The sequence below is a fragment of the uncultured Polaribacter sp. genome, from assembly GCF_947501385.1.
Classification (GTDB): Bacteria; Bacteroidota; Bacteroidia; order Flavobacteriales; family Flavobacteriaceae; genus Polaribacter.
On the sequence record NZ_CANMVP010000002.1, the window covers coordinates 115,344 to 172,558 of the forward strand.

Sequence of the window (57,215 nt, forward strand, 5' to 3'; positions counted from 1 at the left end):
ATGTTACAGAATTAACACATGTTATAAACCATAAGTTACCAGACCAAATAGAAAATTATACACATAGAAGTGGTAGAACAGGTAGAGCAGGAAATAAAGGAATTTCTATTGTTTTAGTGAATGGAAAAGAAAAAGGGAAATTACGTCCTATAGAAAAAATAATTCAGAAAAAGTTTGTAGAAGCTAAAGTTCCTTCTGGAAAAGATATTTGTCAAAATCAATTGATGAATTTAATTGACAAGGTTCAAGACATTGAAGTAAACGAAACTCAAATAAATGAGTTTTTACCAAATATTTACGAGAAGCTAGAAGGTTTAGATAGAGAACAATTAATTCAAAAATTTGTTTCTTTAGAGTTTAATACCATGTTAGCCTATTATGAAAATGCGAAAGACTTAAATGATTTATCTTCTAGAGACAATTCTAGAGCTAGAACAGTAGATGAAAATATGACTCGTTTTTTCATCAATATTGGTAGAAAAGATAATTTGAATCCTGGTAAGCTGATTGGTTTGATAAACGAACAAAATATTGGAGATAAAGTTGAAATTGGCTCTATCGACATTTTAGATACGTTCTCTTTCTTTGAAATTGATAAAAATTTCGAAGACAAAACATTAGAAGCATTTTCTTCAAATCAACCAGATTTTGATGGAAGATCTGTAAATGTAGAAATTACTAAAAAAGAACGTTCTGGTGGCGGAAGAAGAGGCGGTAAAAAACCTTTTGGTAAAAAAGATGGTGGTTTTGGAAGACGTAGAAGTTCTGAAGGAAGTTCTTCATCTTCAAGAAGAAGCAGTGATTCTGGAAATAGCAGAGGAAGATCTTCTGATAGACCAGATAGAAGCTCTGGCGGAGAAAGAAGATCTTCTGGCGGATTTGGAAGAAAACGTAGAGAAAGTTAGAAACCTAACCTATTAAAAATACAACCTCATAAGCTATACTAGTTTATGAGGTTTTTTTATATTGGAAAATTTATGTTTTATAAAAATAAACCAAATATTTGCTTTTAAGCACAATTCATTCCGAATTAGGTACGACGGGAAATCTTATTAGCGTAAGATTTCTCGTCACTCGTTCCTCGCTCTGTCGAAATGACAATATGCTTTTGAAACCTTATAGAAACTAAAGTAGCTGCAATAAATTACATCAAAATAAAAATGGCAATTAAAACAAACACAAGAACTTGCGCCCATTTTAAGTAAAATCCAATATTTTTATTTGTTTTTATCGTCTCAGAAATTGCGCCAGCAAGCACTGCCAGGGTAGAAAAAATAATTAATGAAACGAACATAAAAATAAAACCAAGTACATAAAACTGAAGTATTGTATTCAATGTATCGCTAAATAGAAATCCTGGAAAAAATGCTAAAAAGAAAATAGAAACTTTAGGGTTTAAAACATTCATTATAAAACCTTGTTTAAATAATTGTTTGGTTGTTTTCTTTTCCACATTTTCTTCCGATAAGGCAATGGTAGCATCTGATTTATAAACTTTATAAGCCAAATACAAAAGATAAATGGCTCCAAATATTTTGATTCCAATAAATAAATTTTCAGATTCTTTGATAATAGCAGAAACACCAAAAGCGAGCAACGTTGTATGAACTAAACAACCAGAAATTAGACCAAAAACAGTTGCAATTCCGTATTTTTTACCATTCACAATACTTTGGGTTAATACAAAAATATTATCTGGTCCTGGGGAAATTGCTAGTATGGAAGTTGCCAATACAAAAGATAAAAGTGTTTCTAACATTAAAGTAAAAATACACTTTTTTGTTGTTCCTTCTAAAATAACATCCTTTAGATATTTATTAATTTGTTGAACTAGATAATTAACTATTTACTAAAAATTTAGAGAAAATACAACTTCTTTCTGTTTCATAAATTAACAAAAAAGATAAACAAAAACAACAAACTTATCTGCTAAATTCCTTACTTTTGCTTTGTTTTAATAAACTGAAAAAAAATATTTTTTAGTTAATTAAACACTTCTTATAAGTATCCAATTTTTATTTTATGATGCATATTTGAAAACTAAATGTACATGATCATAAAAAGAATAGATAAACATATTTTACAAGTATAGATGGATTTTTTAATTGTTTTTATTACTTTTTGGGGAATGGAATTCATGGCTTGGTTTACACATAAGTTTGTAATGCACGGCTTTCTATGGAATTTACACCTAGACCACCACGTTCCCAATAGAAAGAGTTTTTTTGAAAAAAATGATGTTTTTTTCTTAATCTATGCAATTCCATCTTGGCTTTGCATTATGTTGGGCTCTATGTTTGCGATATGGACAGTAATGTATATTGGTTTCGGCATATTGGTTTATGGTATTGCCTATTTCTTAGTCCATGAAGTATTTATTCACCAAAGGTTTCAATGGTTTAGAAATAGTAAAAATGTGTATTTAAAAGCGATTCGAAGAGCACATAAGATACACCATAAACATATTGGAAAAGAACAAGGAGAATGTTTTGGAATGTTGATAGTTCCTTGGAAATATTTAAAACAAGAACTAGAAAGAGTAAAAGTTTAGTATTTGATATTAAATAAAGTACTTAATGAGCCAATATGATTTGTGCAAAATAACAAATTTAAACCTTACAAATTTTTAATATAAATTCGCTGTGAAAAAAGCTGTTATTGTTGGTTCCGGAATTGCTGGTATTGCTTCAGCAATTAGATTACGTAATAAAGGATATGCAGTTAAAGTTCTCGAAAAAAACTCCTATCCTGGAGGAAAACTTACCCAACTTAGTGGCAATGGGTTCCGTTTTGATGCAGGACCTTCGCTTTTTACCATGCCTAATTTAGTGACTGAACTTTTTAAAATTTCTGGTAAAAACCCTTTTGATTACTTCAACTTTGAAAAACTTGATATTTTATGTAACTATTTTTATGAAGATGGAACGAAGATATCAGCGAATTCAGATATCAATATTTTTGCAAATCAAATTGCCCAAAAAACAACCGATTCTGCTAAAAGTGTAAAAAATCATCTAAAAAAAAGCAAATTTATTTATGGTGCCACAGAAAAACAATTTCTAAACAAATCACTTCATAAAATAAGTTCGTTTCTCTCTTTTTCTACATTGATTTCTACCTTAAAACTTCCTTTTTTAACTATTTTTAGTTCGATGAATCAAGTGAATGAAAGAGCGTTTAAAGATCCAAAAACAATTCAATTGTTTAATAGATACGCTACTTATAATGGCTCTAATCCTTACAAAGCACCAGGTATTTTAAATATAATTCCTCATTTAGAGTTTGGTCTAGGTGCTTATTTACCAAAGGGTGGTATGCACGAAATTACAAATAGTTTGGTAAAATTGGCCAAAGAAATTGGAGTTGAGTTTTACTTCAATGAAGAAGTAACCACTATTCGTATAGAAAACAATTTAGCAAAAAGCGTAAGCACAAAATCAGCAAATTACCCAGCTGATATTGTTATCTGTAACGCAGACATACATACCGTGTATGAAAAATTGATACCCTCAGAAAAAAAACTAAAAAAGGTTGATAGACAAGAGAGATCGAGCTCTGCACTTATTTTTTATTGGGGAATTGGTAAAGAATTTCCAGCATTAGATGTTCATAACATTATGTTTACCGAAGATTATAAAACAGAATTCAATCATCTATTTGATAGTAAAACCATTTACGAAGATCCAACTGTTTACATCAATATTACCAGCAAAAAAATTAAAGCAGACGCACCCAAAGGAAAAGAAAATTGGTTTGTAATGATCAATGTACCTTCTGTTTACAATCAAGATTGGGACAAAATAATTTTGGAAGCTAGACAAAATATCTTATCAAAAATTTCAAGAAATCTAGGGGAAAATATAGAAAACCTTATAGAGTTTGAAGAACTATTAACACCCCAACTAATACAAGATAAAACAAATTCTTTTAAAGGTTCATTATACGGAACATCGAGTAATAACAGGTTCTCGGCATTTTTTAGGCATAAGAATTTCTCTTCTAAATACAAGAATCTCTATTTCTGCGGTGGAAGTGTACATCCAGGTGGTGGAATTCCTTTGGCACTATATTCAGCAAAAATTATTGACAAACTAATTAAATGATAAAAAACAACTCTGTAGAAAATCGGTGGATATTACTTTTACTTTTATTCTATTTCTTTGGGTTTCTCGGAATAGCAATACCCGAATACCGAGATTTCTTTTTACCACTTACTCCACTTAATTTATTACTTACTTTTGTTGTGTTTTATAAAGTTAATAAAGACTTTAGCCAACGGTTCGTAATTCTTTCTTTGCTTGTTTTTCTTATTGGGTTTTCTGTAGAAAGTATTGGAGTGGCCACAGGTGTTCTATTCGGAAGTTATTCTTATGGAAATTCGTTCGGATTTAAACTTTTTGAAACACCCGTAATGATTGGTGTAAATTGGTTGTTTTTAGCATTTAGTACTTACGGAATCGTGCAATTCTTTACAAAAAAAGCACTTTGGCTTATTTTTATTCCTCCTTTATTAATGACAACATTAGACTTTTTGGTAGAACCTGTTGCTATGAAATTAAGCTTTTGGTCTTGGGAAAACGATATCATTCCAATGCAAAATTATGCCATGTGGTTTATAACTAGCATTGCTATTCATGGATTAATTTATCTTTTGCGTCCAAAAATAAATGCTAAAATTAGTTTCATAATTATTGGAGTTCAAGTACTCTTTTTTGGATTCTTAAATATTTTCCTATAAAATATTTAAATGTCAGGAATTTTTAATTTTATGATCCAATTATTATTGCTAGATTCTTACTTTTATAGGAATAACAAATCGAAGTTTGTATTAATTTGTAAAATTCGTATCTAAAAAAGCCTTGTTAATTTTTTTAATCAAACTAGGGCCTTCATAAATAAAACCCGTATAAATCTGTACCAAATCTGCACCAGCTTTTATTTTCTCTAACGCGTCTTCTGCAGAATGAATACCTCCTACTCCAATTATTGGAAAAGACTTATTAGATTTTTCTGCTAAATATTGAATCACTTTTGTGCTTTGATTTTTTATAGGCTGTCCACTAACACCACCGTTTCCGATTTCTTCTAAACGCTCTTTAGAAACTTTTAAATGATCTCTATTGGTTGATGTATTTGATGCAATAACACCATCTATTTTTGTTTCTGCAACCAATGCTATAATTTCATCTAATTGTTGATTGTTTAAATCTGGAGCAATTTTTAACAAGATAGGTCTCGACTTCGATAGACCAGAATTAGAAAGTGCTGCATTTAATTTTTGACAAGCAGTGATTAGTTCAATCAAATATTCCTTATCATTCAATTTTGTATGACTCCCCACATTTGGGCAGCTAACATTTAGTACAAAATAATCTACAAAAGGATGTAATTCTTTAAAAACAGCTAGGTAATCTTGTGTATAGTTCTCTGGACTCGTATCGGTATTTTTACCAATATTACCTCCAATAATTACCCTTTGTTTGTTTTTCTTTAAATTTTTTATGGCTTCGGCTATTCCATCATTATTAAAACCCATTCTATTGATAATTCCCTGATCGTCTTTTAAACGAAACAATCTTTTCTTAGGATTTCCTATCTGACCTTTTGGAGTTACCGTACCAATTTCTATAAAACCAAAACCGAAGTTTGCCAATTCATTATACAAAACTGCGTTTTTGTCAAAACCAGCTGCTAAACCAACAGGGTTTTTAAAAGTTAAACCAAACAAGGTTCGTTCTAATTTCTTGTCATTTACTTGATATAAGCTTCTAAAAATAGAAGAAACAAAAGGAATTTTACATAAAGTTCTAATTAACGAAAATGTAAAATAATGAACCTTTTCTGGATCGAATTGGAAAAATATGGGTCTGATAATCTTTTTATACATAAGTTTTGTCATTCCTGCGTAGGCAGGAATCTATTTTATATGTTACTTTCAATTCAAAGATTCCTGCTTTCGCAGGAATGACAGCAAGTGCCAAAAAAGCCCAAAATAAATGAAGCTTTTATAATTATCTCAAAACAGCCTCTAAATTCTTTTCGAATGTTTGCTGTAATTTTTGCATTATTTTATCAATTTGTTTGTCTGTCAACGTTTTTGTTTCGTCTTGAATTAAAAAGCTAACGGCATACGATTTTTTACCTTCAGGTAATTTATCTCCTTCATAAACATCAAACAAATCTACTTCTTTTAATAAACTTTTTTCAGATTGAAAAGCCAAGTTGTAAATTTCTTTAAATTCAATTTTTGAATCTAATAACAAAGCTAAATCACGCTTTACAGCAGGAAATTTAGGCAAATCTTTTACTTTACTATTTTTATTACCTACTAATTTTAAAATTGTATCCCAATTAAAATCTGCAAATAAAACTTCTTGCTTAATACTAAATTCCTTTAAAAGTGATTTTTTTACAACTCCGAATTCTACCAACTTCATTTTCCCTAAACTTAATGAAACTCCTTCAGAAAAAACATCTTGTTTTGTTGGTGAAGTTTTTAGATTGTCGATTCCTAACCTACTTAAAACACTGGTTATAATCCCTTTTAAATAGAAAAAATCAGAAGTTTTATTTTCTAATGTCCAACTATCATTAGTTCTATTTCCTGTGACAAATAATGTAAGATGTTTGTCTTCTTGGTATTTTTCATTGTATTTATGATAGGTTTTACCAAACTCGTAAAACTTTAAAGAATTATTTCTTCTATTGATATTGTAAGAAACAGATTCTAAACCACTAAACAACAAAGATTGGCGCATCACTTTTAAATCGTTGCTTAACGGATTTAACATCACCACATTCGCTTCTTCATTGATGTTTTCAGACAAGGTACTGTAGGAGGGTTTTGTTAATGAATTTGCCATGGTTTCATTAAAACCTAAAGAAGACAACTGATTTGCAACAACATTTTCAATCTTCGTTTCTTTATTAGAGTCGAAAGAAATAGACGTGTTTAATTTGTGCGAAAATTCAATATTATTATACCCGTAAACTCTTAAAATCTCTTCTATAATGTCTGCTTCGCGTTGCACATCTGTTCTGTAAGAGGGTATTGTTAAACCTAAACCTCCTTCAGTTTCACTATTAATTTTAATTTCTAAAGAAGCCAATATATTTTTAATGGTTTCTTTCGGAATTTCCTGTCCTATTAATCGATAGGCATTTTCATAAGATAAGAAAACCTGATAATCTTCAATTTTTTCTGGATAAAAATCAGAAATGTCAGATCCCATTTTTCCACCAGCATATTCTTCAATTAACAAAGCAGCACGTTTTAACGCATACTCTGTGATATTGATATCAATTCCTCGTTCAAAACGAAAAGATGCATCTGTATTTAAAGCATGTCTTTTCGCTGTTTTTCGAATAGAAACGGGATTAAAATAGGCACTTTCTAAAAAAATTGATGTGGTATTTTCTGTAACTCCAGATTTAATTCCCCCAAAAACACCTGCAATACAAAGCGGATTCGAATCTGCATCACAAATCATAATATCTTCGGATGATAATTTTCTTTCAACTGTATCTAAAGTGGTAAACTTGGTACCTTCTTTTAAAGTCTTTACTAAAATTTTATTTCCTTTCACTTTCTGGGCATCGAAAGCATGTAAAGGTTGCCCTAGTTCGTGCAAAACATAATTTGTAATATCTACAATATTATTTTTTGGCGTTACACCAATAGACTTTAATCTATTTTGAATCCATTCAGGAGAATCTTTTACTTCAACATCTGTAATGGTAATTCCACAATATCTTGGCGCTTGCTCTTTATTTGCAACTTCTACATCGAAACGTAAAGTTCTTTCATCTACATGAAAATCGCTCACAGAGGGTGATATCAATTCTAAATTAATGTCTTGTTGCATTAAACCAGCTTTTAAATCTCTGGCAACACCAAAATGGCTCATGGCGTCAGACCTGTTTGGTGTCAAACCAATTTCAAAAACTTGATCTTTTTCTATCTTAAAAACGTCAGCAGCAGCAATGCCCACTTTTAATTTTTTATCAAGAATTAGTATTCCATCATGACTAGAGCCCAAACCTAATTCGTCTTCGGCGCAAATCATTCCATGACTTTCTTCTCCTCTAATTTTACCTTTTTTAATTTTAAAACCTTCTCCTTTATCATCATATAAAGTGGTGCCAATTGTTGCCACAGGTACTTTCTGCCCAGCAGCTACATTTGGTGCACCGCAAACAATTTGCACGGGCACTCCAGTTCCCAAATCTACCGTTGTAATTTTTAAGCGGTCTGCATTTGGATGTTGTACGCAAGTTAAAACTTCACCAACAACAATGCCTTCTAAACTTCCTTTTATAGATTCTTTGGTTTCGATTCCTTCGACCTCTAAACCTAAATCGGTTAATAACTCACCTGTTTTTACAACATCCCAATCTGTTTGTAAAAACTGCTTTAACCAATTGTATGAAATTTTCATATTTTTTTTTTGATATTTTCAAGGGCAAATTTACTGATTTTTATCGTTTTTCAGATCATTTTCTTACTTAAAAGGAGTATTATTCACAATAATTTAAGAAAACCATTTATCTAATTATGAAGAAAATAATTCTTCAATTTTTGCATCTTTTGGAGACCATAACACTCCAATGAAAAAAACAGCATTATTTTCAAAAGAGCACGATTTAAATATTCTATTACAACATGTTCCGTTGATTATTTATGCTCCTAAATTTATACACCCTAAATTAATTCAAAAGAATGGAAAACTGATTGATCTTTTTCCGACGCTGATTCATCTTGCAAAAGTGAATCCTACAAATTACACTTTAGGAACTGATTTATTAGACACCAACTATATAAATATAGCATCTTTTGTGTACTTAAAAATTAACGGAGAACCTGCAGCTGGTTTATTACAAGACAGTTTATACTATTCTAAAAACAATAGCACCAATGGTAGTGGAGTGTATCATTTAAATGAAAAGAGCTTGGTAGATATAAAAGCAAAACTCCCTTTAAAAACAAAGGAAATGGATCGCTTATTGGAAGCCTATTATCATACTACAAAATACTTGTACTTCAATAATAAAAAGTTAGTTGAATGATATTTTATCTATCTTTTTGTAAAGTGTAAAATATAGATTCCCAAAAATGGTTCCTACGGTTAAGCCTACAAAAATATCAATCGGAAAATGAACCCCTAAATACAACCTACTGTAAGCAAAGATTGCTGGAAAGAATAGTATTAAATAAATATACTTGTACTTTCCTTTTAACAATAATGTGGTGTATACTGTAAAAAAAGTAGAAGTTGTTGCATGCCCAGACATAAAACTATAGCTCTGAGGTCTTATTAAAGTTCTTAAGAGGTTTTTAATTTCAGGATCATTATTGGGCCTTAATCTTTGGGTAGTGTTCTTAATTAGATTTGTAAATTGATCAGAAAATGCAACCAATACAATTAAAGACAATATCATAAAACCACCGCGTTTCCAACCAAATGATTTTATAATTAGAAAAACAATTAAAATGAACAAAGGAGCCCAATTGAATTGGTGTGTTACCGCCAACCAAAACGGGTCCCAGTGTTCATTTCCTAAATTATTTAATAAAATAAGTAACTCTTTATCTTTCTGAATGATATCTAACAAACTATTTACCTACTTTTAAAATTTCTACCTCAAAAACTAAATCAGCTTTTGCTGGAAAAGGACCATTTTTTTCTTCACCAAAACCAATATAATAAGGAATAAACAATCTTGCTTTTTCACCTTCTCTAAGTCTTAAAACACCTTCTTTAAAACCCGTTATCATTGGTCTCGCTTTATCGTCTAGCTGACAAACTAAAGGCTGTCCGCCATCTTCTGTAGATTGAATTTTTTTACCATCAGCAACATAAATCGTATAATTTACTGATAATGGTTTATTCGCTACAACCTTTTTGCCTTTCGTTTCTTTCAATTTTAAAATACGTAAGCCAGAATCTGTTTTTAAAGCGTTTCCTTCATTCATTTCTGCTAAGAAAGCTTTTTTATCTTCTAAATATTTAGCATATCTTCTTTCTTCTGCTTGCTTTTCTTGTTTAATTTCGTCTTCTTTAGATTTGTTAAAATTTGCAACTTCTCTATCAAAAATGGCAGCTGCATTAAAATCTTCTGCTTTAGAACCTATTCTAATAATTTTAATTGTTTCTATGGTATCGTTCTGAACAATTCTATTTACAATTGCCATTCTTGTAGAATCTATTGCTTTTTTTAATTGTAGAGAATCAGAATATCTTTTCTTTAACTTTTTGAACACTTTAGAATTTACAATTGTTTTACCAAAAACACTGTGTTTACCATCTAAATGTGGTATTGCTCTGTGTGTGATAAAAAACTGACTATTGTTTGTTGTTGGTCCTCCATTTGCCATAGAAAGCACACCTTGATCATCATGTTTATAAATGATATTTCCTAAGCTATCTTTTGGAAATTCATCACCAAACAAAAAACCAGGCTTTTTTCTTCCTTCGGGTGTAAAACCACCACCTTGAATTACAAAATTAGGCACTACTCTATGAAAAATAATGCCTTCATAAAAATTTTCACCTTTCAAAGAATCTGGAAGTCTATTGTTTGTACCTTCAACCAAAGCAACAAAATTTGCTACGGTTTTGGGTACATCATCTGCATATAGTTCTAATAAAATGCTTCCTTTATTAGTTGTTATTTCTGCATACAAACCTTCTTCTAGATCTTTATATGCTGTTGGTGTACAAGATAAAAGTAAAGCAATTATTAAGAATAGATAGAAAAATTTTTGCATGTTATTTTTCAAGAATATCTAAAATTTCAACTTCAAACATTAAAGCTGAAAATGGTTTGATATCTGCACCTCTTTGTTGTGCACCATATGCAATGTCTTGAGGAATAAAAAACTTGAATTTAGAACCTTCTTTCATTAACTGTAAACCTTCTGTAAAACCAGGAATAAATTGATTTGCTAAAGACTCATAAGGCGTGTTTTTCTCTACGGTACTATCAAAAACCTTACCTTCGATATTTGTACCATGGTAATGAATTTTAATCTTATCTGTCGCTTTTACGAAATCTCCTTTTCCTTCTTTTAAAACGATGTACTGTAAACCACTTTCTGTAGTTTTTACGCCTTCTTTCGTTTTATTTTCAGCTAAAAAATCTTCACCGGCTTTTTTGTTATCGCCAAATTTTAATTCTGCCTCTTTTGCAGCTTTTTCTTGCTGTTCTTTCATTTTAGCCATTTGTTTCTTTTGAAAAAATGAGCTCAAAACTTTCTGAATTTCTTTCGATTCAATTAATAAATTAGTAGAATCTAAACCATTTCTAATTCCTTGCGCTAAAAGATCTTTGTTTACTTCTTCGAAGTTAGATTTTAACTGAGCAGACATACTTAAACCTACTGCATAACTTACAGAGTCTAATTCTGTTTCTAACGATTTTACTTCTTTTACTTGATTTCCGCAAGAAAACATACTTACTGTAATTACTACTGCTACTAAACTTTTAATACTCTTCATTTTGTTTAATTTAATTTATATTTAATAATGTTACTGTACTCTTTATGGTTTGATTGATTCCTATTTTATTTCCATCTCCAGAAATACCAAAAGCATTGTAGGATGGAATGACAAATGTAATCGTTTCTCCTATTTTCATCAACTTTATTCCTTTCTGAATTCCAGAAATAAAATCTTCTCTGTCTATTTTATATTTTTTTATACCCAATTCCTCTTTACTATAGATGATTGAATCGTTTAAATCTCTTATGTCATATTGCAAAGTTACTTCGTCTCCAATTTTTGGTGAACTTATATTTTCTTCAACTTTAGTAGTATAATAATACCAAAAACCATTATTAGAAGCAATATATTTTTTTGTGGAATCTCTTTTTAGATGTTGAAGAATGTTTATTTCTTCTAACTGTATTAATTTCTTAGAGGCTTCAATAGTTGTTTGAAAAATAGTTGTTGAAGGTTTTGGATTGATAGGTCTTCTCGGTTGAGAAGTTGAGCAACTTACCAAAACTAAAATTCCTAAGATAAAAAACAGCTTATGCTTCATAAGACGAATTTAATTCATTTTTATATTTTGGCAAAAGCGCTTTAAATGTTTCTATAATTTCTTCTATAGAACCTTCAAACCTACCTCCTGCAGCATTGTCATGTCCGCCCCCATTAAAATGATTTCTTGCAAATTGGTTTACAGAGAATTTTCCTTTAGATCGAAAAGAAATTTTAATAATATTTTGCTCTACATCTTCAATAAAAATAGCTGCAAAAACAATTTCTTTTAAAGAAAGTGCGTAGTTTACAACACCTTCTGTATCTCCTTTTTGGAAATCGAACTTTTTCTTTTCAGCTTCTGTTAGTGTGATAAATGCTGTTTTATATTCTGGAAATATTTGTAAATTACTTAAAGCTTGCCCTAACAATAACAACCTTCCATAAGAATTTGCATCATATACATTGTTATGAATTTTGTCGTTTTGAGCACCTCTATCAATTAAATCGGCAATAATTCTATGTGTTTTACTGGTGGTAGATCTAAACCGGAAAGAACCTGTGTCTGTCATAATGCCCGTATACAGACAAGTTGCTATGTCTTCATCAATCAAATCTAAATCGTTATTCATTTCAATAAATTGATACACCATTTGACAAGTAGAACAAATTTCAACATCAGAATACATGTATTTTACATTATCTGGCTGTTGATGATGATCTATCATTGCAAATTCGTTCGAATAATTCTCTAAGGTTTTCTGCATGTCATGACCTACTCTATGCAATGCATTAAAATCTAATAAAAAAATGATATCAGAATTCTTAATTGCTTTTTGAGATTGAGTATTTTGCCAATCGAAACGATAGGTACTCTCAGAACCGGGCAACCAATGTAAAAAATCGGGATATTCATTAGGTACCACAACAGTTGTGCTGTGCCCTTTTTTAGAAAAATAGTGTTTTAAACCCAAGGTTGACCCCATAGCATCTCCATCAGGATTTCTATGTCCTACAATTACGATGTTTCTTGATTTGCTAAGAAACGTATTTAATTCGTCGAATCCTTTTAAAATCATAGTTCGCGAAGATACAATTTTATAGTATTTGGTAAAATTAATTTTATTCTCTTTTATAACCAACTGATTTTTACTGTCATTGAACATAAAACCACGAATTACAAGAGATTGTTCACTTGTTTTTAATAATAAAAGATGTATTTTTGCCAAAATTTTAAAAAAATAAAATGGCAACAAATAGAACATTTACAATGATTAAACCAGATGGTGTTGAAAACGGACATACTGGTGCTATATTAGATAAAATTAATGCTGCAGGTTTTAGAATTGTAGCTTTAAAGAAAACACAAATGACAACAGCGGATGCTGAAACTTTTTATGCTGTGCATAATGAGCGTCCGTTTTTTGGTGAGTTGGTAGCATTTATGACTCGCGGACCTGTGGTAGCTGCCATTTTAGAAAAAGACAATGCTGTAGAAGATTTTAGAACTTTAATTGGTGCTACAAATCCTGCAGATGCTGCTGAAGGAACTATTAGAAAATTATATGCAACTTCTATGGGAGAAAATGCTGTACATGGTTCTGATTCTGATGAAAATGCTACTATTGAAGGAAACTTTCACTTTTCTGGAAGAGAGCAATTTTAAAGATTCTTAGGCTACACTATATTTAGTAAAAACTCGCAACGAAAGTTGCGAGTTTTTTATTTGAGAAAATATTTATTGAATCATTTTAGTTTGTTTCTGAATTTATTTTCATATAATTTCGCTAAAGATTAATATAGTTTATTTAAAAAAATGTGTCTGTGCTAGGTTATCACTAATACAAAAAAAGATTATGCTATAATTTAAGTATCTTGCATAAAGAAAATAAAATGGAAAATTTGGTGATATCTAAATAAAGTACTAAAAAAGTATTTTGGCTATTTAACTTAGATAACAGCTCCAAAAAAAGTCTAATTATCAAATTGACCAAATCTATGGAGCCCAAATCGAAAAAAGCATTGGTGCTTGGGAAGACGATAAAACTTCAGACAATATCATCAGCGAAATTAAAGCTTCAAGAGTTATGAAGCGTGATAATACGCGTTTAGGATGAAGTATTTATTGGATACGAATATTTATATTCACCTTTTTCGTGGAAAATTCAATCTGATAGAGAAATTTCAAGAAATCAATTTAGACGATTGTGTAATTTCAGAAATTACTTTTCCAAACTGTGGACATAAAAAAGTAGAAAATATGCCAACAAACGCTAGCCAGTTTTAGTGCTAAATCGAAATATTAGTTTATAGAATCCGCTACTTTTCAAGATATACAAGACCCTTAGCGAAATATCAAATCAACTATACCAACATCAATTTAGTCACTACTTCCTCTCCTATTTCTTCATTCATTAATTTAATAATTTTATCTTTTCCATAGCTCAATTCTTCTCGTAGCACTGAAGAATTTAATTGAATCACTAAAGTTTTGTTTTGTAGTTTTACAGAAGTGGTGTGTGTTGCCACGCCTGGGCCCATCATCTGATTCCAAATTTCTTCAATTTTTATTTTCTGCATTCCTTTTGTTAAATTATTTTCTTTGATAAAAAGTTGCATTAAATCTTTTACTGAAAAGGAATCGTTTTCTCTTTTGGACATTATTTTGTTTCGCTTTTAGCTTTGGCAATTTGCCTTTTGCTAGTTATTGGTTAGTTGTCATTGCGAAGTTTTTGATAAAAAACTGTGGCAATCTCATTATTAATTAACAGATTACTTCGTCATTCTTCGTAATGACATTACAATTTAAAAATCTGATAGGGTTTATTACTTTTTTTAACGATATTTTCTGTTCTTTCTGAATGTGTATCTGTAATAAATATTTGACCAAATTCATCATTATTCACCAAGTTTATAATTTGTGATACACGATTTTCGTCTAATTTATCAAAAATATCATCCAATAACAAGATAGGAATCACATGAGATTGTTTTTTTATAAATTCAAACTGCGCAAATTTTAAAGCAATTAAATACGATTTTTGTTGTCCTTGAGAACCAAATTTTTTGATAGGGTATTCGCCAATATCAAAACTTAAATCGTCTTTATGAATTCCTGATGTGGTGTATTGTAAAATCTTATCTTTTTCTAATGATTTTTGTAATAAATCTTTCATAGAAAAATCATGCAATTGACTTTTATATAACAGATTCACATGTTCTTTGTCATCAGAAATTACTTGATATTTTTCATTAAAGATAGGAATAAATGCGGCAAGAAATGTTTTTCTAACTTCATATATTCTTGCGCCGTATTCAGAGAGCTGGTCATCATAAACGCTTAAATTTAAAGCATCAAAAGTTCTGTTGGCTGCAAAATACTTTAACAACGCATTTCTTTGACTCAATACCTTATTATATGCCAATAAATCTTTTAAATAGGTTTTGTTTTGCTGAGAAATTACGCCATCAATAAATTTTCTTCGAGTATCACTTCCTTCTGTAACCAAATCTCTATCTGCTGGAGAAATAATAACCAATGGCAATTGCCCAATATGTTCAGAAAACTTCTCGTAACTTTTTCCGTTTCTTTTTAAAACCTTTTTTTGTCCTTTTTTTAAACTACAAACAATTTTTTCATTTCTATCATTCAAATAGTAGTCTCCTTCCACCATAAAAAAAGCTTCACCATGTCTAATATTCTGAATTGCGACCGAATTGAAATAACTTTTTGCGAAAGACAAGTAATAAATAGCATCTAAAACATTGGTTTTACCTACGCCATTATCACCCACAAAACAATTTATCTTCTGCTGAAAATCAAAAGTTTGCGACTCAATATTCTTAAAATTAACCAAAGAAAGTTTCTGTAAATACATAAATAAAATATGTTCTTAAAAATGAATTGCAAATTATTGAAAATTTTGCGAATTATCTCCTTTTAAAATCCAATTAAAAAAACTATTTTTGTCGCCACTAATTTTTAATGAAACAATGGCAACATACAAGAAGAAATATAAACCAGAAGGCAAGAAAGAACAACAAGAATTTGATGAATCTGAATTCGAAACTGCTGGTGTATTAAATACTTTAGACGAAACTGCTTCGAAGTCTGAACAATGGATCGAGAAAAACAGCAAACCATTATTCTTAGCTTTAGTAGGAATAGTTGTACTATTTTTAGCATACTTGGGTTACAATAAATACGTTGTAGAACCAAACGAAATAGAAGCTTCTAACGAATTGGCCTTTCCAAGAAAATATTTTGACGAAGCTGCAACAGCGGGTTCAGGAATAGATTCTTTATTAACTTTAGGTTTAGAAGGTGCTGATGGTAAATATGGTTTCTTAGACATTGCAGATGCTTACAGTAGCACAAATGCTGGTAATTTAGCAAACTATTATGCTGGGGTTTCTTATTTACAAATGAAAAAATACGACAAAGCAATAGAGCATTTAGAAAAATTTAATTCTGATGATGAAATGTTAGGTCCTGTTGCTTTAGGTGCTGTTGGTGATGCTTTTGCAGATATCGACCAACCAGAGCAAGCTTTAGAATACTATGAAAAAGCAGCAAACAAAAAGAATAACGACTTTACAACACCTTTATTTTTGTACAAAGCAGGACAAACGGCAATGCAATTAAATAAGTTTGACAAAGCAGCTTCTTTATTTACAAAAATAAAAGACAACTACCCAACGTCAGATCAAGGTAGAGATGTCGAGAAGTTTATAAATGCAGCTAAATTCGCAACAAATAAGTAGGCAATAAAGCAGTAGCAGTTTGCAGTTAAATGCTGACTGAATACTGAAGACTGCCAACTGAATACTTTAGAAAAATGGCAACAACTAATTTATCTTATTACGATAAAACAACAATCCCAAATGCGAAGTCTTTTCGATTTGGGATTGTGGTTTCTGAATGGAATCCAGAAATTACAAAGAATCTTCAAAAAGGGGCAATTGACACTTTTATTGATTGCGGTGCAAAAAAAGAAAATATCATTTCTTGGGATGTTCCAGGAAGTTTCGAACTTGTTTTTGGTTGCAAAAAGATGATTCAAACTGAAAATCTAGATGCAATTATTGCCATCGGCAATGTAATTCAAGGAGAAACAAAACATTTCGATTTTGTTTGTGAAGGTGTAACGCAAGGCATCGTAGATTTAAATATCAAATTCGATATTCCAGTAATCTTTTGTGTTTTAACAGACAATACCAGACAACAATCTTTAGATAGATCTGGAGGTAAATTGGGCAATAAAGGAATTGAATGCGCTATTGCAGCTGTAAAAATGGCAGCACTTAAAAATTTAGGAAGAACTAAAGAAAACATTGGGTTTTAAGAAAATCAATTATAAAGTCTATTTTGTTCGTCCAAAGCTTCGGAAGAGAGCTTTAAATTAGGTTTCTTCCGAAGCTTCAGAACGCTCAACCAGCCATTTTGAAAATAAATAAAAATTATCTCCTAAATTTAAGAACACTTTTAACATCAATTTTAGGCAATTTCCTTTAAATTCTTTAAATTTGAAAAGCTTTTACAATTGGTATGAATATTGATTTATTCTAAAAAAATAGCCACCAATTATTTCTAAAATTATGGGATTTTTAAAACGTACAAATAAAAAATTTGATTACCAACCTCGCTACTATAAAGGCGAAGGAAGCCCCTATAAAATTGAGCATACACTAGATAAATATAGAAAAACTGCAGGAAAAAACAAAGGACTTAAAGGAAAGTTTGGTGATGCTTTTGACGAGTTAAAAAATCCTGACAAAAGCGTTAACAAAACCCTTTTAATCATTATAGCTGTCTTGGTATTGATGTTTCTTTATATCATCGATTTCGATTTATCTATATTCACAAAAAATTAATGTCTGATATTATACAACTTTTACCAGATCATGTGGCAAACCAAATTGCTGCAGGAGAAGTGGTACAACGTCCTGCCTCTGTTGTAAAAGAATTGCTAGAAAATGCAATTGATGCAGGTGCAACTCATATAAAATTATTAGTAAAAGATGCAGGTAAAACGCTTATTCAAGTAATTGATGATGGCAAAGGTATGAGTACTACAGATGCTAGAATGTGTTTTGAGCGCCATGCAACCTCTAAAATTAAAAAAGCAGAAGATTTATTCAATTTACATACAAAAGGTTTTCGTGGTGAAGCTTTGGCGTCTATCGCGGCAATTGCACATGTAGAGCTAAAAACAAAACCCATAGCAGAAGAGTTAGGAACCTGTATTAAAATTGAAGGTAGTAAAGTAATTTCTCAAGAGTTTATTTCTACAGGAGAAGGTACAAGTTTGGCCATAAAAAACTTATTCTACAACATTCCTGCGAGAAGAAATTTCTTAAAATCAGATACTGTAGAAACTCGCCATATTATTGATGAATTTCAGCGTGTTGCATTGGCACATCCAGATATTTCTTTTCTGCTACATCATAATAACAACGAAGTTTATCATCTAAAAAAAGGAAACTTCAGACAAAGAATTGTTGCTATTTTTGGTTCTAAAATGAATGAAAAATTAGTACCTATTCAAGAAAATACAGACATTGTTTCTATTGAAGGTTTTGTAGCTAAACCAGAATTTTCTAAAAGAAAAAGAGGCGAACAATTCTTTTTTGTAAACAATAGATTTATAAAAAGTTCTTATCTAAATCATGCAGTAGTGAGTGCTTTTGATGGTTTGTTAGAACAGGGCGCGCATCCCTCCTATTTTTTATATTTAACCGTTCCCGCGAATACAATAGATATCAACATTCATCCAACGAAAACAGAAATTAAGTTTGATAATGAAAAAGCCTTGTATGCCATGTTGCGTGCAACTGTAAAACATAGTTTAGGCCAATACAATGTGGCACCTGTCTTAGATTTTAACCGAGATGCCAATTTAGATACACCGTATCATTTTAAATCGAATGCTACAACAGCAACTGTTCCTAAAATTTCTGTAGATCCAGATTTTAATCCTTTTAAAGAAGAACAACAGAAAGAAAACAGTTTTTCATTTAAAAGAGAAAAACAAACGCAAAGTTGGGAATCTTTGTATACTGCTACAGATGCTATCGATTTAAAACCAAGTGAAACTTTATTTGAACATCAACAAGAAGAAAAAACACAGAAAACATTTCAAATTCAGCGTAAATATGTGATGAGTTTGATAAAATCTGGTGTGGTTTTAATCAATCAATCTTTGGCGCATCAAAGAGTTTTGTACGAACAATTTTTAGAAAGTATTACCGTTAAAGAAGCCAATAGTCAGCAATTATTATTTCCGGTAAAAATCTCTTTTTCTTCCGCAGAAATAGAAATGATTTACACAATTAAAACAGAATTAGAAAATGCTGGTTTTTCTTTTGATAAATTTACAAAAGACAGCGTTACCATAAAAGGAATTCCTGTTTCTGTAACGGAGAGTAAAATCACCATTATTTTAGAAGAATTGTTAAATGATATTAATTTAGAAGTACCAGATGCAAGTTTTAGCCATTTTGATATTATGGCAAAATCTTTTGCAAAAACACTTTCTATAAAAACAGGGACTTTGCTATCTGAAAAAGAACAAGAAAGTTTGGTGAATAATTTATTCTCTTGCAAAGAACCTACTATTTCACCATTTGGAAAGGCAACTTTTAAAACACTAACACTAAACCAAATAGACAATCTGTTTAATAGTTAATATATGAACAAACTTACAGACGGTATAAAACATCTGATTATTATCAATGTAATTTTATTTGTAGCACCACAATTGTTACAAATAGATATTACGAATATTATGGCATTGCATTTTCCTAAAAATGAAAATTTTGGCATTTGGCAATATATCACGCACATGTTTATGCATGGTAGTTTTGGTCACATTCTATTTAATATGTATGGTTTGTGGGCTTTTGGAACACCTTTAGAACAAATGTGGGGAAAGAAAAAATTTCTATTTTTCTATTTTTCAGCCGGTATTGGAGCAGGTCTTATTTATACTTTGGTAAACTATTATCAATTTAATGGAGTGTACGAACTTTTTGTAAGCGCAGGTTTAAATCCTTCTGAAATATTAACCGTTTTAGAAAAAGGCAGTACCAATGATGCAAGAGTTGTAAATGCAATATCACAAGAGCAGTTTAATAAAATAACAATGCTTTATAATACACCAGCAGTAGGTGCTTCTGGAGCCGTTTATGGTATTTTAGTTGCCTTTGGCTTGTTTTTTAAAGATGCAAAGTTAGCTTTGATATTTTTCCCAGTTCCTATCGCTGCAAAATACTTTATTCCTATTATGATTTTAGGTGATTTATTTTTTGGAATGACAAAATACTCCATTGGGAATATTGCCCATTTTGCGCATATTGGAGGTGCCTTGATTGGTTTTATAATTGCTTATTATTGGAAAAGAAATCAATTTAAAACAAATTAATGAGTTTTATAGACAACATAAAATCTAAATATATCACGGGTACTATTATAGAAAAATTTATCTATATAAATATTGGTGTTTTTGCGCTTACCATCTTCATTAAAGTTTTAGGAGGTTTGTACAACGGAGAACAGAATTTCTTAATGGAATGGTTTTCTTTAGATGACAATTTACATGAATTGCTAACAAAACCTTGGTCTATAATTTCCTACGGTTTTTTACATGCAGGTTTTGTTCACTTAATTTTTAATATGATGGCCTTGTATTTTATTGGAAATCTTTTTATTCAATATTTTACACAGAAGCAAGCTTTAAACTTCTATATTTTAGGAACTTTATTTGGTGGGGTTTTTTATCTACTAAGTCAAAATTATTTTCCGCTTTTTGACGGAATGAACACTACTTTGGTGGGAGCTTCTGCAGGAATATCTGCAATTATTATGGGTATAACTACGTATATGCCGAATTATCAAATTAAAATACCTTTGCTTGGCTTTGTAAAATTATGGCACATTACTGCTGTTTGGTTGGCATTCGACTTTATAGGTCTTATCGGACCAAATGCCGGTGGTAGTTTTTCTCATTTAGGTGGAAGCTTGTTTGGCTTTCTATATGTAAACCAAGCGAGTAATAAAAAAATAAACTTTTTAGACCTTTTTTCTTCATTTTTTAAAAGAAAAGAAAAACCTTTAAAGACAGTCCATAAATCAGCAAAAAGAAAACAAAACACAGTAAAGAATACTGCCCCTAATCAGGAACAAATAGATGCTATTTTAGATAAAATTAGCAAATCTGGCTATGACACGCTTACAAAGTCAGAAAAAGAGTTTCTATTTAAACAAGGGAAAAGATAAATGAAGAAACTTTCATTTTTAGACAAAATTCTGTATTTGGTAAATTCATTAATGGCTACCTTGCTATTATTGACATATCTGCTTCCGTATATTTCTCCAAAAACGATTGCTAGTTTTGCTATTTTAAGTCTTTTCGCGCCTTTTTTATTACTTATTAATATGGCTTTTACAATTTACTGGCTTATAAAATTAAAAAAACAATTTATACTTTCTTTTAGCATCTTAGTTATTGGTTGGTTATTTGTTACTCCTTTTTATAAAATATCTGGTAATAATTCTTCTTTTAATTCAGATTTAAAAGTAATGAGCTACAACGTTAAGGCATTTGATTTATTCACTCAAAAGCAGGATACTACAAAAATGCAAAACGGCTTCGATTTTATTACTGCCAAACAACCAGATATTTTAATGTTACAAGAATATTACCAGTCTAATAAAATAGACCTCTCCTTTCCTTATAGATTTATAAAGCTAAAATCTAATAATGGTAAATTTGGATTGGCAATCTATTCTAAATACAAGATTATAAATTCTGGCTCTTTAGATTTAAACAGTTCTGGTAATAACATTATTTACGCAGATATTTTAAAAGAAAAAGATACCATAAGAGTTTACAACGTACATTTCGAATCTTTAAGAATTAAGCCGAATGAAGAGAATTTCGGACAAGAAAATTCAGAAATATTAGTAAAAAGAATTTCTACGGCATTTAGAAAACAAGCCGCACAAACTGAACTATTTTTAGATCACGAAAAACAATGGAAAGGTAAAAAAATTGTTTGTGGAGATTTTAATAACACAGCTTATTCTTGGATGTACCATGAAATTTCTAAAAATAAAAAAGACGCTTTTATAGAAGCTGGTAAAGGTTTTGGTAAAACATTTAATTACTGGTTTCCGTTGCGAATAGATTTTATTTTAACGGATGAAAACGCTATTATAAATCAGTTTGTAACCTATTCAGAAAAACATTCAGACCACTTCCCTATTCAGGCGAAAATTAACTGGTAAGTTTCTTATATTCGTACAAAAATTATCAAACTCTTTATGACACATTTTGATGTTGCTATTATTGGTAGTGGTCCTTCTGGAGCTTCTACAGCTTTTTATTTAGGTCAAAAAGGCATTTCTACTGTAATCATAGAAAAAGAATCCTTACCACGTTATAAAACTTGTGGTGGAGGTTTTGTGAACAGAGGTAGAAAAAATATGCCTTTTGAAATTGCAGCTGTAATAGAACGTGAGTTTTTTAAAGTAGATAGTTATTTTAATGATGGTAAAATTCATTATCATTCTTCTAAAGAAGAGCCAATAATTACGATGATTATGCGCGATGCTTTTGATAATTTAATTGTTGAAAAAGCGAAAGAATTTGGAGTAACGCTTTTAGAAAATCATAAGTTATTAAATTTAGAATTTAAAGAAAAACATACAATTTTAAAGACTTCTCAAGGAACTATTACTGCGGATTTTGTAATTGCTGCAGATGGTGTTTTAAGCACTACAGCTAAGATGGCTGGTTGGCTAGAAGAAACGAGAAAATTAATTCCTGCTTTAGAATATGAAGTTGAAGTCTCTAAGGCAGATTTTGAACGTTTGTCTAAAAGTGTGCGATTTGACATTGATGCAGTTCCTTATGGATATGCTTGGAGTTTCCCCAAGAAAAATCATTTATCTTTAGGTGTTTTAACGACTAAAAAAGGAAAGATCAATTTAAAGGACTATTATAAAAAATACCTTAAAACTTTAGGAATTACAAACATCATAAAAGAAGATGCGCATGGTTTTCAAATTCCTATTGCTCCAAGAACAGATGGATTCGTAAAAAACAATGTGTTTTTAATTGGTGATGCTGCTGGTTTTGCAGAACCAATAACTGCAGAAGGAATTTCTAACGCAATTTTAAGTGGTAAATATGTTGCCGAAGCGATTATAGAAAGTAATCTCGATCCAATTTTAGCAGAAAGAAAATATCTAGAAAAACTAAATATAAAATTATTACCAGAATTAAAATCGGGCGTACTTTTATCAAAGTATTTTTACAATAACAATGCTGTTAGAAATGTAATATTAAAAAAATACGGGCAAGTTTTTAGTGATTTAATGGTCGCTATTTTACATGGAGACCGACCTTTTCCTACAAATGTTTCAAAAAAACTAAAAGCAAAAATAAAAGAAGCCATATTTTAAGATGTTTTCTCAAATCCATATTCACGCTCTACTTTACAAATACGAAGTTGGTATTTTTGATACCATTTTTCTCTTCCTAAATTTCTAACTTTTGTATGTTCTATATTATTTTTCCAAGCAGTAATAGCCTCTAAACTTTCCCAATAAGAAATTGTGATGCCAATTTCATTTCTTGCTGTTTCTATTCCTAAATATCCTTTTTGAAGTTTTGCTAGTGCTTCCATTCTTTCAGCTGTCTCAGCATAATTCTCTAAATTATTAGTTAAAATAGTAGAAAATATAACCGCATAATAAGGTGGTTTTAAAAAATCAACAATCATAATATTATCTCGTATTTTGTTTCTGGTAATTGGATATCTTCGCTCATAAAATGTTTTACTTTTTTAAAATTCAATCGTTCTAATATTTTTGCTGACGCTTTGTTTTCATCAACTACATAAGCGATTAGTTTTGTTTTTCCTATCTGCTTACAATAAGAAATTAATCCTTTACAAATCTCTAAACCATAACCATTTCCCCAATATTTCTTTAAAAAACGATAGCCAATTTCATCTTCCATTCCGTCTTTAACCAAAGCAACAGTTCCTAAAAAGGTAGCATCCGATTTTCTTTTTACTGCATAAATCCAAAAATTATTATCCTTTATATTGTATTTAGAAACAATAGCATTTAAATCTATACGACTCTCTTCTAAATTTTTAATAGTTCCTGTGGCAAATTTTAAAACCTCAGGATCACTTTCCAACTTATAAAAGTCATCCAAATCTTTTAAAATTAGTTTCGTAATTAGTAGTCTTTCGGTTCTAAATATCATAAATAATAACTTACTTTTGCAGACGCTATACTGTCTCAGACAGCATTTGTAAATATAATATATCAACTTTAAAAAATGATGAACTCATTTAAAGTTTCTATTTTTAATTATACAGATAAAAAAAATGAAGAAAGAAAATAAGGTTGCTTTTTATACCCTAGGATGCAAATTAAATTTCTCTGAAACTTCTACGATTGCTAGAAACTTTGTGAGCGAAGGCTTTGAGCGCGTAGAATTTGATGAAATGGCAGATATTTATGTGATAAATACCTGCTCTGTAACAGAGAATGCAGATAAGCGCTTTAAATCTATCGTTAAAAATGCACTCAAAAAAAATGAAGATGCATTTTTAATAGCAGTGGGTTGTTATGCGCAATTAAAACCAGAAGAATTGGCCAATGTAGATGGTGTTGATTTAGTATTAGGCGCAACAGAAAAATTTAATGTTACCAGTTATATCAACGATTTAACTAAAAACGATACTGGTAAAATTCACTCTTGCGAAATTTCTGATGCCGATTTTTATGTAGGTTCTTACTCTATAGGAGACAGAACTCGTGCTTTTTTAAAAGTACAAGACGGCTGTGATTACAAATGTACCTATTGCACAATTCCGTTAGCAAGAGGAATCTCAAGAAGCGATACTTTACAAAACGTTTTAGATAATGCCAAAGAAATTTCTTCTAAAGGCATTAAAGAAATTGTTTTAACTGGTGTAAATATTGGCGATTATGGTAAAGGCGAATTTGGAAATAAAAAACACGAACATACTTTTTTAGAACTGGTAAAAGAGTTGGATAAGGTAGACGGAATTCATCGATTACGTATTTCTTCTATAGAACCTAATTTATTAAAAGATGAAACCATCGATTTTGTCTCTAAATCTTCTTCTTTTGTCCCACATTTTCATATTCCACTGCAATCTGGTAGCGACGAATTACTCAAAAAAATGAAACGCAGGTATTTATCAAATACCTACACAAATAGAGTTTCAAAAATTAAAGAGTTAATGCCAAACGCTTGTATTGGTGTAGATGTTATTGTTGGTTTTCCTGGTGAAACAGAAGCACTTTTCTTAGAAACTTATAATTATCTAACTCATTTAGATATTTCCTATTTACATGTTTTCACCTATTCAGAAAGACCAAATACAGAAGCGGTAGCTATGAGTGGCATTGTTCCTAAAAATATAAGAGCAAAACGCAGTAAAATGTTACGAGGTTTGTCTGCTAAAAAAAGACGTGCTTTTTATGAATCTCAATTGGGTAATACGCTAACAGTTTTATTTGAAAGTGAAAATAAAGAAGGGTTTATTCATGGCTTTACAGAAAATTATGTAAAAGTAAAAACACCTTGGAACCCTAATTTAGTAAATACTTTACATACCATTTGCTTAACTGAAATTGACGAAGATGGTCTGGTTCGATTTCAATTTGCAGCATCTAAAGTAGCCATTTAAAAAATAGATTATGAAATTATATTTCCTTTTATTCTTTTTAGTAGTTCTTACTTGTAGCCAAAGTAAGAATGAACCATCCGTAAAAAACTCAAAAAAAAATGAACTTATCATTGAGGATTTAGATGCTTTAAAGGAAAATAATTTTAAAGAATTAATTTTGGTATTAAAAAATCCTAAAGAAATTAGTGATATTAAAGAAATCCTCATAGAAAATAATTTAACAATAAGTAATTTAATTGCAAATAAAAAAACATACAAAGCTGCAATTATTAGTGTTCCATCAGATAATTTTGATTTTTGGAACAATAAATTAAAAAAAACAAATTTGTTTTCTACGATTACATTAAATACGGAAGCTGTTTTAAACAGCGTTAAAAACCTGGCAGAAAACACATTAATTAACGTAATTAAAACTTCGTGTTTTGGAGATTGTCCTGTTTTTGAAGTCACATTTTTTAAAAACGGAGAAGTACAGTTTTTTGGCAAGGAATTTGTACTTGTTGAAGGAGCGACTACTTTTACCTTAGAAAAAAGTGAATTAAAGAAGTTGAATGACATGTTTGAAAAAACGATGTTCAAAGATTTTGAAGATGCTAAAGAAACAGACGCTGTTAAAGATTTCTCAGACACATTTATTACTTACAATGATGAGCAAATAAAAATAATACTTTGGAGAAACATTCCTGATGAAATAGCGTATGCTTATGATTATATTGAAGAATTATTATTGAAAGAAAAACTAATAGAATAAAAATGAAAAAAACCCCCATTTATTTCGTTCCAGGCTTAGCCGCTAGTCCCAGAATTTTTGAAAATTTAGAATTAGATCCAGAAAAATACACTTTCCATTATTTAGAATGGATAAGGCCTCTTGCTGTAGAAGAAGATATTGATAATTATGCGTGTAGACTAAGTGATGATATTACTGAAGAAAACCCGGTATTAATTGGAGTTTCATTTGGTGGCATCATGGCGCAAGAATTAGCGAAATTTGTAAATCCTAAAAAGGTCATCATCATCTCTAGCGTTAAGAACCAAAACGAGCTTCCAAAAAGATTCAGATTTGCAAAGTTTACTAAAATCTATAGAATTTTCCCAACCATAGTTGTAGAGAATTTTGAAGAATATGCTTGTTTCTTTTTAGGGAAATCTTTAAAGAAAAAGGCTGAATTGTATCAGAAATACCTTTCTGTAAGAAGTAAAAAATATTTAAAATGGTCTATTTTTAATATCATACAATGGGAACAAATGAAACCTGTTGAAAATATTGTTCATATTCATGGTTCAAAAGATACTGTTTTCCCTATAAAAAATATTAAAAACACCATAGAAGTTGATGGTGGTACTCATATTATGATACTAACCAAAGCCAAAAAGATTTCAAAAATTATTGATGAAGTTTTAACTTGTTAATACAAAGTTGTCTTCATACTTTTATACTATAAAATTACAAAATTATGAAAACAAATAAACGTATTTTATTATTATTGGGGATTACCATTATTACTGCATCTTTTATAAATGCAGTAGGTACATCTAAGATAGAACCTGAAACGCAAACACATAAAACATATAAAATAAAAGCTTTAAAGCTACCTGACGGTCTTAATTTAGCAGGAGAAAGAGTTCCTGTAGAAATTAATGATGTGAAAGAAAGAATGGAAAGAGAATTGCTGGTAAATACCTATTGGCAATCTAATGGTATCTTGCTTATAAAAAGGGCTCATAAATATTTTCCAGTTTTAGAGCCTTTATTGAAGAAATACAATTTACCTGACGATTTTAAATTTTTAGCTTTGGCCGAAAGTGGTTTTACTGACGATACTTCTTCCGCTGGTGCGGCAGGTATGTGGCATTTTATGAAAAAAACGGGTAAAGAATATGGTTTAGAAATTAACGATAATGTAGATGAACGCTACCATATTGAAAAAGCTACTGAGGTTGCTGCAGCCTATTTAAAAAAAGCAAAAGAAAGCTTAGGTTCTTGGACTTTAGCTGCCGCAGCTTATAATGCAGGTAATTATGGAGTTTCTAAAAGGTTAGAAACGCAACAAGTTAATAATTATTACGATGCATTGTTACCAAATGAAACGGAACGTTATGTTTTTAGAATTTTAGCTTTAAAAGAAATCATATCTCATCCTAAAAAATATGGTTTTGTTTTTGATAAGGAAGATTTGTATACCATCAAAGAAACAAGAACTGTAAAAGTAGATACGGTTGTTTCTAATTTAGCTTTATTTGCAAAAAAATTCGGTATGAATTATAAAGAATTGAAAATTCACAATCCTTGGTTACGAGAAAATAAGCTGAATAATAAAAGTAGAAAATTGTATGAGATTAAAATTCCTGTACAATAATTATAACACGTTTTTAACTCTTCCTACAAGTCCAGATTCTAATTGTACTTTTATTCCGTAAGGATGGTTTAAAGATTTGGTAAGGATTTTACTCACCTTTCCTTCGCTTAACTCACCACTTCTTTGATGTTGTTTTTGAACAATTTCTACAAATAAACCTATTTGTATATTTTTTCTTTGTCTTCCGTCAATAACCATAATCCCTTTTAAAAGCGAAAATAAAAAAAGCCTATCAATTATTGATAGGCTTTTGGATAAAAATTAACTAGTAATAGATATATGTTATAATACTCTTACGTTTACTGCGTTTAATCCTTTTTTACCATCTTGTAAGTCAAACTCAACTTCATCGTTTTCACGAATTTCGTCAATTAATCCTGACACATGTACAAAATGTTCTTTGTTGTTTCCTTCTTCAGTAATAAATCCGAATCCTTTAGATTCATTGAAAAATTTTACGGTACCTTTATTCATTATAATAAAATTAAATATGTTGCTTGTTTAATTACTAGCAACGTTTATTGATTTGCAAAGATAATGCCAATAATTGAAAAAAGAAATAAAACTTTGATTTACTTTACATAAAATTGATGTTAGTACTGAAATGAAGAACCTCAACCCAAGCTTCTAAGGCATCCAGTAGGAATTTCTTTTTTATTTCCACACAGATGTTGCTTCGCTTCCGAAGCTTCGGAATAAAAATTGAGTTTCACTAATTTAAATACTGAAATTAAAAAAACCCTATCAATTATTGATAGGGTTTTAGATAAAAAATTAACTAGTAATAAAATAATATATAATTATATAACTCTTACGTTTACTGCGTTTAATCCTTTTCTTCCATCTTGTAAGTCAAATTCAACTTCATCGTTTTCACGAATCTCGTCAACTAATCCTGACACATGTACAAAATGTTCTTTGTTGTTTCCTTCTTCAGTGATAAATCCGAATCCTTTAGATTCATTGAAAAATTTTACGGTACCTTTATTCATTGTAATAGTATTAAATATGTTATTTGTTTAATTACAAACAACGTTTATTGAATTGCAAAGATAATGCCAATAAATTTATTTTGCAAAAAGATTCATTATTTTTTTATTTCGCCACATTATGTATTGTAGATAAGTGCTTTAACATCGTTAAATTCTTTTATAATGGCTTCTAAAACTTCCTTTGCAGGTTTTATTTTATGAATTAACCCTGCAATTTGACCTATTTCTAACTCACCTTCCACCAAATCTCCTTCAAACATTCCTTTTTTTGCGCGTGCTCTTCCTAATAATTTCTTTAATTCTTCTACCGTTGGTTTTTTTAGATACAATTCTTGTATTTCATTATAAAATTTATTTTTTACCAAACGTACAGGCGCCAATTCCTTTAATGTTACATGTGTATCACCATCTTTAACATCTAAAATGGTTTGTTTAAAATTTTCGTGTGCAGAAGATTCTTTGGTTGCTGCAAACCTACTTCCTATTTGTACACCATCTGCTCCTAATGCCATTGCTGCTAACATTCCACGTCCAGAACCAATTCCTCCCGCAGCAATTACAGGTATTTTAACTTGTTCTTTCACCATAGGAATTAAAGTAAATGTGGTCGTTTCTTCTCTTCCATTATGTCCACCAGCTTCAAAACCTTCACAAACAACTGCCGCTACACCTGCCAATTCTGCTTTTAAAGCAAATTTCACAGAACTAACTACATGCACCACTGTAATATTTTTCTCTTTTAAAAAGGAAGTCCAAGTTTTTGGATTACCGGCAGAAGTAAAAACAATCTTTACACCTTCTTCAATAATAATATCTATTATTTTTTCAATATCTGGGTATAACATTGGCACGTTTACTCCAAAAGGTTTGTCAGTTGCTTTTTTACATTTTTGGATGTGTTCTCTTAAAATTTTAGGATACATAGAGCCTGCACCAATTAAGCCCAACCCGCCAGCGTTTGAAACGGCAGAAGCCAATTTCCAACCAGAAACCCAAATCATTCCACCTTGAATAATAGGATATTTGATACCAAACAATTCTGTAATCTTATTTGTCATTAGTTCTTAATAATCTTTATAGTTTTATATTGATTTCCTTTTGAAATTCTTAAAAAATAAATGCCGTTTTCTAAAAAAGAAATATTTAGATCATCTGAAAATATTTGTTTTTGTTGAAAAACTTGTTTTCCTAAAAGATCAAATATCTGTAGTGTATAATTTTTGAAGTTACTTTGAATTCCTTCAATTTTAAAAGTTGTTGAAATTGGATTCGGGGTAATTTTTACAATTTCTAAAAGATTTTCTTCTATAGAAAGTGATGCTACATAATTGTTGAACGCAAGCTCAAAATTTGGAATTCCATAGCCAAATTGAGCCTCAGGATTGGAAAACCGATCAGCAGATTCGTAAACTGCTTTCTTTAAAAACTCATTAAAATTATGTGAGTCTTTAAAACTTTGATTTCTAGCCGATTTTAAAATAAATCCTTTATGCTGATTCAAACAAGCAATTAAACCTGCCATTATTGGTGATGAAAATGAGGTTCCGTTCGAAGAAATAATAGCCCCATTAGAATGACTAATAACTGCTGCATTCACCCCTTGTGCTAAAATTTCCGGTTTCACTCTTCCATCCGCAGTGGGACCAAAAGAACTAAAACTTGCTATATTTCCTTTGCTATCTACCGCGCCAACTGTAATTACAGAGGGTGCATCTGCAGGTGCTGTAATATATTTCCATAAATCATTACCTGAATTCCCGGCAGAATTTACAACCAAGATTCCTTTATTTGCTGCAATTTCTGCTCCTCGAGTGATAAAAGCTGTTTTTCCATCCATATCTGAGTAAGCATAGTTATAATTAGGATTGTCAAAAGTAGAATATCCTAAAGAAGTATTAATAATATCTACGCCTAAACTATCTGCTCTTTCAGCTGCTTCTACCCATAATGTTTCTTCTAAAGGAACTTCTACAGCAGCATTTTCTGTTCTAAATAAATAGAAAGATGCATTTGGTGCAGTTCCTACAAATTCATTTTCTAAATAGCCACCAATGGTTGATAGCACATTTGTACCATGATTGTTCCCTGAATAAAAATTTGTGTTTCTTTCTACAAAATCATAACCTCCAAGAATTTTTTGATGCCCTCTTAATCTTTGAAAAGCGGGTAAAACATCTACATTCGGGAAACCTGCGTCTATTACAGCAATCATTTGACCTTCGCCTGTTAAACCTTGTGCATGTAAATAATCTCCCTTGAGTATTTTTATTTGATTGCTTGTGCTGCCATAATTAAATGTACTTTGTGAAGTTTTGAATTTATTATAATGGTTTGCCTTTTTAATCGATTTATTAGCTAGATTATTAAAAGATTTATTTGCAAATTTAATCTTGTTTATAAAAGAAAGGCTAGAAAAAACTGCCTCTATATTTGTTTTTGTTCCTTGAATATGAATCGCATTCAACCATTTAGATTTCCCTAAAACAACTATATTTCCTTCATTTTTTAATTGATTGTAATAATTTTCATCAATGGGAACATCAGAAAGTTCTAAATCTATATTTTGATTATTCCTTCTATCAATCGCTCTTTGAGAAAGCATTGTTAAAGGATTTGCCAAAAAAGTAGCCGCATTTGGTTTGTCTTTTAAAAACAACCAAGCATCTTCCTGTTGTGAAAACAATGAAAAAGTAAATAATAAAGAAAAAAGTAATGTTATTTTTTTCATAAGTTTATTGTAAACGATAAAAATACCATTTTAATAAACCTAAAAAAAGTTTTTAAGAAATAACACCAGAACCTAATAACTCTTCTTTTTGATACCAAGCAACAAACTGGCCTTCTTGTATAGCAGATTGTTTGTTTTCAAATTCAACATATAATCCATTTTCAACTTTATATAGGGTCGCTTTTTCTAAACCTTGTCTGTACCGAATTCTAGCTTCCACATGCATCGATTCTCCAGAATTCAAAGTTAAATCTTCACGAATCCAATGTATTTCTTCGTTTGATACAAACAACACATTTCGATACAAGCCTTGATGATTTTTACCCTCACCTGTGTAAATTGTATTGGTTTTCACATCTGTTTCAATGACGTATAAAGCTTCTTTTGTACCACCAACATTTAGTCCCTTTCGTTGTCCTTTGGTAAAATAGTGTGCACCTTGATGTTTCCCAACGAATTTTCCGTCTTCTTCTGAATACTTAAATTTAGTTGCAAAATATTTTAATGATGCTTCCTTGTTTTCAAATTTTGGTGCGGACTTTATATATTCAGGAAAATCTGAAGGAATTTGAATGATATTCCCTTCTTTTGGTTGCAATTTTTGTTGTAAAAATTCTGGTAGACGGACTTTACCAATAAAACAAAGTCCTTGAGAATCTTTTTTATCTGCTGTAATTAAGTCGGCTTTTTTAGCAATTTCTCTAACTTCTGGTTTTGTCAATTCGCCAATAGGAAATAATGCTTTTGCTAATTGCTCTTGAGACAATTGGCATAAAAAATAAGACTGGTCTTTATTGATATCTTTCCCTGCTAATAATTTATAAACTGGTTTTCCATCAATTATTGCTGCATCTTTTCTACAATAATGACCCGTCGCAACATAGTCTGCGCCTAATTTTAGAGCAATGTCCATAAAAACATCAAACTTTATTTCACGATTACAAAGTATGTCTGGGTTTGGTGTTCTTCCTTTTTCATATTCAGCAAACATATAATCTACAATTTTGTCTTTGTATTGTTCGCTTAAATCTACCACTTGAAAAGGAATTCCTAATTTTTCTGCAACAATCATTGCATCATTACTATCTTCTAACCACGGACATTCATTAGAAATGGTTACTGAATCATCGTGCCAATTTTTCATAAAAAGCCCAATCACTTCAAAACCTTGTTCTTTTAATAAATATGCAGTAACACTAGAATCTACACCACCAGAAAGACCAACTACTACTCGTTTCATACACTATTTTTGTGGGTGCAAAGATACAAATTAGAAATGGTTTTAAAAGACGCGAATTGCACAGATTATTTATGGGTATTTCGAAGACATTCACAGAGAAATATTAGAGATTCACAGAAGATTATTAAAAAAGTTGACACAGATTCTTACGGATGCTGTGATTTAATATTATAGAGATACCTTACAGAAAAAAACTGGCTCAATTTTCCCCTTTGGGGAAATGTCTGAAAGACAATGGGCTTATTTATTCTCTTTCTTTCTAGTAAATGTTTTCTCCTTCTTTTTCTCTTGTTCTGAAGCAATTTCACCATCTAAATAAAACTCCCACTTCCCTACTCTTTTTCCGTCTTTGTAAATTCCTGTTTCTTTTAAATTTCCGTCCAATTCGAAGTATTTTGCCAATCCGTTTGGCTTGCCATCTTTGTAAGTAATTTTTTCTATTAAAACACCTTTACTAGAATATTTGCTAGAAACACCTTCTAAGAATCCGTTTTTATATTCAGCAAATTCAGTGATTTGTCCATCGGGATAATACACCAGCTGTGTACCATGAAGTGTACCGTTTTTATAATTTTCTTCTGACATTAAAATGCCATTTGGATAAAAATACTTCCAGTTGCCAACTCTTTTTCTTTTATCTAAAACACCTTCCGTTTTAATCTTTCCTTTTAATGTAAAAAACTGAACAAATACAGAATCTGATGCTTCAAAAAAAGTTTTGATAATTACGGGTTTTTCTGAAGTGGTAACATCATAAAACTTAAAGACACCAACTTCTTTTCCATTTTTAAACTGCCCTGTATAGCGAATTCTTTTATTTGGATGGTATTTTTTCCAAATTCCTGTGCGTTTTTTATTTTGATCAAATTGATTGATTTTCTGCGCATTACAATCTTCACTTGTACAATAACAAGCAAAAAAAGCAAAAAGAAAAACCAGTTTTTTTATATTTAACATCTAAAGAAAATCTTACAACAAATATACATTAATAGTGCTAGAAACGAATCGTCTTTTTTTAATAGCACAACTCGATCACATGGAAAACCCTAAAAGGGAGAACAGACAAAGCGTTGCAAATATTGTGTTAGAAAACCCAATTTTATTCAAAGAGTTGGTTGCTATTACTTTTGAAGTTGATACTAAAGTTTCTATAAAAGCTGCTTGGGTTTTAGAGTGGTTTTGCACTCACCATCATTTAGAATGGATGCTTCCACATTTAGATGAATTTTCTGAAAAGATTTCAACTTTAAAATTTGACAGTGCCATTAGACCCTGTGCAAAAATTTGTGAACATTTGGCAACTTCCTATCATGTTAAAACTACTAATGAAATTAAAGAGAACTTAACACCCCAACAAATTGATAACATTATAGCAACTGGTTTTGATTGGTTAATTACTCCACAAAAAATTGCAGTGAGAGCTTACACGATGCATACTTTATATCTTTTTGGTCTAGAGAGAGATTGGATTCATCCAGAGTTAAAACATTTGATAGAAACCAAAATAATTCATGAGAGTAAAGGCACGAAAGCACGCGGAAAACAGATTATAAATTTGATTGAAAAACATCTAAAATGACATTAATAAGTGTCTTTTAATCCTTATTTTTGTTGCTTACAACACAACAAAATAATGAACTTAACAAAATTAAATGCCATCTCTCCTATTGATGGGCGCTATAGAGGTAAAATTGAAAAATTAGCAAATTACTTTTCTGAAGAAGCTTTAATAAAATACCGCGTTCGTGTAGAAATTGAATATTTTATTGCTTTGTGCGAAATTCCTTTACCACAATTAGCAGGTTTTGATACTGATTTGTTTGATAAATTGCGTAAAATTTATGTAGATTTTACTGAAGACGATGCTCAGAAAATAAAAGACATTGAGAAAATAACCAATCATGACGTTAAAGCTGTTGAATATTTTATCAAAGAAAAATTTGACAAGCTAAACATAGATAAATACAAAGAATTTATTCATTTTGGATTAACCTCACAAGACATCAACAATACTGCAATTCCGCTTTCTATCAAAGAAGCAATGAATGATGTATATCTGCCTCATTATTTTGAAGTTTTAGAAAGATTACAAGAATTGGTTATCGAATGGAAAGACATTTCTATGTTGGCAAGAACGCATGGTCAGCCGGCTTCACCAACAAGATTAGGAAAAGAAATAGCTGTTTTTGTGGTTCGTTTAAAAGAACAATTCAACTTATTAAATGACATACCAAGTGCTGCCAAATTTGGCGGTGCAACAGGTAATTTTAATGCGCACAAAGTTGCTTATAAAGATATCGATTGGAAAGATTTTGGAAGTAATTTTATACAAGAAAAATTAGGTCTACAACACTCTTTTCCAACCACACAAATAGAACATTATGATCATTTAGCAGCGTTGTTTGATAATTTAAAACGTATCAATACCATTATTATAGATTTAGACAGAGACTTCTGGACTTATGTTTCTATGGATTATTTTAAGCAAAAAATTAAAGCTGGTGAAGTGGGCTCTTCCGCAATGCCACACAAAGTAAACCCGATTGATTTTGAAAATTCTGAAGGAAATTTAGGAATTGCAAATGCAATTTTTGAACACCTTTCAGCAAAATTACCGGTTTCTAGATTGCAACGTGATTTAACGGATAGTACCGTTTTACGTAATGTTGGTGTTCCTTTTGGTCATACAATTATTGCGTTTACATCCACTTTAAAAGGTTTGAACAAACTATTACTGAATAAAGCAAAGTTTGAACAAGATTTAGAAAATAATTGGGCTGTTGTTGCAGAAGCAATTCAGACAATTTTAAGACGTGAAGCGTATCCAAATCCTTATGAAGCGTTAAAGGGCTTAACAAGAACGAACAACAAAATCAATCAAAAATCGATTGCTAACTTTATTGATACTTTAGAAGTTTCTTCAGCAATTAAAGAAGAATTAAAAGCAATAACACCCGCAAATTATACTGGGATATAGTTGAGTTTGGAAGTTTGGAAGTTAAATATTAAAAATAAAAGGGAATGTCAATTAAAAAAAATAAAATTTTATCGAGGTTTTTCTTCATACTTCTTGCTTCATTCTTCATACTTTACGCTTGTAAATCAGAAATTGCAGACAATTCAGACAAATTTAAAAAAGGTGTTTTTGAAATTCCTGCTGGAAAAGGATATAGCAAAACAATTGTCACCAGAATAGATAGCTTACAGATTGAAGAATATGAAAAAATTACCAGTATTTCTAAAAATGGTATAACCACAGAAAAGAGAGTAAAACATATTGATACGTTATATATAAAATGGAAAAATAATTTCTTTTATTCTCTAAAAATGAAATCTCCAGAAAAAGTATTAGACAGAGATGCTATTTTTGTTCAAATCACAAAAATTACTGATGATTCTTATGAATTTTCAGCAAAAATAGGGTTTAGTAAGTTCGCAACAGATGGTACTATTTACAAAATAAAATAAAATGGAAATATTTCTACATGCAGATACTTGGGTTGCATTAATAACCTTAACTTTTTTAGAGATTATTTTAGGAATCGATAATATTATATTTATATCTATTTCCGCAAATAAATTACCCGAAAATCAAGTTAAAAAAGCCACGCTTTTAGGATTGGCTTTGGCCATGATTACAAGAATAATACTGCTATTTGGCGTCTCTTATTTAATTGCCTTAAAAGAACCATTTTTAGAAATAGATGTAGATTGGTTTAAAACGGGTTTAACAGGACAAAGTGTAATTCTATTTTTAGGAGGTTTATTTTTAATCTATAAAAGCACGAAAGAAATCCGTCAGAAAGTTGAAAGCACGAATGAAGACGAAGTATTAAAATCACCTAAAGTAATTTCTTTTTCAAGCGTAATTATTCAAATTATATTAATAGACATTGTTTTTTCTTTTGATAGTATTTTGACTGCTGTTGGTATGACCAACGGAATTGAAGGTGCTTTGACAATCATGGTAATTGCCGTAATTATTTCTATTTTAATTATGATGATTTTCTCTAAACCTATTAGTGGTTTTGTCAATAAGAACCCAACCATACAAATGTTAGCCTTGTCTTTTTTAATTTTAATAGGTTTTATGTTAATTACAGAAGGTGCACATTTATCGCATTCAGAAATATTTAACAAATCTGTTGGCGCAATTCCTAAAGGATATTTGTACTTTGCGATCGCATTTTCATTAGGCGTAGAAATGCTGAATTTAAAAATTAGAAAAAAACCAAAATTATAGCAACTTTAAAAAAACATATTGCATTTATATTTGTTTTCGTATTTCTGTCTCCAGCAGTTTTACAATCGTTGCACGCATTTGAAAATCACAACCATGCTGTCTGTAGTTCTAAAATAGAAAAGCATATTCATGAAAAAACATTAGATTGTAAATTAGATGTTATTAAAAAAACGGATAGTTTTTTTAATAACAAAAATGAAAAACAAATAATTATTAAGAATTTATATTCTATAATTATTTCACCTTATAATTTCTTATTAAATCATAAGCCTTTATCTTACCAACTTCGTGGTCCACCAGTTTTAGCATAATTTTTTATAAAATTACTACTAATTCTAAAGTATTAAAATGACAAAAAAAATCTTTTTTTGTGTATTAGTTTGTTTCTTAAGTTTAGCAAATTATGCACAGAAATGTGTCTATACGTTTAAAGGTACCGTTACAGATTATCATGATGGAACTCCAATTTTTGGTGCTGCTATATTGATAAAAAATTTAAATAAATATACCACTTCAGATTTTGAAGGAAAATTTAAAATTACAAATTTATGTAAGGGAGAATTGACTCTTATAATTTCTCATATCTCATGTGAAACAAAAGAGGTTTCAATAGATTTAAAAGATAATTTATCAAAAGATTTTTTTTTAGAACATCATATAGAATCATTAAACGAAATTAATGTAACTGCTGGTTTAAATGTAAAATCTAAAACGTTGCAAACTTCTGTTTTAAAGGTTGATAAAATTGATACATATAGTAATTTAAATTTGGGGGATGCTCTAAAAGAAATAGCTGGTGTTTCTTCAATAAATACAGGAAGCACCATTGTAAAACCAATAATAAATGGTTTGCATAGTAGCAGAGTTATTGTAATGGCAAATGGAGTTCGTTTACAAGATCAAGAATGGGGAATTGAACACGCACCAAATATTGATATTAATACAGCAGAAAAAATTACAGTTGTAAAAGGTGCCAATTCTTTAGAGTTTGGTGGTGATGCTATTGGTGGCGTAATTATTACAGAACCAAGTAAAGTAATTTTAAAAGACTCACTTTATGGTAAAACTATTGTAAGCGGACAAACTAATGGGCGTGGTTTTAGTTTTCATTCATCTATATCTAAATCAACTAAAAAAGGTTGGTATGTAAATGCGAAATCGACACTCAAAAGATTTGGCGATTTTGAAACTCCAGATTATGTTTTAACAAATACTGGTTTAAATTCTAAAGCGTTTTCAATACAAACTGGTTTAAAAAAATTTGAAAGCGGCTTTAACTTGTATTATACTTATATTCATAATGAAATAGGAATTTTAAGAGCTTCTCATTTAGGGAATATAGAAGATTTGGTAAATGCAATCAACACTCCAAAACCTTTAGTTATTAATGATTTTTCCTATGAAATAAATGCTCCAAGACAAGATATTACGCATCAATTGGTGAAAGCAGATTATTATAAGCGATTCAAAAAACTAGGTAAATTGACAATTCAATATGATTTTCAAGACAATCAACGTTTTGAGTTTGATGTTAGAATTGGTGATGACAGAAATAAACCTGCCATTGACTTGAATTTAACATCTCATTCTATAAAAACAAGTTTTGAATTTGATGCAAAGTCAGATCAAACCTACAAGGTTGGTGTTTTGGGAGCTTATCAAAATAATTTTGCAAATCCAAATACTGGTGTGCGAAGATTAATTCCAGATTTTAATAAATATGATGTTGGTATTTTTACCATTGGAAATTTTGTTTTAAATGATAAAACAACTGTAGATGTTGGTTTAAGATATGATTACAACTCATTTAATGCAAAGAAATTTTACTTAAAAAGTAGGTGGAATGAACGAAATTACGATGCAGAATTTAATGATTTAATTATTGGAGATTTTAATACGCAATGGTTGGTAAATCCAAAATTTGATTATCATAATGTATCTACTTCTGCAGGAATTTCTTATCAATTGAATGAAGAAAATGCTGTTTTGTTTAATTACGCACTATCTAATAGAGCGCCAAATCCCTCAGAATTATTTAGTGATGGTTTACACCATTCTGCGGCAAGAATAGAATTGGGAGATTTAAGAATTCAGCAGGAAACATCAAACAGATTTGCAACAAGTTATAATTTTAAAAATGATAATACTGCTGTGTTGGTTGAGCTATTTTTTAATCATATTAATAATTTTATTTATATAGAACCCAACGGAACAGAGCAAACTATTCGTGGTGCTTTTCCTGTCTGGGCATATAAAAAAACAACTGCCAATTTGTTTGGTATCGATGTAAGTTTTGAGCAGCAAATCAATAATCAATTTTTATTCAACAACAAATCTTCTTTTATAAGAGGAAAAGATCTTGATAATAATCGAGATTTGATTGATATTCCAGCTGCAAGAACCGTTAATGAAATTAGTTTTAAAAAAGAAAAATGGCATCATTTTAATGCGAATTTAGCAAGCGAATTTGTTTTTAAGCAAAACCTATTTCCTAATAATAATTTTGAAACTTATATTCCAACAACAGACACAAATGTTTTGGTAGATGTAAGTTCTACGCCAGAAAGTTATCATTTACTAAACTTTAATGCTGATGCCACTTTTAAACTTTCAAAAAAAACAAAGCTAACAATTGGCATAAACGTTACAAATATTATGAACACAAATTACAGAGAATATCTCAATAGGCTAAGATATTTTGCTGATGATTTAGGAAGAAATTATGTATTACAATTAAAATTTAATTATTAAAATAAATAACAAAATTATGAAAACAATTAAAAATTTAGCAATTATTGCAGTATTCGTATCTACTTTTATAGCTTGTTCAAATGATGATCCTGATCCTGTTGTTGAACAAGAATTAATTACAACCATAACAGCAACATTAACACCAAATGGTGGTGGTACAGTTGTTATTTTAAAAAGTGTAGATTTAGACGGTGATGGACCAAATCCGCCTGTTATAAACCCAACAAATGCAGTTTTAGCAGCAAATACCACTTATAATGGCGTTCTAAAAGTAGAAAATGAAACTGAAGATCCTGCAGAAGATGTTACCTTAGAGGTTTTAGATTTAGATGAAGAGCATCAATTCTTTTTTACGGCAACTAATAATATCGCTACAGTAACTTATGATGATATGGATGGAGACGGAAATCCTATTGGAGTTGAGTTCACTTTAGTAACTACAGCTGCTAGTTCAGGAAATTTAACAATTACGTTAAGACATGAACCTATGAAGAGTGCTACTGGCGTAAGTGAAGGAGATATTACAAATGCAGGAGGAGAAACAGATGTACAAGCAACGTTTGCAATAACGGTTCAATAAAAAACCATTTATTTTTAAAAAAAACACATAAATTAATTTTTATGTGTTTTTTTTTATATTTAACGGTCGAAATATTTACATTTGTCCATCACAAATTTTGCTGTTTTAAAGATTCTGTTAAATCGTTAAAAATGCTATTAACAGATACTTTCAATGTCTAAGTTACCTAAAAAACATCAATTTATAGACCTGTCAGATTATGGCAGACCCCTTGCAAGAATCATTGCAAACTCCCTTAAAAAAACTTCTTTTACGCCTGTAGATGTAACCATTGCTTTTGTAATTTCTGGCTGCATTGGCATATATTTTATGATTGCTGGTTATTACTGGACAGCCGCTTTTTTTCTAATTTTTAAATCTATTTTAGATGCTGCAGATGGCGAACTTGCCAGAATAAAAGAAACACCTTCTTATACAGGTAGATTTTTAGATTCGATATCAGATATTATACTAAATTTTATTATTTTTATAACACTATGGAAAATTACCGACATTCATATTTTGTATACACTATTGGCATTTTTTGGCATACAATTACAAGGAACTTTATATAATTATTACTACGTTATTCTTAGAAATAGATTTGCAGGCGATACAACTAGTAGAGTTTTTGAAGACAAAACGCCTACTGCTTTGCCTGGTGAAAAACAAAAGAATGTAAATCTATTGTTCTTTATCTACAAATTATTATACGGTCTTTTTGATGAAATAATTTATGCTTTAGATAGAAACGCGGCCGAAGGAAAGCCCTTTCCTAATTGGTTAATGTCTATGGTATCAACTTTTGGTTTAGGATTTCAATTACTAATTATAAGCATGTTATTGGTTTTAGGTTTAAAAACATTCATTATTCCTTTCTTTATAGGCTATTCTGCATTCATATTTGTTTTTGTATTGATTCGGAAAGTTTTCTATTAACGAACATGTTTCGTTTTCTTCATCTGACTGATCATTATAAATGCAGCTAAAAAGAAGATTGCTAGAGATAAAACACTAGATTGTATCGATATTATTGAATTTAAAACTCCAAACGTAACCATTCCAATAACCAAAGCAATTTTTTCTGTTACATCAAAAAAGCTAAAATAAGATGCTGTATCCTCTGTTTTTGGTAATAATTTTGAATAGGTAGATCTTGCTAAAGATTGTATTGCGCCCATTACCAAACCTATCAATCCTCCCAGAACATAGAAATACAATTCTATATTGGTTGTTTCTTTAGTTAAGTTAAAACCTATAAAACAAACGAGTCCCCATATTGCAATTGTAATTTTAAGCGTTTTTATATTTCCAATTTTATTAGACAACCTAGAAAATAAAAAGGCACCCAAAATTCCAACAAATTGAACAATTAAAATTGTGCCGATAAGGTTGAGAGTTTCTAATCCCAAAATAGTTCCAAAAATACCTGCCATCAATATAATTGTTTGGACACCAATACTCAATAAAAAAAAAGAAATTAAAAAAATCTTCAACTCTCTGTAGGCAAATAACTCTTTCGCTACTTTTTTTATTTCTTTAATACCTTTTGTAAAATAGTTGTCTTTAGGTAAAATAACTTTCTCAGAATCTGGCAATTTTGCATACGTAATTTGTGCAAATCCTAACCACCATAATCCTACCAATACAAATGATAATTGAGAACCAAATTGTTTGTCATACATACCGAAAACCTCAGTTTCTATTAAAACTAAACATAGAATCAACAATAGAATAGAGCCGAAATAACCTAACATAAATCCTTTTGCACTTGCATTATCTTGTTGTTTTGGATGCGCCACTTCAGGTAAATATGCATTATAAAAAACAATACTTCCCCAAAACCCAATGCTTGCTAGTATCGAGAAAACAATGCCTACCCAAAGTGTTTCTTTTCCTGTAAAGAAAAATAGACACATCACAGACAACGAACCTAACAAACAAAACCCTTTTAAAAATTTCTTTTTATTTCCTGAATAATCTGCAATACCAGAAAGCATAGGCGATAAAAAGGCTACTACCAAAAATGAAAAAGCCAGTGCAAAGTTGTATAACGTTGTAGGGTTCCATAGTGTTCCAAAAAAGGTAATTTTTCCTTCGGCATTTGCAAAACCTTCGGAAGCGGTTAAGCCAGCATAATAAATAGGAAAAACTGCTGTACTAATTACCAAAGAATACACAGAATTAGCCCAGTCATAAAAAGCCCAAGCGTTTATTAATTTCTTATCACCAATTTTTAACATAGAATTGTTTTAAATAAAAATGCCGTTCAAGATTTCTTGAACGGCATACAATATAGTAAAAGTTTTGTCTATTTCTTTAACATCACGTTTGCATCGCCATTAAATTTAGCAGCATACTTTCTTGCCGTTGGTAAATAAGTTCTTAAGTCTCTAATCCTAGACGCATTTGAAGGGTGAGTGCTTAAAATTTCTGGGGTAGAACTTCCACCACTTTTTTCACTCATTCTTACCCAAACCTCAGCAGCTTCTGTACCATTATAACCAGCCATAATCATAAAAACCAGACCTAATCTATCTGCTTCTTGCTCATGAGTTCTACTAAACTTTAACATTCCTAAACCAGAACCAATACCAAATGCAGTATTCCAAATTTGTTGAGATTCTTGACTTCTACCAGAAGTTCCTAAGGCAACAGCCAAACCTCCAATTTGTTGTAACTGACCTGTAGACATTCTTTCTTGACCATGTTTTGCAAATGCATGTGCTACTTCATGTCCCATTACAGCGGCTACTCCATCTTCATTCGCACAGATCGGCATAATACCCGTATAAAAAACAACTTTTCCTCCTGGCATACACCAAGCATTAACTGTCTTATCTTCAATTAGGTTAAATTCCCATTTATAAGCATTGGCTTCTTCAACCATATTATTGGCTCTCATAAATCTGTCTACAGCGGCAGAAATATTTGCACCGACACTTTTAACTTGATTTGTCATTGCTCTATTTGTAGAAAGCTTATTTTCCTCTAAAAAACCTTGGTATTGCGCAAAACTTGCTGGTAACACTTGAGAATCACTTACAAAATTTACTCTATTTCTACCTGTAATTGGCACTTTACTACATTCAGAAAAAAAGAATACAGTTAATAATAAAAAAGCTATTTTTTTCATGTTTATCGTTTTTTATAGTTTTGTTTTAATGGGAGCAATTTAAAATTTAAATATGTACTAAAAGTGCTCTATTCAATTTTTAAATGACTCTAAAGAAAATAAATATCCTTTTGATGCTTATCTTTGTTTAAGTCTTTTTGTGAAAAATCGACTCAAAGAAATATAATCCATTTTAATTAAAATAAATATAATGAATAAAGTAATTTACTTTTTGGCAATTCTATTTTTAATAAGTTGTTCAGGAAATGCTCAAAACGATAAAAAGGAAAATAAAAAATATAAGATTTCTAAAACAGCTGCGGAATGGAAAAAAGAATTGACCGCAGAACAATACCATGTTTTAAGAGCATCTGGAACAGAAAGACCTTTTACCAGCCCTTTAAATAAAAATGACAAACCTGGCACGTATGTTTGTGCTGCTTGTCAAACGCCCTTATATGAATCTGAACATAAATTTGATTCTGGAACAGGATGGCCTTCTTTTGATAGAGCTATAAAAAGAAATGTAGCATTAGATGTAGATTATAAAATTGGGTACGCAAGAACGGAACTCAAATGCACTACTTGTGGTGGTCATTTAGGGCATTCTTTTGATGATGGACCACAAGAAACAACAGGAAAACGTCATTGTATAAATGGGGTAGCTTTAGAATTTATTCCAAAGAAAGATTAATTATTTTTAAAATATTTTAAATGAGAGCTGATACATTCAGCTCCTTTTAATGATGTAAGGTGAATCTCAATCATAATTGGGCTCGTGTTAATTCCAGCCTTATTTCTTATAGCTTGAGACTGGGATTCTTTAAAAGTCTAATCAAAAAAAAACCTACCTAATTATAAAAAAGGAGGCTAAAAAATGATGTTTTTTGAGTGTATTTAGGCCCGTTTCTTTTTTACTTTTACAATAAATTCTTAATAGCGGACTCAAAAATATTCTTCGTTTTTTTAAGCTTATTTACAATTGGAATTGTTGGATTAATTATTGGTTTTAAAAAAAGGAAAAACTATTAAATTTACTTACATTTATGATTCAATCTATTAGTAATGAAGAAAGAAGCTATTGCCGATTTATTAGAATTAAAACATCAAAAATTATTTGATTGGTTAGAAAAGCAGCCAAAAGAAATTTGGGAAAAAGGGCCTGTTGGAAAATGGACGACTGGTCAACAAATTCAGCATTTAGTAGATAGTTTACAACTATTAAATAACGCGTTAAGCTACCCTCGATTTTTCCTTAAATATAAATTCGGCTTATGCAATAGAGCAACTAGAGATTATGACACGGTAGCCAAAAACTACCAACAAAAATTAAAAGACAATACCGAAAAAGCAAAATTATTCAATCAAAAATTGAAAAAACCCATTCAAAAAGAAAGAGAAAGATTATTGAATAGACTGCAAATTCAAAATAAAAAATTGCAATATAAAATTAAAAAAGTTAGTGATTTAAATTTAGATACTCTAGTAATTCCTCATCCTTTAATGGGTAAAATGACCATTAGAGAAATTATAATGTGGACAGCGCATCACACAGAGCATCACACAAAAATTTTAATAAAAAATTATGGTGAAGAAAATTATTGCTAAACCACATCTTTTTTTCTTTGGTTTGGTACCCATATTTATTTTGATAGCTTTTTTAAGCGGAGATGAAACTATAGACATCAATATACATGCGACATACTTTATAATTACAAATTATCATTTATACTTATTCTCTGCCGTTTTTTTCGCAATGATTGGCATCAATTATTTTTCATTGGATTGGACAGAAAAACCTCCAAATAAGTGGTTGACAAGTATTCATATTTTATTACAACTAATAGCTCTTTTTTTGTTGCTGACAAAGCATCTCTGGAATTGGATTGGAAACCAATCTTATGAAGGAATTCAAATGATCAACGATAACTCGAATATAGTTATTTTCTTTTCTATTCTTATTTTTTTTCTCTCAGTTTTCTTTCACCTAATTAATTTTTTTACAAGTTTATTTTTAAAGAAATTATAAACTAAAAAACAAGACGAGAACTTTATAAAAATTGTGGTTATTTCCTATATTTGTGTTTCCAAAAAAAGACACAAATTATGTTTAATAATTTAAGCGATAAATTAGATAAAGCCTTACACACCTTAAAAGGGCACGGTAAAATTACAGAAGTAAATGTTGCAGAAACTTTAAAAGAAGTTAGAAGAGCTTTGCTAGATGCCGATGTGAACTTTAAAATTGCCAAAGAATTCACTAAAAAAGTTCAAACCGAAGCTTTAGGACAAGATGTATTAACTACGTTAAATCCTGGGCAATTAATGGTAAAGTTGGTTAAAGATGAACTAACTCAATTAATGGGTGGCGAAACTGTTGGTGTTAATTTAGGAGGTTCACCAACCATTATTTTAATGTCTGGTTTACAAGGTTCTGGTAAAACTACTTTTTCTGGAAAATTAGCAAACTTCTTAAAAACTAAAAAAGCAAAAGAAGTACTTTTAGTAGGCTGTGATGTTTACAGACCCGCTGCCATTAATCAATTACAAGTTGTAGGGGAACAAATTGGTGTTGAAGTGTATGCTGAAGTTGGTAATAATAATCCTGTAGAAATTTCTAAAAATGCCATCGCTCATGCAAAAGCAAACGGAAAAAATGTGGTGATTATTGATACCGCAGGTCGTTTGGCTGTAGATGAAGAAATGATGAATGAAATTTCTAACATTCATAAAGCCATTCAACCACAAGAAACCTTGTTTGTAGTAGATGCTATGACTGGGCAAGATGCTGTAAATACTGCCAAAGCATTTAATGATATCTTAAATTTTGATGGAGTTGTTCTTACCAAATTAGATGGTGATACCCGTGGTGGAGCAGCACTTTCCATAAAATCTGTAGTAGATAAACCCATAAAATTTATTGGTACAGGTGAAAAAATGGATGCTATTGATGTCTTTCATCCAGATAGAATGGCAGACAGGATTCTTGGAATGGGAGATGTTATTTCTCTTGTTGAAAGAGCCCAAGATCAATATGACGAGGAAGAAGCTAGAAAATTGCAGAAAAAGATTGCTAAAAATCAGTTTGGTTTTGATGATTTCTTAAATCAGATTCAGCAAATCAAGAAGATGGGAAGCATGAAAGATTTGATGGGTATGATTCCTGGAGCTGGAAAAGCCTTAAAAGATGTAGATATTGATGATGATGCTTTTAAAGGAATCGAATCAATTATACATTCAATGACGCCTTCTGAAAGAAGCACACCCACAAGTATCAATGCCAGCAGAAAAAAGAGAATTGCAAAAGGTTCTGGAACTACCATACAAGAAGTAAATCAGTTAATGAAGCAATTCAATCAGATGAGCAAAATGATGAAGATGATGCAAGGCGGTGGAGGCAAAAAGATGATGCAAATGATGAAAGGAATGCAATAATTTAAAAGAAAGATAAACTGATATGTTTATCTTTTTTCATTTACAACATATTCAACAAGAAGAACAATGATTTTATTAGACGGAAAAAAAACAGCTTCAGATATTAAAGAAGAAATTGCTTTAGAAGTAAGAGATTTAATAGATAGAGGACATGAAACACCACATTTAGCAGCTATTATAGTTGGTAATGACGGTGCAAGTATAACGTATGTAAATGCAAAAGTAAAAGCTTGTGAGCGTGTTGGTTTTGAGTCTACATTAATTAGGTTGCCAGAAGATACCACCGAAGAAGATTTGCTGAATGAAATTGCTATTTTAAATGTTGATCATGATATTGATGGCTTTATCGTTCAACTTCCGTTGCCAAAACATATAGATGAGCAAAAGATTCTAATGGCGATAGACCCAGATAAAGATGTAGACGGATTTCACCCTACAAATGTTGGAAAAATGGCTTTAAACTTACCGACTTTTATTTCTGCAACGCCATTTGGTATTTTAGAATTGTTAGAAAGATACCATGTTGAAACTTCGGGGAAACATGTGGTTATTTTAGGAAGAAGCCATATTGTTGGTAGTCCTATGAGTATTTTACTTTCTCAAAAAAGAAAAGTTGGTAATGCAACTGTTACCATGTGTCATAGTAGAACAAAAAACTTAAAAGAACTTACTTTACAGGCAGATATTATTGTGGCAGCAATTGGAATTCCAGAATTTGTAAAGGCAGACATGGTGAAAGACAATGTAACCGTAATAGATGTTGGTATTACTCGTTTGCCAGATTCATCTAAAAAAAGCGGATTTAGATTGGTAGGTGATGTTGCTTTTAATGAAGTTGCTAAAAAGTCTGAATTTATTACTCCTGTTCCTGGTGGCGTGGGTCCTATGACGATTGCAATGTTATTAAAAAATACTTTATTGGCTTGCCAAAGAAAAAGATAAAACCATGAATCGTAAAATTGCTATTACCTACTTTTTTGAATACTTCCAAATATTTATTGGTATTGTATTAACTAGTTTGGGCTTAAAAGCTTTTCTACTGCCAAATGGTTTTTTAGATGGTGGTGTTACAGGTATTGCACTTTTGGTAAGGACACAAGTAGATATTAACATGTCTTACTTATTACTGTTTTTTAGCATTCCTTTTTTGATTCTTGGCTATTTTACGGTGTCTAAACGTATTGTTATAAAATCTATTATTAGTATTATAGGATTGGCCGCTTTTATACATGTTGAAAATTTTCAAACAATTACAAATGATAAACTGTTAATTTCCATTTTCGGAGGTTTGTTAGTCGGTTCAGGCATTGGAATTGCCATTAGAAACGGTTCGGTTTTAGATGGTTCAGAGATTTTAGGGATTTATTTGAACGATAAATTTGGAATTAGTATTGGTAAAATAGTATTATGCTTTAATATCATCTTATTTGGTATTACAGCCTTTGTAGTTTCTGTTGAAGTGGCTCTTTATTCCATCTTAACCTATATCATTGCTGCAAAAGTTACAGATACTGTTATTGAGGGTTTTGAGGATTTTATAGGTGTTACCATCGTCTCAAAAAAGCATGATATGATAAGAAAAGCAATTATTAAAGATTTAGGAGTTGGTTTAACAATCTATAAAGGTTCTTCAGGTTTTGGAAACAATGGTAAAATTGAAGATTTTGATATTATACATTCTATTGTAAATAGAATAGATATTAAAAAAATGCATAGAATTGTGCAAACCATAGATACAGATGCATTTATTGTTGAGTTTGATGTAAATAGTGTAAAAGGTGGCGTTTTAAGGCATTACATCAATAAAAAGAAAAATAAAAAACTGTATACTTCTACACAATCTTCGATGCATTAAAGTATAGGTTTTTCTTCTTTATGTGCGCCAAATTCTTTTCTGTAAATCCTTACAATTACTAAAAATAAACTGATTAAGAGTGGTCCAAAAATAAGCCCTATAAAGCCAAATAAAGGAACCCCAACAATAACACCAATTAATGTTATTAAAGGATGTACATTGTCTAATTTTTTCAATACAAGAAGACGAATGATGTTATCTGTAGAACCTACTACAATTAAGCCATAAAAAAATATTCCCCAAGCAGAAAAACTGTTTCCTGTTGAGAGTGTTAAAATAAATACGGGTACAATACCAATGAGTGTTCCGACAAAAGGGATCATAGAACCTACCGTTACAATAACAAACCAAAAGAAAGGATCATTAATATCAAAAATTAAAAAACCAACTAAACCAATAATACCTTGTGCAATGGCAACTAGAGGTATTCCAATTGCATTTGAGCGCACCATTGCTTGAGACTCTTGTCCTATAATTTTTAAATTCTTTTCACTAATAGGAATGTATTCGTACAAAGAATTTCTGAGCTCAGATCTGTTTGTAAACATATAATACAACAGAAAATACATAATACCAATAGCTATAAAAATATTAAAAGTACTCCCTGCAAAACCTTCTAAATTATCCGTAACCCAAGTAGAAACTTCAGTAATATTTATTTTTTCGGCCAAATCAAAACCAAATCTGCTTTCAATTTTTCTAGAGAAACCTTTTAGAGCAACTACTACTTCCTCAGAATTTGTAACAGCATCACCAATTTTGTTACCAAGCATCATTACAATACCCGTTACAGGTAATAATATACAGACAAAAGAAATCAACATTAAAAAAATGGCGGCTAAATCTGGCTTCCACCTTTTTTTTACTAAAAGAATCATATATTTTCTTAGCAAAACATAAATAGTTATTGCTCCTAAAATACCAGATAAATAAGGCATCAATTCCCTAAAAATAAGGATACCTATGAATAAAATTAATAGTAATACAAAAACCTGTCTAATGGTTTTTGGTGCAATTGTATCTTTCATATCATATTTTGTTGCAATGCATTAAAGGTAAGCTTTTAATTTTGATGTTATCCGTTATTTAATTAACTCATTTAAAGACTTTTCCAACGTCAGTTTTAGGTCTCACATATATTTTTTAGATTGCACAAAATATATGAAATTTTCATGGATTTTTTTCTAAAAGAAAATAACAATTTTATACCTTTTTCTCACCAACATTTATGGGTGGTCATTTTTTTTATCACTTTTGGTTGTATGCTAATTCTATTTACTAAAAAACAGAAAGAGAAAATTCAGCATAACATTGGAAATATGCTCGCTTTTTCAATTTCATTAACGGTGATTTTTGGAACATTTTTAAAGCTCTACAAAGGTGATTTTAATTATCAAGAAGATTTACCATTGCATTTGTGTAGTTTTATGGCGATAATTATTCCGATATTATCAAGCACGCGAAAATTTTTATATTACGAAATATTTTTTTTCTTAATCTTGGCAGGTACTTTGCAATCTTTAATCACTCCAGATGAAAATAATTACCTCAACTTTCCTTTTTTTAGATATTGGTTTGTTCATGCAGGTTTGGTTATTTTTATGATGTTTGCCACCTTTATTTATAAAATGAGACCCACTTTAAAAAGCGTTGGGAAATCATTCTTAGGAATGCAAGTTTACATGATCTTTACATTCATATTAAATTATTTTTTAGGCTCTAACTATTTCTACACAAATAGAAAACCAAATGCAGCAACTTTGTTAGATCTTTTTGGAGATTGGCCTCAATATATATTTGTGGTGCAACTCATTGTAATTCCGTATTTTTTATTGATTTACCTCCCTTTTTATCTGACAAGAAAACCAGTTTAAACCTCTTCTCTATTTACAAGATCCATAGAAAATGCGGGCAAACAAATTGCTAAATATTCGCATGATTCTTTAAAAGGATTTGAATATTGAACTCTAGTATTTTTTTCAATTTTTATAGATTGACCGGCTTCTAAAATTAAAATTTCCTCATCAATAATAAACTGCTTTTTACCTTTCATGATATAGGTATATTCATCAAATTCTGGAGTTTGAAAAGGTTCGCTCCAGCCAGAAGGCGCAATCATGTGCGCAATACTCAATTGAGAATTACCATCTGTAGCGTTGCCGAAGTGTTCTTCTATCAATTTACCATCTGTAGTTGGAACGACAAAAGGTGCATTTTGAATTGTATATTTTTTTTTCATACCGGAATTCTTTTTTATGCAAGCGTTTAGATCTTTTATTTGTATTCAAGATAAATGTTAACATTTTAGCGCTTCACTAAAAAACATAACAGAAGCTTGATTTAAAAAAAATCTGTATTAATTAAACCAAATAATAAAAGATTTCATTTTTGCCAAATCTGGTATTTGCTCTAGAGTAACTTTTTGAGCTGTAAAACTTTTCATACCTAATTCTTCCTTATCTATAGCTATCGTCGCATTTAAATCGTCTATAAATAAAGTGGCAGACTTTAACGTAGCTTCTATTCTATTGATATTATTATTGGTGTTTATTTCTGAAAAACTAGAATTGATATTGATACCTGTTTCCGTTTGATATCTTGAATCGTGAATTTCTATACTTTTAATCGTAGAAACAGAATCTAATTGTTCTTTTGGTATGATTGTTAGAATGTGCTTCCCTCCTTTTTCAAAAACCAAATATTCATCATCATCTTGAAAATAATTATCTCCTAAAGCTCCTTCACTTAGATTTTTTACAATAGAATCATTTTCAAAAATTTTATCTAATTCTTTAATGGTTGTTTTTGGAGTTAAATGCCCAACTTTTCCTTTCTCTATTTCGAATTTACCACCATCTCCACAACTAATTATTAAAAGAGAACATGCAATTACAACTATTGATAAAATACTTTTTTTAATCATTTTTTTTTCGCTTTACGTTATTATAACGTGATTTTTAACTTTTTGTTATTTTAAAACTTTTTTTAATATTCCAAATGCTGCTCTAATAAAAGTTGCACTGGTAAGTACCTTTATCAAAGGATTTTGCGCAGTACTTCTTCTTCTCGTATAACTTCTGGTTGCTTTTTCTTCTCGCTGTTTTTCTTTCTCCTTCTCTTTTGCTATCTTTTCTTTTTCCTTTTTATCTGCGGCATCTTTGATGGCTTTTGCTTCCGCAAGATGTATTTTTTCTATTTTAGAATTTAACAATTCATAAGCACTCTCTCTATCTAAGGCTTCATTGTATTTATAAAAGAGTCTAGAGTTATTTACAACTTGTTTTAATTCTTTTTTAGTAAGTATATCCATTCTACTCATTGGTGCTCTTAGCATTGTTCTTGCCAATGGAGTTGGAATTCCTTTTTCATTTAAAACAGATACAAATGCTTCTCCGATACCTAATTTTGTCAATACTTCTTTTGTGTCATAATAAACTGAGCTTGGGTAATTCTCTGCCGCCAACTTAATTGCTTTTCTGTCTTTTGCTGTAAACGCTCTTAATGCATGTTGTATTTTCAACCCCAATTGCGCTAAAATATCTTCTGGAACATCTTTTGGGTTTTGAGTTACAAAATACACCCCAATTCCTTTAGAACGAATTAGTTTTACAATACTTTCTATTTGATTTAACAATGCTTTTGATGCTTCTTCAAAAACCAAATGTGCTTCGTCTATAAAAATAATGAGTTCTGGTCTTCCAGCATCTCCTTGTTCTGGAAACGTTTCATATACTTCTGCCAACAATTGCAACATAAATGTTGAAAACAATTTGGGTTTGTCTTGAATGTCTGTTAGACGTAAAACTGAAATGATTCCTTTGCCATCTTCATCTACTCTTGTTAAATCTTCTACTTCAAAAGACTTTTCACCAAAAAACAAATCGCCACCTTGTTGTTCTATTTCAACAATTTTCCGCAAAATTGCACCTGTAGATGATGATGAAATTCGCCCATATTCTGCTTGAATTTCTTCTTTGCCTTCGTTGGTCACAAATTGCAATACTTTCTTAAAATCTTTAATATCTAATAAGGCAAACTTATGATCATCACAATATTTAAAAATGATAGAAACAATGCCGCTTTGGGTTTCTGTTAAATCTAAAATTCTTGATAATAAAACAGGACCAAATTCTGAAACAGTTGCCCGCATTCTTGTGCCCTCTTGTTCTGAAATTGTTAGTATTTCTATTGGAAATTTTTGTGCTGTAAAAGGGAAACCAATTTTTGCATGTCGTTCTTCTATTTTTGCATGTCCAGGACTTGGCTGCACCAACCCAGAAAGATCTCCTTTAATATCCATTAATAAAACCGGAATTCCTTTTTCTGATAAATTCTCAGCTAAAACTTGCAAGGTTTTTGTTTTTCCTGTTCCTGTTGCACCTGAGATTAAACCGTGTCTGTTTAAGGTTTTCAAAGGAATTTTTACAATGGCATCTGTGATGGTTTCTTCACCCAACATGGCAGCTCCTAGTGCTATAAAATCGCCTTTTGTTTTATAACCGTTGTTTATGTATTCAAAAAATTCCTCGCGTTGACTCATGAAAACTAAATTTTGATAAAAATAATCAAAGTTTCATCGTTAAGAAATTATTTGAAGATTTTGTTTGGAATAGTTTTAGAAAAAATATTGTAAAGACTCAAATACACTCCTATAATAAAAGGTTCTAACATTTAACAAAAGTTAGAAACTCGTTCAATTTTTTGCATACTATTAGAAAAAAATACCTATTATTTTTAAAAATATTTCGGAATCAATGCTTTTAATTTTTCTAATGTTTCAGTTACTGTCAAATCACTCATTCCACCAGAAGCATTTGCATGACCTCCACCATTAAAGTGTTCTTTTGCTAAAACATTCACAGGGGTTTCTGCACCTTTAGAACGGAAAGAAATTTTCATAATTCCATCTCTTTCTGTAAACACAATGGCAGCTTTCATGCCCTTAATAGATAAAATCAAATTTGCCAAATTATCAGTATCTCCTTTTTTATATTGATATTTTGCCAATTCTTCTTTAGATAAAGAAATAATGGCAACATTGTAGTCATGTAAAATCTCTAATTTTTCACTCATTGCATATCCTTGCAAACGCAAACGCGTTTCTGTATTGTTGTCACTTAATTTTTCGTGAATTACATGATGTTGCACTCCTGAAGCTAAAATTTTAGCTAAAATCTCATGTGTCCGCGGTTGCACAGAACTGAACCTAAAGCTACCTGTATCTGTTAAAATACCTAAATACAGGGGTGTTCCAATTTTTTCATCTAACAAATCTAGATGTCCAGACTGTTCTATTAGCTCTACAATTAATTGAGACGTAGAAGATGCGGTTGTTTCAGAAACTGTCAACGTTGGAAAATCTTCTGGATTCAAATGATGGTCCATCATAATTTTCTTAGCAGTAGCTTCTTCTAACAAAACTTGCATCTCTGGTCCAACACGGTTGGTTGCATTGTAATCTAAACAGAAGATTACATCTGCTTTTTTCATTTGAGTTGTAACTTCCTCAGGATTTTCATCCATTAAAAGAATAGCCGAAGTATCTAACCAATATAAAAATTCTGGCGCTTTGTCTGGATGACAAATCACGGCTTTCTTACCGAGTTTCTCTATAAAATGTAACAAGCCTAAAGAAGCTCCAATAGAGTCTCCGTCTGCAGATTTGTGTGCTGTAATTACGATATGAGAAGCAGCTTGAATTTCTGCTTCAATTTGTTTGTAAATGTTCATGTAAGTTCTTTTTTCCAATTGCGAATAGTAGCCCAATTGAATCTTTTTTAGAATTCGCGAAGTTAGGTTTATTGTTTCTTTTATACAGTTCTACAAATAAGCATTTTAAAAATTAGTTTCTGTATTTCAATTTGATAAAAGCTAGCAAACAATTCTAGCCCAGATTGAACGGTTTGTTTGAGCTCTTTTTTATTCTTTTTCTGAATAAAAAAAGCGAGTAGTGAAAGCTGGAAATAGCTTCTAATAATACAAGTTAAAACGCTAGTATAAAAACCAACTGCATCAGTCAATCCAATTCTTAAAATCCTTCACACGTTCTCTACTCACAATAATTTCAGCTTCAGTATAAGAATTCAAAATTAATTTCAAGCGTGAGTTGGAATACGCTATAATATCTTTAATTGCATTGATATGAACGATAAAAGTTCTATTCACTCTAAAAAATTGTTCAGGATCTAGTTGTTCTTGCCAGTGCTCTAGAGAGTTGTCTAATAAGTAATTTCTATTTTCTGAAGTATGTATATAAGTAGATTTATTTTCGCTATAAAAACACTCAATTTCGTCTATATTTATAATTTTAATATGCTGCCCTACTTTTATAGAAATTCGTTTTTTAAATTTTCGATCTACAGGATTTATCAATAATTTACGAATGTCATCTAAATTTACGTTCACAGCTGTTTTTGTAGGTTGCTGTGTTTTAAATTTATCTACTGCTACTTTTAATTCATCTTCATCTAAAGGTTTTAATAAATAATCGATGCTGTTTAGTTTAAAGGCTTTTAACGCATACTCATCATAGGCTGTTGTAAATATAATGGCAGATTTGATCTCAATTTCTTCAAAAATCTCAAACGATAATCCATCTGATAATTGAATATCCAAAAATATCAAATCTGGATGTTCATTATTTTGTAACCAATTTAAAGATTCTTCCACAGAATGTAACATTTGCTGAACTTCTAAACCTAATTCAGTAACCATTCTATGTAATCTTCTTGCTGCTGGTTTTTCGTCTTCAATTATTAATACGTTCATTTTTTTGTTAGGTTGTAGAACTTCGGAAAGCTCGGTTTGGCATTAAAAATTAAATTTAGGAATTTTACATGAAAACGATGCAACTTCGAAACTAAAATTTACTTTTTCATATAGTCTTTTATCTTTTTCTCTTCCCATTTACTGCTGAATAGATTCGGGAAGCCAAAAGTTTTAATCGCATGTATCAATACTAAAAATCCCCATACCAACCAAATCGGATAGTGTAAAAAGCCATCATCATTCATTTTATTACTAAAAATAACATCTCCATACAGTTTAAAAGAAAACGACCAGAAAAACGTAAGAATTATATTAAATAGCGTGTAGGCAACCAAATGTTTGTAAAATTTTTTAATTTCCTCAATTCGTCTTTTGGCTCTTTTTAGTTTGTGATGATTTTCAATTTCCATATACCTAATTATTTTTATAACGCTTATTCTCTTTGTCTAACAATTGTTGAATTTTTCTTTCTTCCCATTTAGAACCAATAATCGATTTAAAACCAAAAACGCCTAACCAGTGAAAAAACATTCCGATTCCCCAGAAAAACCAAGTAGAATACACTCCAAAATTAGAAAGTGCTTCAGAAAAACTGCTGTCTCCATCTCTTGTTAATCCAAAGATGATAATACCACTAATAAAAATATTCACTAAAATATAAACAACCAAATGAACATAAAACCCTTTGATGGCTTTTACTTTTTTCTTAACTCTTAAATAATTTTGCTCTTGTATAAAATCTTGATTCATTTTAATGCTATTTTATCTGATTGTATTCATTCATCATAGTTTTAATTTTTTTGTCTTCCCAATTTTTTCCAAAACCCAATAATCGAAATCCGAAAATGCTGAACCAGTGCGAAGACAAACCTATTCCCCACCCTAAAAGAGAAAACCAAAACCAATGAAAATGGGGTTCAAATTTTAGGTTTACAAAAATTATAATCGGTATTACTAAACAATAAATTGCTAAATGCGTGTAGAACCCTTTGATATCTTTTACTCTTTTTTTAGCACTTAAATATTTTTGTTCTTCTGTAAAATCTTGATTCATTTTAATTGTTTTTTAGATATTCTTCTATTTTTCTTTGTTCCCAATTTTTAGAGAAAAATAACTTTTCTCCAAAAACGTTTAATGCTTGAAAAAGGATGCCGATTCCCCAAAACAACCAAATTTTATAATTATGATAATTAAAAACTGCTTCGTTAAAAGTATCTCCATCCTCAATATCTCCAACTATAAAAATGGCGCTTAAGAAAATATTAACAACAATGTATATGATGAAGTGTCTATAAAACTTACTAATTTTTTCAACTCGCTTTCTTGCCAAAACAAATTTTTGCTCTTGAGTTTGTTCTTTTCTCATTATCTGTAATTGCTTTGTCTGTTTTCTTTCTCCATCATCTCTTTGATTTTTTTGTCTTCCCAATTCTTTCCTAAGAAAATA

At 30.4% G+C, this 57,215-nt stretch carries 65 protein-coding genes (2 of these 65 cut by a window edge); 33 read left to right on the forward strand and 32 right to left on the reverse strand.

All coding sequences use genetic code 11. The annotated features are described in order from the left end of the window. Positions 1-905, forward strand: partial view of a DEAD/DEAH box helicase gene (locus Q0998_RS01970; protein ID WP_299665489.1) — the final stretch only. Its footprint begins 919 nt before the window's first position; 905 of the gene's 1,824 nt are visible here — the last part of the coding sequence; its start codon lies off the left edge, out of view; it ends in the stop codon at positions 903-905. 239 nt (positions 906-1,144) lie between these two features. On the opposite strand, the gene Q0998_RS01975 is transcribed toward Q0998_RS01970, so the two are convergent. Then, positions 1,145-1,759, reverse strand: coding sequence for a LysE family translocator (locus Q0998_RS01975; RefSeq protein ID WP_299665492.1), 615 nt, complete (start codon positions 1,757-1,759; stop codon positions 1,145-1,147). Positions 1,760-2,092: 333 nt separating this feature from the next. On the opposite strand from Q0998_RS01975, the gene Q0998_RS01980 reads away from it, so the two are divergent. The 3 genes from Q0998_RS01980 to Q0998_RS01990 all read left to right on the forward strand — a co-directional run bounded on the left by Q0998_RS01980 (position 2,093) and on the right by Q0998_RS01990 (position 4,738). After that, positions 2,093-2,551 (forward strand): sterol desaturase family protein, encoded by a 459-nt coding sequence (locus Q0998_RS01980; protein WP_299665495.1) that lies wholly within the window; start codon positions 2,093-2,095, stop codon positions 2,549-2,551. 91 nt (positions 2,552-2,642) lie between these two features. Further along, positions 2,643-4,103: a 1-hydroxycarotenoid 3,4-desaturase CrtD gene (gene crtD, locus Q0998_RS01985; RefSeq protein ID WP_299665497.1), complete on the forward strand. Its 1,461-nt coding sequence runs from the start codon at positions 2,643-2,645 to the stop codon at positions 4,101-4,103. Next, the gene (locus tag Q0998_RS01990) at positions 4,100-4,738 is read left to right on the forward strand and encodes a carotenoid biosynthesis protein (protein ID WP_299665499.1); all 639 of its coding nucleotides are present in this window, start codon (positions 4,100-4,102) and stop codon (positions 4,736-4,738) included. The genes crtD and Q0998_RS01990 overlap by 4 nt, the downstream gene beginning before the upstream one ends. A gap of 90 nt (positions 4,739-4,828) precedes the next feature. Here the strand turns inward: Q0998_RS01990 and Q0998_RS01995 are convergent, their stop codons facing one another. Then, on the reverse strand, positions 4,829-5,887 hold the full coding sequence (locus Q0998_RS01995) for a quinone-dependent dihydroorotate dehydrogenase (RefSeq protein WP_299665500.1): 1,059 nt from the start codon (positions 5,885-5,887) through the stop codon (positions 4,829-4,831). A 124-nt stretch (positions 5,888-6,011) separates the two neighbouring features. Further along, a complete protein-coding gene (gene pheT, locus Q0998_RS02000; protein ID WP_299665503.1) occupies positions 6,012-8,438 on the reverse strand; it encodes a phenylalanine--tRNA ligase subunit beta in 2,427 nt (808 codons plus the stop codon). 169 nt (positions 8,439-8,607) lie between these two features. Here pheT and Q0998_RS02005 point away from each other — a divergent pair, with 169 nt between their 5' ends. Next, positions 8,608-9,066, forward strand: coding sequence for a hypothetical protein (locus tag Q0998_RS02005; protein WP_299665505.1), 459 nt, complete (start codon positions 8,608-8,610; stop codon positions 9,064-9,066). Here Q0998_RS02005 and Q0998_RS02010 read toward each other — a convergent pair. Genes Q0998_RS02010 through Q0998_RS02030 form a run of 5 tightly spaced genes read right to left on the reverse strand, consistent with a single transcriptional unit; the run spans position 9,055 to position 13,060 of the window. After that, the gene (locus tag Q0998_RS02010; protein WP_299665508.1) at positions 9,055-9,612 is read right to left on the reverse strand and encodes a phosphatase PAP2 family protein; all 558 of its coding nucleotides are present in this window, start codon (positions 9,610-9,612) and stop codon (positions 9,055-9,057) included. The two genes, Q0998_RS02005 and Q0998_RS02010, sit on opposite strands and share 12 nt — an antisense overlap. 1 nt (position 9,613) lies before the next feature. Continuing rightward, positions 9,614-10,768, reverse strand: coding sequence for a peptidylprolyl isomerase (locus Q0998_RS02015; RefSeq protein WP_299665511.1), 1,155 nt, complete (start codon positions 10,766-10,768; stop codon positions 9,614-9,616). 1 nt (position 10,769) lies between these two features. Further along, complete coding sequence (locus Q0998_RS02020; RefSeq protein ID WP_299665514.1) at positions 10,770-11,498, reverse strand: FKBP-type peptidyl-prolyl cis-trans isomerase; 729 nt, start codon at positions 11,496-11,498, stop codon at positions 10,770-10,772. Between the two features lie 10 nt (positions 11,499-11,508). Then, positions 11,509-12,042, reverse strand: a complete 534-nt coding sequence (gene gldI, locus Q0998_RS02025) for a gliding motility-associated peptidyl-prolyl isomerase GldI (RefSeq protein ID WP_299665517.1) — start codon at positions 12,040-12,042, stop codon at positions 11,509-11,511. Continuing rightward, positions 12,032-13,060: a bifunctional oligoribonuclease/PAP phosphatase NrnA gene (locus tag Q0998_RS02030; RefSeq protein ID WP_299665873.1), complete on the reverse strand. Its 1,029-nt coding sequence runs from the start codon at positions 13,058-13,060 to the stop codon at positions 12,032-12,034. The genes gldI and Q0998_RS02030 overlap by 11 nt, the downstream gene beginning before the upstream one ends. 167 nt (positions 13,061-13,227) lie before the next feature. Here Q0998_RS02030 and Q0998_RS02035 point away from each other — a divergent pair, with 167 nt between their 5' ends. Both Q0998_RS02035 and Q0998_RS02040 read left to right on the forward strand, forming a co-directional pair. Further along, complete coding sequence (locus Q0998_RS02035; RefSeq protein WP_299665520.1) at positions 13,228-13,647, forward strand: nucleoside-diphosphate kinase; 420 nt, start codon at positions 13,228-13,230, stop codon at positions 13,645-13,647. 447 nt (positions 13,648-14,094) lie between these two features. Beyond that, entirely contained in the window at positions 14,095-14,268 is a 174-nt protein-coding gene (locus Q0998_RS02040) for a hypothetical protein (protein WP_299665523.1), read from the forward strand. 77 nt (positions 14,269-14,345) lie between these two features. Here Q0998_RS02040 and Q0998_RS02045 read toward each other — a convergent pair whose 3' ends face one another. Both Q0998_RS02045 and recF read right to left on the reverse strand, forming a co-directional pair. Beyond that, positions 14,346-14,642 (reverse strand): DUF721 domain-containing protein, encoded by a 297-nt coding sequence (locus Q0998_RS02045; protein ID WP_299665526.1) that lies wholly within the window; start codon positions 14,640-14,642, stop codon positions 14,346-14,348. A 137-nt stretch (positions 14,643-14,779) separates the two neighbouring features. Then, entirely contained in the window at positions 14,780-15,859 is a 1,080-nt protein-coding gene (gene recF / locus Q0998_RS02050) for a DNA replication/repair protein RecF (protein WP_299665528.1), read from the reverse strand. Positions 15,860-15,974: 115 nt separating this feature from the next. Between recF and Q0998_RS02055 the strand changes: the two genes are divergently transcribed. From Q0998_RS02055 to Q0998_RS02090, 8 genes are all read left to right on the forward strand, one after another. Next, complete coding sequence (locus tag Q0998_RS02055) at positions 15,975-16,745, forward strand: tetratricopeptide repeat protein (RefSeq protein WP_299665875.1); 771 nt, start codon at positions 15,975-15,977, stop codon at positions 16,743-16,745. A gap of 74 nt (positions 16,746-16,819) precedes the next feature. After that, a complete protein-coding gene (ribH, locus tag Q0998_RS02060) occupies positions 16,820-17,326 on the forward strand; it encodes a 6,7-dimethyl-8-ribityllumazine synthase (protein WP_299665531.1) in 507 nt (168 codons plus the stop codon). Positions 17,327-17,579: 253 nt separating this feature from the next. After that, positions 17,580-17,855 (forward strand): riboflavin synthase subunit beta, encoded by a 276-nt coding sequence (locus tag Q0998_RS02065; RefSeq protein ID WP_299665533.1) that lies wholly within the window; start codon positions 17,580-17,582, stop codon positions 17,853-17,855. Continuing rightward, the gene (mutL, locus tag Q0998_RS02070; RefSeq protein WP_299665536.1) at positions 17,855-19,669 is read left to right on the forward strand and encodes a DNA mismatch repair endonuclease MutL; all 1,815 of its coding nucleotides are present in this window, start codon (positions 17,855-17,857) and stop codon (positions 19,667-19,669) included. Before Q0998_RS02065 ends, mutL begins: the two co-directional genes overlap by 1 nt. A 3-nt stretch (positions 19,670-19,672) precedes the next feature. Next, positions 19,673-20,404, forward strand: a complete 732-nt coding sequence (locus Q0998_RS02075; RefSeq protein WP_299665539.1) for a rhomboid family intramembrane serine protease — start codon at positions 19,673-19,675, stop codon at positions 20,402-20,404. Beyond that, complete coding sequence (locus Q0998_RS02080; protein WP_299665541.1) at positions 20,404-21,258, forward strand: rhomboid family intramembrane serine protease; 855 nt, start codon at positions 20,404-20,406, stop codon at positions 21,256-21,258. Before Q0998_RS02075 ends, Q0998_RS02080 begins: the two co-directional genes overlap by 1 nt. After that, positions 21,259-22,269, forward strand: a complete 1,011-nt coding sequence (locus Q0998_RS02085; protein WP_299665543.1) for an endonuclease/exonuclease/phosphatase family protein — start codon at positions 21,259-21,261, stop codon at positions 22,267-22,269. Between the two features lie 36 nt (positions 22,270-22,305). Further along, on the forward strand, positions 22,306-23,448 hold the full coding sequence (locus Q0998_RS02090; RefSeq protein ID WP_299665546.1) for a geranylgeranyl reductase family protein: 1,143 nt from the start codon (positions 22,306-22,308) through the stop codon (positions 23,446-23,448). Here Q0998_RS02090 and Q0998_RS02095 read toward each other — a convergent pair. Then, the gene (locus tag Q0998_RS02095; RefSeq protein ID WP_299665549.1) at positions 23,445-23,768 is read right to left on the reverse strand and encodes an antibiotic biosynthesis monooxygenase; all 324 of its coding nucleotides are present in this window, start codon (positions 23,766-23,768) and stop codon (positions 23,445-23,447) included. The genes Q0998_RS02090 and Q0998_RS02095 overlap by 4 nt on opposite strands. Continuing rightward, positions 23,765-24,262 (reverse strand): GNAT family N-acetyltransferase, encoded by a 498-nt coding sequence (locus tag Q0998_RS02100; protein ID WP_299665552.1) that lies wholly within the window; start codon positions 24,260-24,262, stop codon positions 23,765-23,767. The genes Q0998_RS02095 and Q0998_RS02100 overlap by 4 nt, the downstream gene beginning before the upstream one ends. Positions 24,263-24,386: 124 nt before the next feature. Here Q0998_RS02100 and mtaB point away from each other — a divergent pair, with 124 nt between their 5' ends. From mtaB to Q0998_RS02120, 4 genes are read left to right on the forward strand one after another with little or no spacing between them, the layout of a single operon-like run. Further along, positions 24,387-25,721 (forward strand): tRNA (N(6)-L-threonylcarbamoyladenosine(37)-C(2))-methylthiotransferase MtaB, encoded by a 1,335-nt coding sequence (mtaB, locus tag Q0998_RS02105; protein ID WP_299665555.1) that lies wholly within the window; start codon positions 24,387-24,389, stop codon positions 25,719-25,721. Between the two features lie 10 nt (positions 25,722-25,731). Continuing rightward, entirely contained in the window at positions 25,732-26,472 is a 741-nt protein-coding gene (locus Q0998_RS02110; RefSeq protein ID WP_299665557.1) for a DUF6438 domain-containing protein, read from the forward strand. Between the two features lie 2 nt (positions 26,473-26,474). Further along, positions 26,475-27,134 (forward strand): alpha/beta hydrolase, encoded by a 660-nt coding sequence (locus Q0998_RS02115; protein ID WP_299665560.1) that lies wholly within the window; start codon positions 26,475-26,477, stop codon positions 27,132-27,134. A gap of 44 nt (positions 27,135-27,178) precedes the next feature. Beyond that, positions 27,179-28,081 (forward strand): lytic transglycosylase domain-containing protein, encoded by a 903-nt coding sequence (locus Q0998_RS02120; RefSeq protein WP_299665564.1) that lies wholly within the window; start codon positions 27,179-27,181, stop codon positions 28,079-28,081. Here Q0998_RS02120 and Q0998_RS02125 read toward each other — a convergent pair whose 3' ends face one another. The 7 genes from Q0998_RS02125 to Q0998_RS02155 form a co-directional block, all read right to left on the reverse strand. After that, positions 28,082-28,279, reverse strand: coding sequence for a YwbE family protein (locus Q0998_RS02125; protein ID WP_366943588.1), 198 nt, complete (start codon positions 28,277-28,279; stop codon positions 28,082-28,084). It abuts the gene before it with no gap. Positions 28,280-28,363: 84 nt separating this feature from the next. Continuing rightward, complete coding sequence (locus tag Q0998_RS02130; RefSeq protein ID WP_218771141.1) at positions 28,364-28,555, reverse strand: cold-shock protein; 192 nt, start codon at positions 28,553-28,555, stop codon at positions 28,364-28,366. A gap of 326 nt (positions 28,556-28,881) precedes the next feature. Further along, positions 28,882-29,073, reverse strand: a complete 192-nt coding sequence (locus Q0998_RS02135; protein ID WP_036821181.1) for a cold shock domain-containing protein — start codon at positions 29,071-29,073, stop codon at positions 28,882-28,884. Positions 29,074-29,189: 116 nt separating this feature from the next. Next, positions 29,190-30,131, reverse strand: coding sequence for a nitronate monooxygenase (locus tag Q0998_RS02140; protein ID WP_299665571.1), 942 nt, complete (start codon positions 30,129-30,131; stop codon positions 29,190-29,192). Beyond that, on the reverse strand, positions 30,131-31,801 hold the full coding sequence (locus tag Q0998_RS02145; RefSeq protein WP_299665573.1) for a S8 family serine peptidase: 1,671 nt from the start codon (positions 31,799-31,801) through the stop codon (positions 30,131-30,133). Before Q0998_RS02145 ends, Q0998_RS02140 begins: the two co-directional genes overlap by 1 nt. A gap of 52 nt (positions 31,802-31,853) precedes the next feature. Beyond that, positions 31,854-33,041 carry a tRNA 2-thiouridine(34) synthase MnmA gene (gene mnmA, locus Q0998_RS02150; RefSeq protein ID WP_299665575.1) on the reverse strand — a complete coding sequence of 396 codons (1,188 nt, stop codon included), beginning with the start codon at positions 33,039-33,041 and terminating at the stop codon, positions 31,854-31,856. A gap of 240 nt (positions 33,042-33,281) precedes the next feature. Further along, positions 33,282-33,998: a toxin-antitoxin system YwqK family antitoxin gene (locus Q0998_RS02155; protein ID WP_299665577.1), complete on the reverse strand. Its 717-nt coding sequence runs from the start codon at positions 33,996-33,998 to the stop codon at positions 33,282-33,284. A gap of 79 nt (positions 33,999-34,077) precedes the next feature. Here Q0998_RS02155 and Q0998_RS02160 point away from each other — a divergent pair, with 79 nt between their 5' ends. The 7 genes from Q0998_RS02160 to Q0998_RS02190 all read left to right on the forward strand — a co-directional run bounded on the left by Q0998_RS02160 (position 34,078) and on the right by Q0998_RS02190 (position 41,533). Continuing rightward, positions 34,078-34,620, forward strand: a complete 543-nt coding sequence (locus Q0998_RS02160; RefSeq protein WP_299665580.1) for an adenylosuccinate lyase — start codon at positions 34,078-34,080, stop codon at positions 34,618-34,620. Between the two features lie 54 nt (positions 34,621-34,674). Next, the gene (gene purB / locus Q0998_RS02165) at positions 34,675-36,018 is read left to right on the forward strand and encodes an adenylosuccinate lyase (protein WP_299665583.1); all 1,344 of its coding nucleotides are present in this window, start codon (positions 34,675-34,677) and stop codon (positions 36,016-36,018) included. Positions 36,019-36,062: 44 nt separating this feature from the next. After that, on the forward strand, positions 36,063-36,509 hold the full coding sequence (locus tag Q0998_RS02170; protein ID WP_299665586.1) for a hypothetical protein: 447 nt from the start codon (positions 36,063-36,065) through the stop codon (positions 36,507-36,509). 1 nt (position 36,510) lies between these two features. Beyond that, positions 36,511-37,284: a TerC family protein gene (locus Q0998_RS02175; RefSeq protein ID WP_299665589.1), complete on the forward strand. Its 774-nt coding sequence runs from the start codon at positions 36,511-36,513 to the stop codon at positions 37,282-37,284. Between the two features lie 348 nt (positions 37,285-37,632). Continuing rightward, a complete protein-coding gene (locus Q0998_RS02180) occupies positions 37,633-40,035 on the forward strand; it encodes a TonB-dependent receptor (RefSeq protein WP_299665591.1) in 2,403 nt (800 codons plus the stop codon). A 16-nt stretch (positions 40,036-40,051) separates the two neighbouring features. Continuing rightward, positions 40,052-40,615, forward strand: coding sequence for a type 1 periplasmic binding fold superfamily protein (locus Q0998_RS02185; protein WP_299665593.1), 564 nt, complete (start codon positions 40,052-40,054; stop codon positions 40,613-40,615). A gap of 153 nt (positions 40,616-40,768) precedes the next feature. Next, a complete protein-coding gene (locus Q0998_RS02190) occupies positions 40,769-41,533 on the forward strand; it encodes a CDP-alcohol phosphatidyltransferase family protein (RefSeq protein ID WP_299665595.1) in 765 nt (254 codons plus the stop codon). Here Q0998_RS02190 and Q0998_RS02195 read toward each other — a convergent pair. Both Q0998_RS02195 and Q0998_RS02200 read right to left on the reverse strand, forming a co-directional pair. Beyond that, positions 41,530-42,837, reverse strand: coding sequence for an MFS transporter (locus Q0998_RS02195; protein ID WP_299665598.1), 1,308 nt, complete (start codon positions 42,835-42,837; stop codon positions 41,530-41,532). The two genes, Q0998_RS02190 and Q0998_RS02195, sit on opposite strands and share 4 nt — an antisense overlap. Before the next feature lie 68 nt (positions 42,838-42,905). Continuing rightward, entirely contained in the window at positions 42,906-43,730 is an 825-nt protein-coding gene (locus Q0998_RS02200; protein ID WP_299665601.1) for a M48 family metallopeptidase, read from the reverse strand. Positions 43,731-43,920: 190 nt separating this feature from the next. Here Q0998_RS02200 and msrB point away from each other — a divergent pair, with 190 nt between their 5' ends. From msrB to Q0998_RS02230, 6 genes are all read left to right on the forward strand, one after another. Beyond that, on the forward strand, positions 43,921-44,403 hold the full coding sequence (msrB, locus tag Q0998_RS02205; protein WP_299665603.1) for a peptide-methionine (R)-S-oxide reductase MsrB: 483 nt from the start codon (positions 43,921-43,923) through the stop codon (positions 44,401-44,403). Between the two features lie 371 nt (positions 44,404-44,774). Beyond that, positions 44,775-45,317 carry a DinB family protein gene (locus Q0998_RS02210; protein WP_299665606.1) on the forward strand — a complete coding sequence of 181 codons (543 nt, stop codon included), beginning with the start codon at positions 44,775-44,777 and terminating at the stop codon, positions 45,315-45,317. After that, positions 45,295-45,738, forward strand: a complete 444-nt coding sequence (locus Q0998_RS02215) for a hypothetical protein (protein ID WP_299665609.1) — start codon at positions 45,295-45,297, stop codon at positions 45,736-45,738. The genes Q0998_RS02210 and Q0998_RS02215 overlap by 23 nt, the downstream gene beginning before the upstream one ends. 77 nt (positions 45,739-45,815) lie before the next feature. Beyond that, the gene (ffh, locus tag Q0998_RS02220; protein ID WP_299665612.1) at positions 45,816-47,144 is read left to right on the forward strand and encodes a signal recognition particle protein; all 1,329 of its coding nucleotides are present in this window, start codon (positions 45,816-45,818) and stop codon (positions 47,142-47,144) included. A 66-nt stretch (positions 47,145-47,210) separates the two neighbouring features. Beyond that, complete coding sequence (folD, locus tag Q0998_RS02225) at positions 47,211-48,086, forward strand: bifunctional methylenetetrahydrofolate dehydrogenase/methenyltetrahydrofolate cyclohydrolase FolD (RefSeq protein ID WP_299665614.1); 876 nt, start codon at positions 47,211-47,213, stop codon at positions 48,084-48,086. Between the two features lie 4 nt (positions 48,087-48,090). Continuing rightward, on the forward strand, positions 48,091-48,999 hold the full coding sequence (locus Q0998_RS02230) for a YitT family protein (protein ID WP_299665617.1): 909 nt from the start codon (positions 48,091-48,093) through the stop codon (positions 48,997-48,999). On the opposite strand, the gene Q0998_RS02235 is transcribed toward Q0998_RS02230, so the two are convergent. Then, entirely contained in the window at positions 48,996-50,027 is a 1,032-nt protein-coding gene (locus Q0998_RS02235; RefSeq protein ID WP_299665620.1) for an AI-2E family transporter, read from the reverse strand. The genes Q0998_RS02230 and Q0998_RS02235 overlap by 4 nt on opposite strands. A gap of 144 nt (positions 50,028-50,171) precedes the next feature. Here Q0998_RS02235 and Q0998_RS02240 point away from each other — a divergent pair, with 144 nt between their 5' ends. Beyond that, positions 50,172-50,873: a TIGR02206 family membrane protein gene (locus Q0998_RS02240; protein WP_299665623.1), complete on the forward strand. Its 702-nt coding sequence runs from the start codon at positions 50,172-50,174 to the stop codon at positions 50,871-50,873. Here the strand turns inward: Q0998_RS02240 and Q0998_RS02245 are convergent. The 10 genes from Q0998_RS02245 to Q0998_RS02290 all read right to left on the reverse strand — a co-directional run. Next, positions 50,870-51,238, reverse strand: a complete 369-nt coding sequence (locus Q0998_RS02245) for a cupin domain-containing protein (protein ID WP_299665626.1) — start codon at positions 51,236-51,238, stop codon at positions 50,870-50,872. The two genes, Q0998_RS02240 and Q0998_RS02245, sit on opposite strands and share 4 nt — an antisense overlap. A gap of 117 nt (positions 51,239-51,355) precedes the next feature. Next, positions 51,356-51,922 carry a hypothetical protein gene (locus Q0998_RS02250; RefSeq protein WP_299665629.1) on the reverse strand — a complete coding sequence of 189 codons (567 nt, stop codon included), beginning with the start codon at positions 51,920-51,922 and terminating at the stop codon, positions 51,356-51,358. A 45-nt stretch (positions 51,923-51,967) separates the two neighbouring features. Further along, positions 51,968-53,539 (reverse strand): helicase HerA-like domain-containing protein, encoded by a 1,572-nt coding sequence (locus Q0998_RS02255; protein ID WP_299665632.1) that lies wholly within the window; start codon positions 53,537-53,539, stop codon positions 51,968-51,970. Between the two features lie 194 nt (positions 53,540-53,733). After that, positions 53,734-54,729, reverse strand: coding sequence for a bifunctional oligoribonuclease/PAP phosphatase NrnA (locus Q0998_RS02260; RefSeq protein WP_299665634.1), 996 nt, complete (start codon positions 54,727-54,729; stop codon positions 53,734-53,736). 282 nt (positions 54,730-55,011) lie between these two features. Then, positions 55,012-55,767 (reverse strand): LytTR family DNA-binding domain-containing protein, encoded by a 756-nt coding sequence (locus tag Q0998_RS02265; protein ID WP_299665637.1) that lies wholly within the window; start codon positions 55,765-55,767, stop codon positions 55,012-55,014. Positions 55,768-55,865: 98 nt separating this feature from the next. Then, on the reverse strand, positions 55,866-56,177 hold the full coding sequence (locus Q0998_RS02270) for a 2TM domain-containing protein (RefSeq protein WP_299665640.1): 312 nt from the start codon (positions 56,175-56,177) through the stop codon (positions 55,866-55,868). A 4-nt stretch (positions 56,178-56,181) separates the two neighbouring features. Further along, entirely contained in the window at positions 56,182-56,517 is a 336-nt protein-coding gene (locus tag Q0998_RS02275; RefSeq protein ID WP_299665643.1) for a 2TM domain-containing protein, read from the reverse strand. 7 nt (positions 56,518-56,524) lie between these two features. Next, positions 56,525-56,821, reverse strand: coding sequence for a 2TM domain-containing protein (locus Q0998_RS02280; protein ID WP_299665646.1), 297 nt, complete (start codon positions 56,819-56,821; stop codon positions 56,525-56,527). Between the two features lies 1 nt (position 56,822). Next, positions 56,823-57,134 (reverse strand): 2TM domain-containing protein, encoded by a 312-nt coding sequence (locus tag Q0998_RS02285; protein WP_299665649.1) that lies wholly within the window; start codon positions 57,132-57,134, stop codon positions 56,823-56,825. Further along, positions 57,134-57,215 carry the 3' portion of a 2TM domain-containing protein gene (locus Q0998_RS02290; RefSeq protein ID WP_299665652.1) on the reverse strand. It continues 1,280 nt past the right edge of the window, so the window shows 82 of its 1,362 coding nt (coding positions 1,281-1,362); the start codon falls outside the window, past its right edge; the stop codon is at positions 57,134-57,136. Before Q0998_RS02290 ends, Q0998_RS02285 begins: the two co-directional genes overlap by 1 nt.

Bases quoted from the DNA above. Each gene is read 5' to 3' on its own strand.
- Q0998_RS02115 (WP_299665560.1), top strand. From the start codon at position 26,475: ATGAAAAAAACCCCCATTTATTTCGTTCCAGGCTTAGCCGCTAGTCCC.
- Q0998_RS02170 (WP_299665586.1), top strand. From the start codon at position 36,063: ATGTCAATTAAAAAAAATAAAATTTTATCGAGGTTTTTCTTCATACTT.
- Q0998_RS02100 (WP_299665552.1), bottom strand. From the start codon at position 24,262: ATGATATTTAGAACCGAAAGACTACTAATTACGAAACTAATTTTAAAA.
- Q0998_RS02200 (WP_299665601.1), bottom strand. From the start codon at position 43,730: ATGAAAAAAATAGCTTTTTTATTATTAACTGTATTCTTTTTTTCTGAA.
- Q0998_RS02095 (WP_299665549.1), bottom strand. From the start codon at position 23,768: ATGATTGTTGATTTTTTAAAACCACCTTATTATGCGGTTATATTTTCT.
- ribH (WP_299665531.1), top strand. From the start codon at position 16,820: ATGGCAACAACTAATTTATCTTATTACGATAAAACAACAATCCCAAAT.
- pheT (WP_299665503.1), bottom strand. From the start codon at position 8,438: ATGAAAATTTCATACAATTGGTTAAAGCAGTTTTTACAAACAGATTGG.
- ffh (WP_299665612.1), top strand. From the start codon at position 45,816: ATGTTTAATAATTTAAGCGATAAATTAGATAAAGCCTTACACACCTTA.
- Q0998_RS01980 (WP_299665495.1), top strand. From the start codon at position 2,093: ATGGATTTTTTAATTGTTTTTATTACTTTTTGGGGAATGGAATTCATG.
- mutL (WP_299665536.1), top strand. From the start codon at position 17,855: ATGTCTGATATTATACAACTTTTACCAGATCATGTGGCAAACCAAATT.
- Q0998_RS02195 (WP_299665598.1), bottom strand. From the start codon at position 42,837: ATGTTAAAAATTGGTGATAAGAAATTAATAAACGCTTGGGCTTTTTAT.
- Q0998_RS02185 (WP_299665593.1), top strand. From the start codon at position 40,052: ATGAAAACAATTAAAAATTTAGCAATTATTGCAGTATTCGTATCTACT.
- Q0998_RS02260 (WP_299665634.1), bottom strand. From the start codon at position 54,729: ATGAACATTTACAAACAAATTGAAGCAGAAATTCAAGCTGCTTCTCAT.
- Q0998_RS02230 (WP_299665617.1), top strand. From the start codon at position 48,091: ATGAATCGTAAAATTGCTATTACCTACTTTTTTGAATACTTCCAAATA.
- Q0998_RS02015 (WP_299665511.1), bottom strand. From the start codon at position 10,768: ATGCAAAAATTTTTCTATCTATTCTTAATAATTGCTTTACTTTTATCT.
- gldI (WP_299665517.1), bottom strand. From the start codon at position 12,042: ATGAAGCATAAGCTGTTTTTTATCTTAGGAATTTTAGTTTTGGTAAGT.
- Q0998_RS02035 (WP_299665520.1), top strand. From the start codon at position 13,228: ATGGCAACAAATAGAACATTTACAATGATTAAACCAGATGGTGTTGAA.
- Q0998_RS02110 (WP_299665557.1), top strand. From the start codon at position 25,732: ATGAAATTATATTTCCTTTTATTCTTTTTAGTAGTTCTTACTTGTAGC.
- Q0998_RS02140 (WP_299665571.1), bottom strand. From the start codon at position 30,131: ATGACAAATAAGATTACAGAATTGTTTGGTATCAAATATCCTATTATT.
- Q0998_RS02065 (WP_299665533.1), top strand. From the start codon at position 17,580: ATGGGATTTTTAAAACGTACAAATAAAAAATTTGATTACCAACCTCGC.
- Q0998_RS02120 (WP_299665564.1), top strand. From the start codon at position 27,179: ATGAAAACAAATAAACGTATTTTATTATTATTGGGGATTACCATTATT.
- Q0998_RS02210 (WP_299665606.1), top strand. From the start codon at position 44,775: ATGAAGAAAGAAGCTATTGCCGATTTATTAGAATTAAAACATCAAAAA.
- Q0998_RS02045 (WP_299665526.1), bottom strand. From the start codon at position 14,642: ATGTCCAAAAGAGAAAACGATTCCTTTTCAGTAAAAGATTTAATGCAA.
- Q0998_RS02085 (WP_299665543.1), top strand. From the start codon at position 21,259: ATGAAGAAACTTTCATTTTTAGACAAAATTCTGTATTTGGTAAATTCA.
- Q0998_RS02125 (WP_366943588.1), bottom strand. From the start codon at position 28,279: ATGGTTATTGACGGAAGACAAAGAAAAAATATACAAATAGGTTTATTT.
- Q0998_RS02055 (WP_299665875.1), top strand. From the start codon at position 15,975: ATGGCAACATACAAGAAGAAATATAAACCAGAAGGCAAGAAAGAACAA.
- Q0998_RS02155 (WP_299665577.1), bottom strand. From the start codon at position 33,998: ATGTTAAATATAAAAAAACTGGTTTTTCTTTTTGCTTTTTTTGCTTGT.
- Q0998_RS02235 (WP_299665620.1), bottom strand. From the start codon at position 50,027: ATGAAAGATACAATTGCACCAAAAACCATTAGACAGGTTTTTGTATTA.
- purB (WP_299665583.1), top strand. From the start codon at position 34,675: ATGAACTTAACAAAATTAAATGCCATCTCTCCTATTGATGGGCGCTAT.
- Q0998_RS02280 (WP_299665646.1), bottom strand. From the start codon at position 56,821: ATGAATCAAGATTTTACAGAAGAACAAAAATATTTAAGTGCTAAAAAA.
- Q0998_RS02080 (WP_299665541.1), top strand. From the start codon at position 20,404: ATGAGTTTTATAGACAACATAAAATCTAAATATATCACGGGTACTATT.
- Q0998_RS02090 (WP_299665546.1), top strand. From the start codon at position 22,306: ATGACACATTTTGATGTTGCTATTATTGGTAGTGGTCCTTCTGGAGCT.
- Q0998_RS02040 (WP_299665523.1), top strand. From the start codon at position 14,095: ATGAAGTATTTATTGGATACGAATATTTATATTCACCTTTTTCGTGGA.
- Q0998_RS02075 (WP_299665539.1), top strand. From the start codon at position 19,673: ATGAACAAACTTACAGACGGTATAAAACATCTGATTATTATCAATGTA.
- Q0998_RS01975 (WP_299665492.1), bottom strand. From the start codon at position 1,759: ATGTTAGAAACACTTTTATCTTTTGTATTGGCAACTTCCATACTAGCA.
- Q0998_RS02250 (WP_299665629.1), bottom strand. From the start codon at position 51,922: ATGATTAAAAAAAGTATTTTATCAATAGTTGTAATTGCATGTTCTCTT.
- Q0998_RS02285 (WP_299665649.1), bottom strand. From the start codon at position 57,134: ATGAGAAAAGAACAAACTCAAGAGCAAAAATTTGTTTTGGCAAGAAAG.
- Q0998_RS02245 (WP_299665626.1), bottom strand. From the start codon at position 51,238: ATGAAAAAAAAATATACAATTCAAAATGCACCTTTTGTCGTTCCAACT.
- Q0998_RS02160 (WP_299665580.1), top strand. From the start codon at position 34,078: ATGGAAAACCCTAAAAGGGAGAACAGACAAAGCGTTGCAAATATTGTG.
- Q0998_RS02030 (WP_299665873.1), bottom strand. From the start codon at position 13,060: ATGATTTTAAAAGGATTCGACGAATTAAATACGTTTCTTAGCAAATCA.
- Q0998_RS02135 (WP_036821181.1), bottom strand. From the start codon at position 29,073: ATGAATAAAGGTACCGTAAAATTTTTCAATGAATCTAAAGGATTCGGA.
- Q0998_RS02255 (WP_299665632.1), bottom strand. From the start codon at position 53,539: ATGAGTCAACGCGAGGAATTTTTTGAATACATAAACAACGGTTATAAA.
- mnmA (WP_299665575.1), bottom strand. From the start codon at position 33,041: ATGAAACGAGTAGTAGTTGGTCTTTCTGGTGGTGTAGATTCTAGTGTT.
- mtaB (WP_299665555.1), top strand. From the start codon at position 24,387: ATGAAGAAAGAAAATAAGGTTGCTTTTTATACCCTAGGATGCAAATTA.
- Q0998_RS02005 (WP_299665505.1), top strand. From the start codon at position 8,608: ATGAAAAAAACAGCATTATTTTCAAAAGAGCACGATTTAAATATTCTA.
- Q0998_RS02215 (WP_299665609.1), top strand. From the start codon at position 45,295: ATGGTGAAGAAAATTATTGCTAAACCACATCTTTTTTTCTTTGGTTTG.
- Q0998_RS02190 (WP_299665595.1), top strand. From the start codon at position 40,769: ATGTCTAAGTTACCTAAAAAACATCAATTTATAGACCTGTCAGATTAT.
- folD (WP_299665614.1), top strand. From the start codon at position 47,211: ATGATTTTATTAGACGGAAAAAAAACAGCTTCAGATATTAAAGAAGAA.
- Q0998_RS02145 (WP_299665573.1), bottom strand. From the start codon at position 31,801: ATGAAAAAAATAACATTACTTTTTTCTTTATTATTTACTTTTTCATTG.
- Q0998_RS02020 (WP_299665514.1), bottom strand. From the start codon at position 11,498: ATGAAGAGTATTAAAAGTTTAGTAGCAGTAGTAATTACAGTAAGTATG.
- msrB (WP_299665603.1), top strand. From the start codon at position 43,921: ATGAATAAAGTAATTTACTTTTTGGCAATTCTATTTTTAATAAGTTGT.
- Q0998_RS02180 (WP_299665591.1), top strand. From the start codon at position 37,633: ATGACAAAAAAAATCTTTTTTTGTGTATTAGTTTGTTTCTTAAGTTTA.
- Q0998_RS02130 (WP_218771141.1), bottom strand. From the start codon at position 28,555: ATGAATAAAGGTACCGTAAAATTTTTCAATGAATCTAAAGGATTCGGA.
- Q0998_RS01995 (WP_299665500.1), bottom strand. From the start codon at position 5,887: ATGTATAAAAAGATTATCAGACCCATATTTTTCCAATTCGATCCAGAA.
- Q0998_RS01990 (WP_299665499.1), top strand. From the start codon at position 4,100: ATGATAAAAAACAACTCTGTAGAAAATCGGTGGATATTACTTTTACTT.
- Q0998_RS02175 (WP_299665589.1), top strand. From the start codon at position 36,511: ATGGAAATATTTCTACATGCAGATACTTGGGTTGCATTAATAACCTTA.
- Q0998_RS02275 (WP_299665643.1), bottom strand. From the start codon at position 56,517: ATGAATCAAGATTTTATACAAGAGCAAAATTATTTAAGAGTTAAGAAA.
- Q0998_RS02240 (WP_299665623.1), top strand. From the start codon at position 50,172: ATGGATTTTTTTCTAAAAGAAAATAACAATTTTATACCTTTTTCTCAC.
- Q0998_RS02265 (WP_299665637.1), bottom strand. From the start codon at position 55,767: ATGAACGTATTAATAATTGAAGACGAAAAACCAGCAGCAAGAAGATTA.
- recF (WP_299665528.1), bottom strand. From the start codon at position 15,859: ATGTATTTACAGAAACTTTCTTTGGTTAATTTTAAGAATATTGAGTCG.
- Q0998_RS02270 (WP_299665640.1), bottom strand. From the start codon at position 56,177: ATGGAAATTGAAAATCATCACAAACTAAAAAGAGCCAAAAGACGAATT.